Source organism: Mycobacterium sp. SMC-18, assembly GCF_045310895.1.
Taxonomy (GTDB): Bacteria; Actinomycetota; Actinomycetes; order Mycobacteriales; family Mycobacteriaceae; genus Mycobacterium.
In genome coordinates this window covers 56550-113476 of record NZ_JBJIAL010000015.1, presented here as the reverse complement: position 1 = coordinate 113476, position 56927 = coordinate 56550, and the positions used below count along the sequence as shown (strand labels likewise).

Annotated in this window: 50 protein-coding genes and 3 pseudogenes (2 of these 53 cut by a window edge); 35 read left to right on the top strand and 18 right to left on the bottom strand. The window is 66.5% G+C overall.

Going from position 1 to position 56927, the window contains the following annotated elements:
• The 4 genes from ACJH6J_RS15740 to ACJH6J_RS15725 form a co-directional block, all read left to right on the top strand.
• On the top strand, positions 1-1202 hold the 3' portion of the coding sequence (locus tag ACJH6J_RS15740; RefSeq protein ID WP_061009623.1) for an NAD(P)H-quinone dehydrogenase. Its footprint begins 214 nt before the window's first position; only the last 1202 of its 1416 coding nucleotides appear in the window; the start codon falls outside the window, past its left edge; it ends in the stop codon at positions 1200-1202.
• 73 nt (positions 1203-1275) lie between these two features.
• Positions 1276-3021: a glycerol-3-phosphate dehydrogenase/oxidase gene (locus tag ACJH6J_RS15735; protein ID WP_061009625.1), complete on the top strand. Its 1746-nt coding sequence runs from the start codon at positions 1276-1278 to the stop codon at positions 3019-3021.
• Positions 3018-3884 (top strand): pseudouridine synthase, encoded by an 867-nt coding sequence (locus ACJH6J_RS15730; protein ID WP_406804193.1) that lies wholly within the window; start codon positions 3018-3020, stop codon positions 3882-3884. The genes ACJH6J_RS15735 and ACJH6J_RS15730 overlap by 4 nt, the downstream gene beginning before the upstream one ends.
• A 22-nt stretch (positions 3885-3906) precedes the next feature.
• Positions 3907-4677: an SDR family oxidoreductase gene (locus tag ACJH6J_RS15725; RefSeq protein ID WP_346417029.1), complete on the top strand. Its 771-nt coding sequence runs from the start codon at positions 3907-3909 to the stop codon at positions 4675-4677.
• Positions 4678-4680: 3 nt separating this feature from the next.
• Here ACJH6J_RS15725 and ACJH6J_RS15720 read toward each other — a convergent pair whose 3' ends face one another.
• Positions 4681-5862: a geranylgeranyl reductase family protein gene (locus ACJH6J_RS15720; RefSeq protein ID WP_406804192.1), complete on the bottom strand. Its 1182-nt coding sequence runs from the start codon at positions 5860-5862 to the stop codon at positions 4681-4683.
• 511 nt (positions 5863-6373) lie between these two features.
• Here ACJH6J_RS15720 and ACJH6J_RS15715 point away from each other — a divergent pair.
• The 8 genes and pseudogenes from ACJH6J_RS15715 to ACJH6J_RS15680 all read left to right on the top strand — a co-directional run bounded on the left by ACJH6J_RS15715 (position 6374) and on the right by ACJH6J_RS15680 (position 15597).
• Positions 6374-9097, top strand: coding sequence for a DEAD/DEAH box helicase family protein (locus ACJH6J_RS15715; protein ID WP_174814094.1), 2724 nt, complete (start codon positions 6374-6376; stop codon positions 9095-9097).
• A gap of 98 nt (positions 9098-9195) precedes the next feature.
• Positions 9196-10317, top strand: a complete 1122-nt coding sequence (locus ACJH6J_RS15710; RefSeq protein WP_406804191.1) for a hypothetical protein — start codon at positions 9196-9198, stop codon at positions 10315-10317.
• A 16-nt stretch (positions 10318-10333) separates the two neighbouring features.
• On the top strand, positions 10334-11233 hold the full coding sequence (locus ACJH6J_RS15705) for a GIY-YIG nuclease family protein (RefSeq protein WP_133427783.1): 900 nt from the start codon (positions 10334-10336) through the stop codon (positions 11231-11233).
• Positions 11234-12123: 890 nt separating this feature from the next.
• Positions 12124-12213 (top strand): annotated as a pseudogene (locus ACJH6J_RS15700) (hypothetical protein); the annotation flags it as partial.
• Positions 12214-12233: 20 nt separating this feature from the next.
• Positions 12234-12632, top strand: coding sequence for a PIN domain-containing protein (locus ACJH6J_RS15695; protein ID WP_237163027.1), 399 nt, complete (start codon positions 12234-12236; stop codon positions 12630-12632).
• A 14-nt stretch (positions 12633-12646) separates the two neighbouring features.
• A complete protein-coding gene (locus tag ACJH6J_RS15690) occupies positions 12647-14134 on the top strand; it encodes a class I SAM-dependent DNA methyltransferase (protein ID WP_133427786.1) in 1488 nt (495 codons plus the stop codon).
• A 452-nt stretch (positions 14135-14586) separates the two neighbouring features.
• Positions 14587-14853 (top strand): UBP-type zinc finger domain-containing protein, encoded by a 267-nt coding sequence (locus tag ACJH6J_RS15685; RefSeq protein WP_133427787.1) that lies wholly within the window; start codon positions 14587-14589, stop codon positions 14851-14853.
• Between the two features lie 105 nt (positions 14854-14958).
• A complete protein-coding gene (locus ACJH6J_RS15680) occupies positions 14959-15597 on the top strand; it encodes an HD domain-containing protein (RefSeq protein ID WP_133427788.1) in 639 nt (212 codons plus the stop codon).
• 68 nt (positions 15598-15665) lie between these two features.
• Here ACJH6J_RS15680 and ACJH6J_RS15675 read toward each other — a convergent pair whose 3' ends face one another.
• Entirely contained in the window at positions 15666-16211 is a 546-nt protein-coding gene (locus ACJH6J_RS15675; RefSeq protein WP_406804190.1) for a YceI family protein, read from the bottom strand.
• Between the two features lie 128 nt (positions 16212-16339).
• Here ACJH6J_RS15675 and ACJH6J_RS15670 point away from each other — a divergent pair, with 128 nt between their 5' ends.
• The 3 genes from ACJH6J_RS15670 (at position 16340) to ACJH6J_RS15660 (ending at position 20158) form a co-directional block, all read left to right on the top strand.
• Positions 16340-17485, top strand: a complete 1146-nt coding sequence (locus ACJH6J_RS15670; RefSeq protein WP_406804189.1) for a GTP-binding protein — start codon at positions 16340-16342, stop codon at positions 17483-17485.
• A gap of 182 nt (positions 17486-17667) precedes the next feature.
• Positions 17668-17952 carry a DUF1490 family protein gene (locus ACJH6J_RS15665; protein ID WP_029120166.1) on the top strand — a complete coding sequence of 95 codons (285 nt, stop codon included), beginning with the start codon at positions 17668-17670 and terminating at the stop codon, positions 17950-17952.
• Complete coding sequence (locus ACJH6J_RS15660) at positions 17942-20158, top strand: cation-translocating P-type ATPase (protein ID WP_212806648.1); 2217 nt, start codon at positions 17942-17944, stop codon at positions 20156-20158. The genes ACJH6J_RS15665 and ACJH6J_RS15660 overlap by 11 nt, the downstream gene beginning before the upstream one ends.
• Here ACJH6J_RS15660 and ACJH6J_RS15655 read toward each other — a convergent pair.
• On the bottom strand, positions 20116-20733 hold the full coding sequence (locus tag ACJH6J_RS15655; RefSeq protein WP_346417022.1) for a TetR family transcriptional regulator: 618 nt from the start codon (positions 20731-20733) through the stop codon (positions 20116-20118). The genes ACJH6J_RS15660 and ACJH6J_RS15655 overlap by 43 nt on opposite strands.
• A 144-nt stretch (positions 20734-20877) precedes the next feature.
• On the opposite strand from ACJH6J_RS15655, the gene ACJH6J_RS15650 reads away from it, so the two are divergent.
• From ACJH6J_RS15650 to ACJH6J_RS15640, 3 genes are read left to right on the top strand one after another with little or no spacing between them, the layout of a single operon-like run.
• Positions 20878-21324 carry an MmpS family transport accessory protein gene (locus ACJH6J_RS15650; protein ID WP_318986395.1) on the top strand — a complete coding sequence of 149 codons (447 nt, stop codon included), beginning with the start codon at positions 20878-20880 and terminating at the stop codon, positions 21322-21324.
• Complete coding sequence (locus ACJH6J_RS15645; protein ID WP_406804188.1) at positions 21321-24230, top strand: RND family transporter; 2910 nt, start codon at positions 21321-21323, stop codon at positions 24228-24230. The genes ACJH6J_RS15650 and ACJH6J_RS15645 overlap by 4 nt, the downstream gene beginning before the upstream one ends.
• Entirely contained in the window at positions 24227-24652 is a 426-nt protein-coding gene (locus ACJH6J_RS15640) for a hypothetical protein (protein ID WP_406802831.1), read from the top strand. Before ACJH6J_RS15645 ends, ACJH6J_RS15640 begins: the two co-directional genes overlap by 4 nt.
• Here ACJH6J_RS15640 and ACJH6J_RS15635 read toward each other — a convergent pair.
• Both ACJH6J_RS15635 and ACJH6J_RS15630 read right to left on the bottom strand, forming a co-directional pair.
• Positions 24653-25425, bottom strand: a pseudogene (locus ACJH6J_RS15635) (enoyl-CoA hydratase/isomerase family protein). It abuts the gene before it with no gap.
• Between the two features lie 10 nt (positions 25426-25435).
• A complete protein-coding gene (locus ACJH6J_RS15630) occupies positions 25436-26116 on the bottom strand; it encodes a TetR family transcriptional regulator (protein WP_318986399.1) in 681 nt (226 codons plus the stop codon).
• A gap of 145 nt (positions 26117-26261) precedes the next feature.
• Between ACJH6J_RS15630 and ACJH6J_RS15625 the strand changes: the two genes are divergently transcribed.
• Together ACJH6J_RS15625 and ACJH6J_RS15620 are read left to right on the top strand one after the other, a co-directional pair.
• Positions 26262-27314, top strand: a complete 1053-nt coding sequence (locus ACJH6J_RS15625; protein WP_318986400.1) for a ferredoxin reductase — start codon at positions 26262-26264, stop codon at positions 27312-27314.
• A 30-nt stretch (positions 27315-27344) separates the two neighbouring features.
• Positions 27345-28490 (top strand): acyl-CoA desaturase, encoded by a 1146-nt coding sequence (locus ACJH6J_RS15620; protein WP_318986401.1) that lies wholly within the window; start codon positions 27345-27347, stop codon positions 28488-28490.
• Here ACJH6J_RS15620 and nei2 read toward each other — a convergent pair.
• Positions 28392-29192: an endonuclease VIII Nei2 gene (nei2, locus tag ACJH6J_RS15615; RefSeq protein WP_406804187.1), complete on the bottom strand. Its 801-nt coding sequence runs from the start codon at positions 29190-29192 to the stop codon at positions 28392-28394. The genes ACJH6J_RS15620 and nei2 overlap by 99 nt on opposite strands.
• Positions 29192-30163 (bottom strand): NAD(P)H-dependent flavin oxidoreductase, encoded by a 972-nt coding sequence (locus ACJH6J_RS15610; RefSeq protein WP_406804186.1) that lies wholly within the window; start codon positions 30161-30163, stop codon positions 29192-29194. The genes nei2 and ACJH6J_RS15610 overlap by 1 nt, the downstream gene beginning before the upstream one ends.
• Positions 30164-30263: 100 nt before the next feature.
• Here ACJH6J_RS15610 and ACJH6J_RS15605 point away from each other — a divergent pair, with 100 nt between their 5' ends.
• From ACJH6J_RS15605 to ACJH6J_RS15595, 3 genes and pseudogenes are all read left to right on the top strand, one after another.
• Positions 30264-31208 carry a MerR family transcriptional regulator gene (locus ACJH6J_RS15605; RefSeq protein WP_406804185.1) on the top strand — a complete coding sequence of 315 codons (945 nt, stop codon included), beginning with the start codon at positions 30264-30266 and terminating at the stop codon, positions 31206-31208.
• A 90-nt stretch (positions 31209-31298) separates the two neighbouring features.
• Positions 31299-32537 carry a thiolase family protein gene (locus ACJH6J_RS15600; protein ID WP_406804184.1) on the top strand — a complete coding sequence of 413 codons (1239 nt, stop codon included), beginning with the start codon at positions 31299-31301 and terminating at the stop codon, positions 32535-32537.
• Between the two features lie 58 nt (positions 32538-32595).
• Positions 32596-33853, top strand: a pseudogene (locus tag ACJH6J_RS15595) (HNH endonuclease signature motif containing protein).
• On the opposite strand, the gene ACJH6J_RS15590 reads toward ACJH6J_RS15595, so the two are convergent.
• From ACJH6J_RS15590 to ACJH6J_RS15570, 5 genes are all read right to left on the bottom strand, one after another.
• On the bottom strand, positions 33850-34398 hold the full coding sequence (locus ACJH6J_RS15590) for a hypothetical protein (protein WP_406804183.1): 549 nt from the start codon (positions 34396-34398) through the stop codon (positions 33850-33852). The pseudogene ACJH6J_RS15595 and the gene ACJH6J_RS15590 sit on opposite strands and share 4 nt — an antisense overlap.
• Positions 34399-34431: 33 nt before the next feature.
• Positions 34432-38925 carry an ATP-dependent helicase gene (locus tag ACJH6J_RS15585; RefSeq protein WP_406804182.1) on the bottom strand — a complete coding sequence of 1498 codons (4494 nt, stop codon included), beginning with the start codon at positions 38923-38925 and terminating at the stop codon, positions 34432-34434.
• Positions 38926-39016: 91 nt separating this feature from the next.
• Complete coding sequence (locus ACJH6J_RS15580) at positions 39017-39805, bottom strand: SDR family oxidoreductase (RefSeq protein ID WP_406804181.1); 789 nt, start codon at positions 39803-39805, stop codon at positions 39017-39019.
• 15 nt (positions 39806-39820) lie between these two features.
• Positions 39821-41371 (bottom strand): aldehyde dehydrogenase family protein, encoded by a 1551-nt coding sequence (locus ACJH6J_RS15575; RefSeq protein WP_406804180.1) that lies wholly within the window; start codon positions 41369-41371, stop codon positions 39821-39823.
• Entirely contained in the window at positions 41368-42567 is a 1200-nt protein-coding gene (locus tag ACJH6J_RS15570) for a 2-oxoadipate dioxygenase/decarboxylase family protein (protein WP_406804179.1), read from the bottom strand. Before ACJH6J_RS15570 ends, ACJH6J_RS15575 begins: the two co-directional genes overlap by 4 nt.
• Positions 42568-42594: 27 nt before the next feature.
• Here ACJH6J_RS15570 and ACJH6J_RS15565 point away from each other — a divergent pair, with 27 nt between their 5' ends.
• Positions 42595-43056, top strand: coding sequence for an Lrp/AsnC family transcriptional regulator (locus tag ACJH6J_RS15565; protein WP_133426946.1), 462 nt, complete (start codon positions 42595-42597; stop codon positions 43054-43056).
• 49 nt (positions 43057-43105) lie between these two features.
• Positions 43106-44437 carry an L-lysine 6-transaminase gene (gene lat / locus ACJH6J_RS15560; RefSeq protein ID WP_406804178.1) on the top strand — a complete coding sequence of 444 codons (1332 nt, stop codon included), beginning with the start codon at positions 43106-43108 and terminating at the stop codon, positions 44435-44437.
• Here lat and ACJH6J_RS15555 read toward each other — a convergent pair.
• Positions 44423-44968, bottom strand: a complete 546-nt coding sequence (locus ACJH6J_RS15555) for a restriction endonuclease (RefSeq protein ID WP_406804177.1) — start codon at positions 44966-44968, stop codon at positions 44423-44425. The two genes, lat and ACJH6J_RS15555, sit on opposite strands and share 15 nt — an antisense overlap.
• Positions 44969-45041: 73 nt before the next feature.
• Between ACJH6J_RS15555 and ACJH6J_RS15550 the strand changes: the two genes are divergently transcribed.
• The 4 genes from ACJH6J_RS15550 (at position 45042) to ACJH6J_RS15535 (ending at position 46681) form a co-directional block, all read left to right on the top strand.
• Positions 45042-45473 carry a hypothetical protein gene (locus ACJH6J_RS15550; protein ID WP_406804176.1) on the top strand — a complete coding sequence of 144 codons (432 nt, stop codon included), beginning with the start codon at positions 45042-45044 and terminating at the stop codon, positions 45471-45473.
• A gap of 65 nt (positions 45474-45538) precedes the next feature.
• Positions 45539-45970: an SRPBCC family protein gene (locus tag ACJH6J_RS15545; protein ID WP_406804175.1), complete on the top strand. Its 432-nt coding sequence runs from the start codon at positions 45539-45541 to the stop codon at positions 45968-45970.
• An 11-nt stretch (positions 45971-45981) separates the two neighbouring features.
• Positions 45982-46293, top strand: a complete 312-nt coding sequence (locus tag ACJH6J_RS15540; protein WP_318986450.1) for a metalloregulator ArsR/SmtB family transcription factor — start codon at positions 45982-45984, stop codon at positions 46291-46293.
• A 37-nt stretch (positions 46294-46330) separates the two neighbouring features.
• Positions 46331-46681 (top strand): hypothetical protein, encoded by a 351-nt coding sequence (locus tag ACJH6J_RS15535; protein ID WP_318986415.1) that lies wholly within the window; start codon positions 46331-46333, stop codon positions 46679-46681.
• Positions 46682-46753: 72 nt separating this feature from the next.
• On the opposite strand, the gene ACJH6J_RS15530 is transcribed toward ACJH6J_RS15535, so the two are convergent.
• Positions 46754-47071, bottom strand: coding sequence for a hypothetical protein (locus ACJH6J_RS15530; protein ID WP_406804174.1), 318 nt, complete (start codon positions 47069-47071; stop codon positions 46754-46756).
• A gap of 81 nt (positions 47072-47152) precedes the next feature.
• A complete protein-coding gene (locus ACJH6J_RS15525) occupies positions 47153-48952 on the bottom strand; it encodes an acetyl/propionyl/methylcrotonyl-CoA carboxylase subunit alpha (RefSeq protein ID WP_138250095.1) in 1800 nt (599 codons plus the stop codon).
• A gap of 180 nt (positions 48953-49132) precedes the next feature.
• Between ACJH6J_RS15525 and ACJH6J_RS15520 the strand changes: the two genes are divergently transcribed.
• Complete coding sequence (locus tag ACJH6J_RS15520) at positions 49133-49864, top strand: acyltransferase (protein WP_318986418.1); 732 nt, start codon at positions 49133-49135, stop codon at positions 49862-49864.
• A 16-nt stretch (positions 49865-49880) separates the two neighbouring features.
• Here the strand turns inward: ACJH6J_RS15520 and ACJH6J_RS15515 are convergent, their stop codons facing one another.
• On the bottom strand, positions 49881-50294 hold the full coding sequence (locus tag ACJH6J_RS15515) for a SufE family protein (RefSeq protein ID WP_406783850.1): 414 nt from the start codon (positions 50292-50294) through the stop codon (positions 49881-49883).
• A 2-nt stretch (positions 50295-50296) separates the two neighbouring features.
• Positions 50297-51187, bottom strand: a complete 891-nt coding sequence (locus tag ACJH6J_RS15510; RefSeq protein WP_064858492.1) for a sulfurtransferase — start codon at positions 51185-51187, stop codon at positions 50297-50299.
• A gap of 123 nt (positions 51188-51310) precedes the next feature.
• Between ACJH6J_RS15510 and ACJH6J_RS15505 the strand changes: the two genes are divergently transcribed.
• From ACJH6J_RS15505 to ACJH6J_RS15485, 5 genes are all read left to right on the top strand, one after another.
• On the top strand, positions 51311-52654 hold the full coding sequence (locus ACJH6J_RS15505; protein ID WP_318986420.1) for a nucleotide sugar dehydrogenase: 1344 nt from the start codon (positions 51311-51313) through the stop codon (positions 52652-52654).
• Positions 52647-53627 (top strand): SDR family NAD(P)-dependent oxidoreductase, encoded by a 981-nt coding sequence (locus tag ACJH6J_RS15500; RefSeq protein ID WP_318986421.1) that lies wholly within the window; start codon positions 52647-52649, stop codon positions 53625-53627. The genes ACJH6J_RS15505 and ACJH6J_RS15500 overlap by 8 nt, the downstream gene beginning before the upstream one ends.
• 19 nt (positions 53628-53646) lie before the next feature.
• On the top strand, positions 53647-54405 hold the full coding sequence (locus tag ACJH6J_RS15495) for a DUF4333 domain-containing protein (protein WP_029120187.1): 759 nt from the start codon (positions 53647-53649) through the stop codon (positions 54403-54405).
• Positions 54406-54469: 64 nt separating this feature from the next.
• Positions 54470-55828 carry a TIGR01777 family oxidoreductase gene (locus ACJH6J_RS15490; protein WP_406804173.1) on the top strand — a complete coding sequence of 453 codons (1359 nt, stop codon included), beginning with the start codon at positions 54470-54472 and terminating at the stop codon, positions 55826-55828.
• Positions 55825-56256: an SRPBCC family protein gene (locus ACJH6J_RS15485; RefSeq protein ID WP_406804172.1), complete on the top strand. Its 432-nt coding sequence runs from the start codon at positions 55825-55827 to the stop codon at positions 56254-56256. The genes ACJH6J_RS15490 and ACJH6J_RS15485 overlap by 4 nt, the downstream gene beginning before the upstream one ends.
• Before the next feature lie 15 nt (positions 56257-56271).
• Here the strand turns inward: ACJH6J_RS15485 and ACJH6J_RS15480 are convergent, their stop codons facing one another.
• Positions 56272-56927, bottom strand: the 3' portion of a protein-coding gene (locus tag ACJH6J_RS15480) for an SDR family NAD(P)-dependent oxidoreductase (protein ID WP_406804171.1). It continues 289 nt past the right edge of the window; the window shows 656 of its 945 coding nt (coding positions 290-945); its start codon lies off the right edge, out of view; it ends in the stop codon at positions 56272-56274.

Sequence of the window (56927 nt, the reverse complement as noted above, 5' to 3'; positions counted from 1 at the left end):
TCGACATCAAGATCGAGGACGCCAAGATCTCGTTGCCGCAGATCAACAACCGGGTCAAGACGCTGGCGCGGAGCCAGTCGGTCGACATCGGCGGGCAGCTGCTGCGCGCCGGCGTCAACGTGGTGGCCGGGTGCGGCGAGCTCGTCGACAGCATCCCGGGCATGGCGCACCACCGGGTCAAGGTCACGACGCCCGACGGGCGGTCCGGCGTGCTGAAGGCCGACGTGGTGCTGATCGCCACCGGCGCGAGCCCCCGGGTGCTGCCCAACGCGGTGCCCGACGGCGAACGCATCCTCAACTGGCGCCAGCTGTACGACCTCACCGAACTGCCGGAGCACCTGGTGATCGTGGGCTCGGGTGTCACCGGCGCCGAGTTCTGCAACGCCTACACCGAGCTGGGCGTCAAGGTCACGGTGGTGGCCAGTCGCGACCAGATCCTGCCCCACGAGGACTCCGACGCCGCCGCGGTGCTGGAGGAGGTGTTCTCCGAGCGCGGTGTGACGTTGGTCAAGAACGCACGCGCCGATTCGGTGGTCCGTACCGACACCGGCGTCAAGGTCAGCCTGGCCGACGGCCGCGTCGTCGAGGGCAGCCATGCGTTGATGAGCATCGGGTCGGTGCCCAACACCTCGGGTCTGGGCCTGGAGAAGGTCGGCATCGAGCTCGGCCCGGGCAACTACCTGACGGTCGACCGGGTGTCGCGCACCAAGGCGTCGGGCATCTACGCCGCAGGTGACTGTACGGGGCTGCTGCCGCTGGCGTCGGTGGCCGCCATGCAGGGCCGCATCGCGATGTATCACGCACTGGGTGAAGGGGTTTCGCCCATCAAGCTGCGGACCGTCGCGGCGGCGGTGTTCACCCGCCCGGAGATCGCCGCGGTCGGCGTGCCGCAATCGGCGATCGACGCCGGCACGGTTCCGGCCCGCACCCTGATGCTGCCGTTGAACACCAACGCGCGCGCCAAGATGTCGCTGCTCGAGCACGGCTTCGTCAAGATCTTCTGCCGCCCGGCCACGGGCGTGGTGATCGGCGGCGTCGTGGTCGCGCCGATCGCGTCCGAGCTGATCCTGCCGATCGCGCTGGCCGTGCAGAACCGGATCTCGGTGACCGATCTGGCGCAGACGCTGTCGGTCTACCCGTCGCTGTCGGGCTCGATCATCGAGACGGCCCGCCGGCTCATGGCTCACGACGATCTGGACTGACACACGAACCATGCCGACCACGTAGGCGCGGTCTCGCAAGGCCTACCGACGAGTAACCACGAGGAGTTCCGCCGTGAGTGACCCGATTCCCGGTCCGGGCAATGGTCAGACCCTGCTGAGCCCCGCACAGCGGGACAGCGCGTGGAACCGGTTGGGCTCCGAGCAGTTCGACGTCATCGTGATCGGCGGCGGTGTCGTCGGCGCCGGTGCGGCGCTCGACGCGGCGACGCGCGGTCTGAAGGTCGCCCTGGTCGAGGCGCGCGACTTCGCCTCCGGCACCTCCAGCCGCAGCAGCAAGATGTTCCACGGCGGCCTGCGCTACCTCGAACAGCTCGAGTTCGGCCTGGTTCGTGAGGCGCTGTACGAACGCGAACTGTCCCTGACCACGCTGGCACCGCATCTCGTGAAGCCGCTGCCGTTCCTGTTCCCGCTGACCAAGCGGGTCTGGGAGCGCCCCTACATCGCCGCAGGCATCTTCCTCTACGACCAGCTCGGCGGGGCGAAGTCGGTGCCCGCGCAGAAACACCTGCTCAAGGCCGGCGCGCTGCGCCTGGCGCCCGGGCTCAAGCGCAGTTCGCTGATCGGCGCGATCCGTTACTACGACACCGTCGTCGACGACGCGCGGCACACCATGACCGTCGCCCGCACCGCGGCGCACTATGGCGCCGTCGTCCGCACTTCGACGCAGGTCGTGGCGTTGCTCCGCGAAGGCGACCGGGTCACCGGTGTACGGGTCCGCGATTCGGAAACCGGTGCGGTGACCGAGGTCTGCGGCCACGTCGTGGTCAACGCCACCGGAGTGTGGACCGACGAGATTCAGGCCCTGTCGAAGCAGCGCGGCCGGTTCCGGGTCCGCGCCTCGAAGGGCGTGCACATCGTCGTCCCGCGCGACCGCATCGTCAGCGAGGTGGCGATCATCCTGCGCACCGAGAAGTCGGTGCTGTTCGTCATCCCGTGGGGCACGCACTGGATCATCGGCACCACCGACACCGACTGGAACCTCGACCTCGCGCACCCGGCGGCGACCAAGGCCGACATCGACTACATCCTCGGGCACGTCAACAAGGTGCTGGCCACGCCGCTCAACCATGACGACATCGACGGCGTCTACGCAGGCCTGCGCCCGCTGCTGGCCGGGGAGAGCGAGGAGACCTCCAAGCTGTCCCGCGAGCACGCCGTCGCGGTGCCGGCCCCGGGCCTGGTGGCCATCGCCGGCGGCAAGTACACCACCTACCGGGTCATGGGCGAGGACGCCATCGACGCGGCCAGCGAGTTCGTGCCGACGCGCGTGGCGCCGTCGATCACCGAGAAGGTGCCGCTGCTCGGCGCCGACGGCTACTTCGCGCTGATCAACCAGACCGAACACGTGGGCCAGCACTATGGTCTGCATCCCTACCGGGTGCGGCACCTGCTGGACCGCTACGGCTCGCTGATCGGCGAGGTGCTGGACATGGCGGCCGACCGGCCCGAGCTGCTGGAACCCATCACCGAGGCGCCGGTGTACCTGAAGGTGGAAGCCTGGTACGCGGCCGCGGCCGAGGGCGCGCTGCACCTCGAGGACATCCTGGCCCGCCGCATGCGGATTTCCATCGAGTACCAGCACCGCGGCGTCGACTGCGCCCGCGAGGTCGCGGAAGTCGTTGCGCCCGTGCTGGGTTGGAGTGCCGAGGACATCGACCGCGAGGTCGCGACGTACCTGGCCCGCGTCGAAGCCGAGGTGCTGTCACAGACGCAGCCCGACGACGAATCGGCAGATGCGTTGCGCGCGGCGGCTCCCGAGGCCCGTTCGGAGATCCTCGAGCCGGTTCCGCTCGATTGAGCCTGCCCGTCCGTCCTGGATACGAGGGGATCGGGCCTGCTCGGCTGCGGGTGCACGGCGGGCCGGTGCTGGCTGAGCTGCGGGCGCGGTTCGGCGACGAGGCGGCCGCCAAAGTGCTTGCCGGCGAGGTGCTTTGCGCCGACGGGTCGGTCGTTTCCGATGCGACGGAGCTACCGGCCGGCGCGTTCATCTACTGGTACCGGGACCTGCCCGACGAGGTCGTCGTCCCGTTCGACGTGCCGGTGCTGTACCGCGACGAGAACATCGTCGTGGTCGACAAGCCGCACTTCCTCGCGACCATGCCGCGAGGCGGGCACGTGGTGCAGACGGCCCTGGTGCGGCTGCGACGGGCGTTGGGATTGTGGGAGCTCTCACCGGCGCATCGGCTGGACCGGCTGACCGCCGGTGTCCTGGTGTTCACCGCACGGCGCGAGGTCCGTGGGGCGTATCAGACGATGTTCGCCGCGGGCGGGGTGGCCAAGACGTATCTGGCGCGGTCGTCGGCCGGCACGCTGGCCGGGCCCGTCGAGTTGCGGAACCGAATTGTGAAGCGGCGCGGGTCTTTACAGGCCAGCATCGAGCCCGGTGAGGTGAACGCGGTGACTTTCGTCGAGCCGTTGGGGGATGGGCTGTTCCGGCTGGCGCCCGCCACGGGCCGCACCCACCAGCTGCGGGTGCACATGAACTCGCTCGGGTTGCCCATCGACGGTGATCCGTTGTACCCCACGGTGCTCGAGGTTCCTGTCGGCGACTTCTCCACACCGCTGCAGTTGTTGGCCCACCGGCTCGCATTTGTCGACCCGGTGACCGGAGAGCAGCGGGAGTTCGTCAGTGAGCGGACGTTGGCGAACCGGCCCGAATAAGCCCTGTGTTCTACTGCTAGCCATGGACCGCACCACATTTGACCGCCTGTTCGACATGACCGACCGCACCGTCATCGTGACCGGCGGGACGCGCGGTATCGGCCTCGCGATGGCCGAGGGGTTCGCGCTGGCCGGTGCCAATCTCGTGGTCGCCAGCCGTAAGCCCGACGCGTGCGAGGCTGCGGCCGAGCATCTGCGCGGTCTGGGTGGCAAGGTGATCGGCGTGCCCGTGAACATGGGCAACCTCGACGATCTCGACCGGCTGGTCGAAGCCACCGTCGCCGAGTTCGGCGGCATCGACGTGCTCGTGAACAACGCGGCCAACGCGCTCGCCCAGCCGCTGGGGGAGATGACGCCCGAGGCGTGGGCCAAGTCGTACGACTCCAACCTGCGTGGGCCGGTGTTTCTGGTGCAGAAAGCGTTGCCGCACTTGAAGACGAGCCCGGCTGCCGCGGTCCTGAACATGTCGTCGGTCGGCGCCTTCCAGTTCGCGCCGTTCGTGTCGATGTACGCCGCGGGCAAGGCGGCGCTGCTGTCGTTCACCCGCTCGATGGCGGCCGCCTACGCGGCCGACGGCATCCGGGTCAACGCCATCGCGCCCGGCCCCGTCGACACCGACATGGTGCGCAACAACCCGCAGGAGGCCATCGACGCGATGGCGTCCAACACGCTGCTGAAGCGGCTGGCCAGCCCTGACGAAATGGTGGGCACGGCGCTCCTGTTGTGTTCGGGCGCAGGCAGTTACATCACCGGACAGGTCGTCATCGTCGACGGCGGCGGGACGCCGCGGTAGCGGTCAGTACGTGTGCAGGGGGCCGTATGACTTCCCGTACATCACCCGCAGCGCGCCGTCGCGGACGAATCCTTTGTCGAGAAGCTTGATACCCGTGTTCGGAATGGCCGGGATGCCGGCGAGCTTGTGGCCGAAGCGGCCCATCCGGTACTCCCGGCCCCAGGCCGCTTCCAGGCGCTGGGTGTAGTTGGTGAAGTCGTCGGGGCCACCGTTCTGCAGCGCCGCGATGACGCATTCGCCGGCGACCAGGCCGGCCTCCAGCGCCTTCGAAATGCCTGCGCCGGAAACCGGTTTGGCGGCGCCGAGTGCGTCGCCGGTGAAAACCACGCCCGGACGCCACGGCGGCCACGCGGTAAAACCCATCGGCAGCCGCCACGCTCGCACGCTCTTGCTCTTCTTCAATTCCGCGATCGATGGCAGCTCCCACTCATACCGCAGCGACCGCAGGAATTCGCCGAGTAGCTGCGTGGCGTTGATGGCTTGCCAGTTCCGGTAGCAGTTGACATAGCCCACGCCGATGTTGAGCACACCATTGCCCATCGGGAACACCCAGCCGTAGCCGGGCAACTGATCGCCCTGGAACTGCAGCTTGAGGTAGATGTCGAGCGAATCGGTGTCGGGCCGGTTGGTGTGCATCTCCGCGCGGATCGCGATGGCCGAGTAGCCGTTGTACTCCGAATCGATGTTCAGCGCGCGCTTGACGGGCGAGTACGCGCCGTCGGCGGCGACGACGGCGTCTGCGGAGATCTTCTCCCCGCTCTTGAGGACCACGCCGACCACCCGGCCGTCGGCATCGAGTTCAGGTCCCGCCACTTCGGCACCTTCGCGTACCTCTGCGCCGGCCTTTTCGGCGTGCCTGAGCAATACCGTGTCCAAATGCGTACGGCTGGCCGTATGTCCGTGATCGGGCATGCCGGGGCGCCGCGGGAAGGACATCTCCCATCGGCTCGGGCTGAACACCGTGACGCGGTCGACCCGGTGGAAGGTGGCGACTTCGTCGGCCAGGCCCATCTTCTGCAGGTAACTGACGGCGCGGGCGGTCAGTCCGTCGCCGCAGGGTTTGTCGCGGGGAAACTCGGCCTTGTCGACGACCAGCACCTTGGCGCCCACCCGCGCGGCCTGCCAGGCGGCGGCGGAGCCCGACGGACCACCACCGGCGACGACGACGTCATACCGCTGTGCCATCGTTTCCCGCCCCGTCCGTCCCGAAGTGGCTCCAGTTCATCAGCTTTCGTGCGGAGCCGCCAGGTGACCAACTTACCGATGCGGGTCGTCGACTTTCAGGCTGTCCCCGCTGTTCGAGATGTTCCCGGCCGACGTGTCGCGCGCGTCCCGGTAATCCGGGCGTACCGGGGCTACCGTGGATGGCGTGGCATCCATCTTCGGCGACTCGCATCTGAAGAACGTCCGCCTGGTCACCCCGCAGACCACGAAGGGCTGCCAGGACTGCATCGCGGCCGGCACCCGCTGGGTGCACCTGCGGCTGTGCCTGACATGCGGTCCGTCGGGTGCTGCGATTCGTCGCCGATGCGCCGTGCCAGTGCCCATGCGAAGACGCCGGGCCGCGAGATCCAGCACTCCATAAGGCTTAGTACTGTCGGTTGGATGCCTCGGAGGGCACCACTTTGTGCTCCGTTGTGGGTATGACTCGTTTGATACTGGCTTTCCATACGATCGAAGTCGATAAGCTGTGCTAATGAGCGACGTGGGGGACGATTCTCGGCTGCCGGCCGAGGCGCGTGCGCGACGGCTGATCGATGAGCAGCTCACCCAGGCGGGCTGGGTAGTCCAATATAAGAAGGACTTGAACCTCTTCGTGGGTTCGGGCATTGCTGTTCGCGAAGTGGTGATGAAGCCAAGCCACGGACGGGTCGATTATTTGCTTTACGTCGATAAGGCAGTGGTCGGCGTCATTGAGGCGAAACCAGTCGGTACGCCGTTGTCTGGGGTCGAGTGGCAGTCAGCAATGTATGCCGAGGGTCTGCCAGCCGATGTGCGGATCGCCGCGAAGACGCGTGAAGGACGCTTGCCATTCGTGTTCGAGGCTTCGGGCGTCGAAACTCATTTCACGAACGGTTTCGATCCGGAACCACGCGCGCGGCTGATCTTCAATGTGCCTAGGCCCGAGGCGTTGGCCCGCATTCTGCGTGACGCCGAAGCGGACCCACGGCGACCGACATGGCGGGCTAAGGTGCAGAACCTGCCTCCGCTCGATACTGCTCCGCTTCGCCCGGCCCAGATCGAGGCTATCAATGGCGTCGAAAAGAGTTTGGCTGCACAGCAGTTCGATCGTTCGCTGATCCAGATGGCCACTGGCGCCGGCAAGACATACACCGCGGTGACGCAGTCGTACCGCTTGCTCAAACACGGTGGTTTCAATCGGATTCTGTTCGTGGTCGACCGAAACAACCTGGCCGAACAGACACTTGCTGAATTCCAGAACTATCGCACGCCTGACGACGGTCGGCGTTTCACGGAGCTGTACAACGTCGCCAAGCTGTCCAAGGCGGGATTGTTGGGGTCGACGAAGGTCTCGATTTCGACGATTCAGCGGGTTTTCAAGGCCATCAAGGTTGGCGAAGTCAGCGACACCGACGACCCGGACATCGACGATTACATCCCGGACGTGCCGGTGACTGTTTCGTACAGCTGTGAAATCCCACCGGAAACATTCGATCTCATCGTTGTCGATGAAGCTCATCGGAGCATCTACGGGGTTTGGCGGGGTGTCCTCGAGTATTTCGACGCCCACGTGGTCGGGCTGACGGCCACTCCCGGTAAACAGACGTTCGCGTTCTTCCGGCAGAACCTGGTGGCGGACTACACCTATCCCGAATCCGTAGCTGACGGCGTCAACGTCGACTTCGACGTGTACCGGATCCGCACGAAGATCAGCGATGCGGGATCGCGGATTGAGGCAGGCACCATCGTGCCGAAGGTTGACCGGCGTACTCGTGAACAGCGGCTTGAGGCGCTCGACGATGATCTGGATTACGGTGCAGCACAGCTCGATCGGGCAGTGACCGCGACCGATCAGATCCGGACGGTGCTCGAAATATTCCGGGACCGGCTCTTCACCGAGATTTTCCCGGGACGTAGCACGGTGCCGAAAACGCTGATTTTCGCCAAGGATGACAACCATGCGGAGGAGATCGTCAAGCAAGTACGTGAAGTGTTCGGTAAGGGCAACGATTTCGCTGCGAAGATCACCTACAACGCGCGAAATGCCAAGGAGCAGTTACAAGCCCTGCGGACCAGCCCGAACCTGCGCATCGCCGTCACTGTCGACATGATCGCCACCGGTACCGACGTTAAACCACTGGAATGTGTGTTCTTTATGCGCGACGTGCGCTCAGCACAGTACTTCGAGCAGATGAAAGGTCGTGGCGCACGTACTATTGCGGATGCTGACTTCCAATCTGTCACGCCGGATGCGCAGACGAAGACGCGGTTTGTGATCGTAGATGCCGTCGGCGTCACCGAGCACGATTTCGTGGAGCCGCCGCTGAACCGGCAGCGGTCGGTGCCGCTCAAGAAGCTGCTGGAGAAAGCGGCCAATCTAACGATCACCGAGGATGAAGCAGCCACGCTTGCTTCGCGTTTAGCAAAACTGGAGCTCGACCTCACCGATGCGGAGCGGGTCGAACTCGATGAGGTCGCGTCCGGTCGGGTTCGTGACATCATCCGGAACCTCGTTGATGCGGTCGAACCAGCGACCACAACGCGAGAAGCCATTGATCGTGCGATTGAACCGCTGGCCTCGAACCCTGAGCTGCGCAACCGTATTTTGGAGCTCCGGGCTGCGCATGATCGAGTGATCGACGAGGTCAGTCGCGACGAACTGATCGAAGCTGGGGGTGTGGTCGACACGGACAAGGCTCGCTCGGTGGTGGAGTCGTGGTCCGCTTATCTGGCTGAACATCGCGACGAGATCACCGCACTGCAAGTGGGTTATGAGGCGGGCGAACGGCGTATCGACTTCGCGGTCATCGAGGGGCTGGCGGCGAGAATCTCACGGCCACCGCACAATTGGACAACCGACGTGATCTGGAACGCCTATGCCGCGGTGGACGGGGTGAAGGTGCGCAAGAGCGCCACCCACACGCTCACAGATCTGGTGTCGTTGATCCGCTACGCCACTGGTGTTGATGACGAGCTGGTGCCCTACGGTGAGCGGGTGCGTGAACGATATGCCGCCTGGCTGACGCAACAGGATCAGTCGGGTGCAGTTTTCACCGAGATCGAGCGGTGGTGGCTGGACCGGATGGTGTCGGTGATCGCGAGTTCCGCGGGTATCCGGGTCGAAGACCTGGACGACGCACCGTTCACTGAGCGTGGCGGAACTGACGGGGCGATAAGGGATTTGGGTGAGCGAGCAGCGGAGTTGATCGACGAATTGAACGCGGAGTTGACGGCGTGAGTTGGCCGTGGCAGTTACCTGACGGTTGGCGGTGGACTGAATGGGAGGCAGTTGCGCGCGTCGCCAGTAACCTCGTAGAGCCGGAGGATTACCGTGCGATGCCGCATATTGCGCCAAACCATATAGAGGCACATACAGGTCGCCTTCTGCCGTACCGGACAGTCGGTGACGACGAGGTCGTCAGTGCTAAGCATCGTTTTAGACCTGGGCAGATCCTGTACAGCAAGATTCGTCCGTATTTGGGCAAGGTCGTCCTTGTCGATTTCGATGGGCTTTGCAGTGCCGACATGTATCCGGTCGACACAGAACTTGAGCCGCGGTACCTGAAATGGTGGATGCTCACCCCCGAGTTCACCCGTCGTGCGTCTGGACAGCAGGCCCGTACCGTTCTGCCCAAGATAAACAAACGGGCGCTGGGACGATTGCCTGTGCCGGTCGCACAGCCCGGCGATCAGGAACGCATCGTAGAGATTCTCGATGATCACCTATCGCGCCTCGACGCCGCGGCGGATTACCTTCGCGCAGCAGAACGCCGGCTGGACACGTTTGTGACTGCCACTCTCATGAACCTGATCCCTGATGTTGACGACTACCCAGCGAAGTGGGAGAGAAGCTGCGTCGGCGATGCCGGTGTCGTAGAACTGGGGCGTCAGCGTCACCCTGATTGGCATTCAGGACCGAATATGAAGCCCTATTTGCGTGTGGCAAATGTATTCGAGGACAGGATCGATACTCGCGATGTGATGGAGATGCATTGGCCTGCCGAGACATTCGATCGGTTCAAACTACATGTGGGTGATGTTCTCCTTAACGAAGGGCAGACACCCGAACTGCTCGGACGCCCGGCGTTATATCGGGGTGAGCCGGCGGAGGTTGCTTTCACGAACAGCCTTCTCCGTTTCGTTGCATCTGATCGAGTCCTACCTGAGTTCGCACTCCTCGTTTTCAGACGCCACATGCGAGCTGGTAGGTTCAAGCGGGAGTCACGGATTACGACGAACATTGCGCATTTGTCCGCCTCTCGGCTCAAACCTATTGAATTCCCGATTCCCGATCTCGCCGAACAAGCGGCTATCGTCGCGTCCGCCCAGCGGTCCTTTGAGGCGGTCGAGCGTCAGCGCGCGCAGCTTGCTATCGCTAAGTTGCGTCGGGAGCAGCTACGGAAGTCAATGTTGTCCGCAGCTTTCTCCGGCCACCTCACGGGTTCTCGACTGAGTTGAAAGAACTCGAAACTGTATGAGCGGCAAGCAGATCAAGCTCTTTCTTGTCGACGGTAGTGCCGGTGGACTCACCACCGCTGAGATCACCAATTGGACTGGGCATGTGCTGTCGGCGCCACGGTCAGAACTGGCCGATCTCCTCAAACGCGAAGAGTCTCAACGCACCGGCGCCTACCTGTTGATGGGCGAAGACGAAGCTGTTGTTGGAAACACTCGTTGCTACATCGGTGAGGCCGACGTCGTCGCTGAGCGCTTGCGGTATCACCAACGGGAGAAAGACTTTTGGGATCGCGTCGTCGTGATCACGTCGAAGGACGCGAATCTGACGAAGGCCCATGGTCGCTATCTTGAGTCACGCCTCATCGATCTGGCGACAAGAGCTGGGCGCGTCAAGGTTGAGAACGGTACGGCTCCGTCGCCGCCGGCGTTGCCCGAAGCGGATGCCTCCGACATGGACTACTTCGTTTCGCAACTTGAGATCGTGCTGCCGGTTCTTGGCGTCAATGCCATCCGCATCCCGCTCCCGAAGCCCGGAATCCGAGACGCCGTGGACTCGGATTCGCCTGTATTTCACCTGCGCAACGCCAAGCAAGGCGTCGACGCTAAGGCCCAGCAGATCGACGGCGAGTTCACCATGCTCGCCGGGTCAATTGTCGTGGCGGTCTGGCAGGGCATCGGCAAGGCTCAGAGCACGATTAAATCGTATGCGTCGTACCGTGCGCACCATGAGCAGTTGATCGCCGACGGGGCGATCGTCATCGAAGCTGGGAAGGGCGTGGTCACCCGGAGCATCCCGTTCAGCTCACCTTCCACGGCGGGCGCTGTTGCATGGGGGCACTCCTGCAATGGGCGCCGAGAGTGGATCGCCTCGGACGGTTCAACCTTTGGCGACTGGGAGAGTCGCGGCGTCGAGTAGTGGCGCGAGCAGCTCGTCGGTGGGCACTGCAATTATTCTGTGAGCGAGAGCGGCTTCGCGCGGCACAATGGTCCGGAGGCGACTGACCGACCTCATGGAATCGCAGATGGGAGGCGATGGTCATGATCAAGCAGATCGAACTGCGCCTCGTCGGCGGCTCTGCGCCCAGCGGCGAGATCACACTGAAAGACCTGAGCGCCATATCGGCTGCGCTGCAGGAGTTGGTCACCAGACTCAGCCGTGATGCAGCAGATGCGGCTGGCCCTGGGCGATCTAAGCAGTACGTGGAGGAGTTCGCCGAACTGCGGTTGGGCGCCATTCAGCAGGGGAGCACGGTGCTCCAGTTCAGCAAGGGACCGACCGACAAGCTCGACGTCGAGGTTCCCGGGCTGGCCGATGCCGACGACAGGTTCTGGGAGGTACTGACGGCGATCAGCACCGACCATCGGCCGGACTGGGTCAGTGAATTGATCGCCGAGTCGGCAGGCAAGCTGACTCTCGCGATGAGGGCTGCCGCAGACACCGTCGTCGTAGCCTCGCCGTCCCGCGGGGACATTCGTATCGAGGCCTCAAACGCCCATCCCGAGACTTGGGCAACGACCCGACAGACTGCTGGTGGCGCCGGCACTGCGGCTGGGCGGCTCGAGAAGGTGGACCTGCATTCCCACAAGTTCCGACTCCGCGACGACGTCGGCAACACAGTCGAATTGCGCCGCGTCGCCGATGACGCAGCTGCTGCGCGGCTCGTCGGACAATGGGTTTATGCCGAGGGCCTGGCAATGCTCAGTCCGTCTGGACGGGTAGTGGTCTTGGATGACGCACGGGTACACGAAACAGTCGATCCGGTCGCCGAGTTTCGGCGGCGCGACGTCGTTTCTCCGGACGAAATTCTTGCGAGTGCTCCCGGGCCGGATCCGAACGGCGGTGTTGACCCCACAGACGAGGAATGGGCCGCTTTCCTTCAGGCAATTCGCTCATGAGCCGGCCGGGAGCGACGGTCGTGGATACCGATGTGTTTAGTCGTGTCTACGTCAATCCAGTAGCTGCCGATTCGCGCGCGCAGGAATGGCGTGACGTCTTGGCGGGGCGGCCCACGGTCATTTCCTTTCAGACTCAAGGCGAGGTCCTCAGCGGTGCCCGCCAAGCGAATTGGGGCGCTGCCCGGATGGTGCGTCTGCTCGAAGTGCTTCAACGCACGCCGACGATCTATGCAGATGTCGACGTAATCGGGGCGTATGCCGCGCTCTCAGCAGATTGCCGCGCCGAGGGTCATCCGCTCCACGACAAGATTCACACTGCTGATCGCTGGATCGCAGCTTGCGCCATCGCCAAGCACTTCGAGCTGTTATCTGGAGACGCAATTTTTCAGGGTGCTCCAAACCTCAATGTTCTCAACTGATTTCGAAGGAACGCATGTCTGAATCGCGTCGCCTCGTCGACAAGCTGTGGTCGTACTGCAATGTGCTGCGCGACGACGGCGTTGGTGTCATCGAGTACACCGAGCAGCTCACGTACCTGCTGTTCCTGAAAATGGCGCACGAGCGGGCGACTCGGAGACTAAACCCGCAGAAGATCGTTCCCAACGAGTTCTCCTGGCAGAAGCTCCTTGATGCCGAGGGAACCGATCTCGAAGTCGAGTACACCAAGATTCTCGTCGGGCTCGGTCAGCAGCCAGGAACATTGGGCACCATCTACCGCAAGGCCCAGAACCGGATTCAGGATCCAGCCAAGCTCAAGCGACTGATTGTTGACCTCATCGACAAAGAGAACTGGTCCGCATCGGGTACGGACCTCAAAGGCGACGCATATGAGGAGTTGCTTGCCAAGGGTGCCTCAGACAAGGGTTCTGGCGCCGGACAGTACTTCACGCCACGTGATCTCATCCGCGCTATCGTCGACGTCATCGATCCTTCAGTGGCAGACACCGTCGTCGATCCTGCATGCGGCACAGGCGGATTCCTCCTTGTCGCGCACGAACACGTAGCCGAAGCGGCGGGTAAGCTCACGCCGACGCAGCGGGCTCATCTTCGCGATAGCTTAGTCGCCGGCTACGAACTCGTTGATGGTACTGCCCGGTTGGCTGCGATGAATCTGCTGTTGCACGGTATCGGCGCTGCGGATGGCGCGTCGCTGATTGAGGTGCGTGACGCATTGATTGCTGACCCCGGCCGTCGGTGGTCGGTCGTGCTGTCCAACCCTCCGTTCGGGCGCAAGTCATCGCTGTCGATGATTGGCGCGGACGGACGCGAGGTCCGCGACGATATCGAAATCGAGCGTCAAGACTTCGTCGTCACTACGAGCAACAAGCAGCTCAACTTCCTGCAACACATCATGACAATCCTGGATATCAATGGCCGCGCGGCGGTTGTGCTGCCCGATAATGTGTTGTTCGAAGGTGGTGCAGGAGAGACACTGCGCCGGAAACTTCTGGCTGACTTCGAACTACACACCATGCTGCGGCTGCCGACAGGCATTTTCTACGCACAGGGTGTGAAGGCCAACGTGCTGTTCTTCGACAAGAAGCCGGCGTCGGAGCACCCGTGGACCAGTAGGCTCTGGGTGTACGACTTGCGTACCAACCAGCACTTCACGCTCAAGCAAAACCCGTTGCGGCGCATCCACCTTGATGACTTCGTCGAGTCATATCTGTCGGGCAAACCCCGTGACGAACGGGTCGAATCCACTCGCTGGCACGCGTACTCATATGACGATCTCCTCGCCCGCGACAAGGTCAACCTCGATATCACTTGGTTGCGCGACGAGTCACTTGAGGACGCGAACAACCTTCCGGCACCTGAGGTGATTGCCAGGGAAATCGTCGAAGACTTGACGGCGGCGCTCGCAGAGTTCGAGGCAGTAGTCGCGGCCCTCGAAGCTTCGGCCGGCGGCGAGGATCTGTAAGCACGGTGCGTGTGCTTGTTCCTTCTCGATGAGTTGTCAGGCACGCAGCTGCTAGATCGTGATCAGTGGTATTTGCGTCGCTTGTAGAGGGATTGTCGGGCGCGGTATTGGTGTTGTCGGCGTTATCGTGACCAGGCCAGCAGGGTGGTGACGGTGTTGCTGGAAGGGAAGGCCGCTGCCCAAAGACAAGGAAGTCTGCCAACCCGACCGGAATGGGGTGGCGGAGAGGCTCGTAGTAAAGCTGGCGACGACCCTGATCCAGGCAAACGGAACGGCGCGTGCAGTCCACGCGGAGATGGCGTGAAGCTCAACCAAGGTATTCGCGCGCAGTCGCTGCAGCCCTGGCAGCGTCCTGAGCGTGTCTCGGCGAAGCGGATGGACTTTCGCGCGCTACGGTGGATTGATCGCGGGTGCGCTACCGTAAGCGTCGACAGTCGGAGGAGGGCACGGCCGTGGCATCCATCTTCGGCGATTCGCACTTGAAGAACGTCCGCCTGGTCACCCCGCAGACCACGAAGGGCTGCCAGGACTGCATCGCGGCCGGCACGCGCTGGGTGCACCTGCGGCTGTGTCTGACATGCGGTCACGTCGGCTGTTGTGATTCGTCGCCGATGCGCCATGCCAGTGCCCATGCGAAGACCCCGGGGCATGAGATCGTGCAATCTTTCGAGCCCGGCGAGAACTGGCGGTGGTGCTACGTGCACGAGAAGTACGTCTGACATGTCCTGATTTGTGGGATGCGTGGCATGGCGCGCCCTGTGGGCGCGGCCGATTCGCGGACAAAATGGACTGTGTCCAATCAAGTCCGACGGAAGTTGCGAGCCATGCCCGAAGTCATTGCAGGAGTGACGATTCCGGATACCGAGCTGGTGCGGGAGGCCACCTCGATCGTCCGGAAGTCGACCGACGACACCTTGTTCAACCACTCCCGCCGAGTCTTTCTGTGGGGTTCGTTGAAAGCCGCTGCGCGCGGCCTCGACGTCGACCCGGAACTCGCCTACGTGGGCGGCATGTTCCACGACCTGGGACTCACCACGGAGTACGGCACCACGCATCAACGGTTCGAGATCGACGGAGCCGACCTGGCCCGAAAACTGTTGCTGGACTTCGGCCGGAGTGAGCAGGAAGCGACGAATGTGTGGCTGGCGATCGCGCTGCACACCACACCAGAGGTCCCGCATCACCTTGCGCCCGAGGTCGCGGTGGTGATTCTGGGTGTCGAAACCGACGTCATCGGACTGGGCCTCGACGAGATCAGCGAAGAGCACCGCGCCGAAGTGGTTGCCGCCCATCCGCGTCCCGACTTCAAGAACCGCATCCTGCGGGCGTTCAACGACGGCATGGCCCGTCGTCCGGATACGACGTTCGGGACGATGAACGATGACGTGCTCGCACACTTCGATCCGTCGTTCCAACGGACCAACATGGTTGATCTCATTCGGAACAACGCCTGGCCGGAGTAGCGGCGGCGATGGGCAATGCCGGGCCGGGCGACAGGACGCGGGGGAACCCGGCCCGGCATCGCCTCGGATCAGGCCTGCTTGACGGCTTCGATGTCGAGGGTGATGGTGACCTTGTCGCCGACGACGGCGCCACCGGTCTCCATCGGCAGATCGAGGTCGACGCCGAAGTCCTTGCGGTTGATGACAACTGACGCTTCGTAGCCGGAAACCTCGCCCTGGCCCATGCCGGGGCTCACACCGTTGAATTCCAGGTTCAGGGTGACCGGACGGGTGTTGCCCTTGATGGTCAGGTTGCCGTCGAGCAGGTAGGAATCGCCTTTGGGGCGCACCGCGGTCGAGACGAAGGTCGCGACGGGGTGGTTCTCGGCATCGAAGAAGTCAGCCGACTTGACGTGGCCGTCGCGCTGCTCGTTGCCGGTGTTGAGCGATGTCACGTCGATCTCGGCGGTGACCGACGGCGTGCCGTCCGCATCGACGGTGATGGTGCCACTGACGTTCTCGAACTTCCCGCGGACCTTGCTGACCATCAGGTGGCGTACCGAGAACTCGACCGTGGAGTGGGCGGTGTCGATCGCCCAGGTGCCGACGCTGAGGGGAGCGGTTGCGGTGGTCATGTGCCTGTCCTTTGTCTCTCGTGTGAGCACCGGCTCGTCCGGACTCTGCACTGCCCAACCGGACCGCAGTCCGGATTATTCCGGGCGTCGACTCGCATTCCTTAATGAAAATGATTATCGTTAAGGTCATGCCCTCGACCTCAACTGACCTCATCCCGGTGACCGTGCTTTCGGGCTTCCTGGGAGCAGGCAAGACGACGCTGCTCAACCACATCCTCGCCAACCGGGAGGGTCGCCGGGTTGCGGTGATCGTCAACGACATGAGCGAGGTGAACATCGATGCGGCGCTCATCGCGGGGCAGGGTCATCTCGACCGGACCGAAGAGAAGCTCGTCGAGCTCACCAATGGATGCATCTGCTGCACCCTGCGTGAAGACCTCATCACCGCGGTCGCGGACCTGGCCCGGCAGAACCGATTCGACCAGATCGTGATCGAATCGACGGGCATCTCCGAGCCGATGCCGGTGGCGGCCACCTTCAGCTGGGAATTCGAGGACGGTTTCATCCTGTCCGAGCTCGCCCGACTCGACACGATGGTCACCGTCATCGACGCGTGCACCTTCCTGCCGGAGTTGGCGCGCGGGGAGGCGCTCGCCGACCGGAACCTGGCGGTGGCCGACGGCGACGGCCGCAACATCGCCGATCTGCTGGTCGATCAGATCGAGTTCGCCGACGTCATCCTCGTCAACAAGACCGACCTGGTGAGCGCCAAGACGATCGCGACCGTCGAGGCCGTCGTACGGCGCCTCAACCCCACCGCGCGGATCGAGCACACCGAGCACGGGATCGTCCCGCTGACAACCGTTTTGGACACCGGGTTGTTCGATCCGGAACTGGCCGCGGAAGCGCCCGGGTGGGATGAGGAGATCGCCAATGGGCACACCCCCGAAACCGAGGAATACGGCATCAGCAGCATGACGTTCCGCGCTGCCCGCCCGTTCCATCCGCAACGTCTCGCCGATGCCCTCGACCAGGTGCGAGGCCTGTTGCGCAGCAAGGGTTTCTGCCGGATCGCGACCCGGCCGAACATCGCCGCCATCTGGTCGCAGGCCGGCCCCAACCTCACGATCGAGCCCGCGCAGTACTGGACGAGCACCGACATCGAGCCGGGTCAGGAGATCGTCTTCATCGGTATCCGCCTCGAAGCGGGCAAGGTGCGAGCGCTTCTCGACGCGGCGCTCCTCACCGACGACGAAGTGGCGGCCGGCACGGGTGCCTGGCTGCGTTACGCGGATCCGCTACCGGCGTGGACTGCGGCGCACAGTCACGTCTGAGGCGTGTCATTTGAAGCAAGCCCGCCGCGCAGGGGCATCACGCACTACCTTGGGCTGTATGACACGCGTCCGCGGTGCCGGCCCGGTCCGCCATGATCACGGCCGCCACTCGTGCCTCATCGCCGGGGAACGCGTGAAAATGACAACCGCACAACACATCACATGACGAGAGGGACCGCCTGATGTCGATTCACCCAGCACTGATCAAAGCCACCAGGACGGTGGCCACTGGCGTCATCGGCGTGGCGGCGTACGACGTGCTGCGCAAAGCGTTGCGTGCGGCGCCCATCCACGAAGCGAGTGTCACCACCGCATCGTGGGCGCTGCGCGGTACCCGCAAAGCCGAGGAGGCGGCAGAGAACGCCCGGCTGAAGGTCGCCGATGTGATGGCCGAAGCGCGAGAGCGAATCGGCGAGGAGGTGCCGCCGCCGTCGGTGGCCGACGCCGAACATTCCCATGACCACTGATGTGCTGACCGACGTGGCAGATGCGTCCCGCATCGCCGCCGACGCCGACCTGACGGTGATATCCGTTGCAGCGGGCCGGATTCGGGTTCAGGTTCCGTGGCTGCGGGGCGATGCCGTCGGGGCTGTGGCGATCGAAGATGCCGTCGACAAGGTCGGTGGCGTCAGAACTGTCCACGCCTACCCGCGTACCGCGTCAGTGGTGGTCTGGTACTCGCCGCAGCGCTGCGACACTTCGGAGCTGCTGGCTGCAATCCGTGCCGCGCAGGCCACACCGCGGCAGCTGGTCCCGGCTCGCTCGCCGCGTTCGGCTGACATTCACAACGCGGATGTACTGCGCATGGCGCTCGGTGCTCTGGCTCTCGCGCTCTTGGGAGTCCGTCGTTACGGCCTGGCCCGCCCGCGGTTGCTCGGGCCGGCCAGCCGCACGTTCGCCACCGGAGCGACCATCGTCACCGGATACCCGTTCCTGCGCGGTGCGCTGCGCGCACTGCGCGGGGGCAAGTCGCCCGGCACCGATCTGCTGGTGTCCGCGGCGACCATCGCGAGTCTGATCCTGCGCGAGAACGTGGTGGCACTCACGGTGCTGTGGCTGCTGAACATCGGTGAGTACCTTCAGGATCTGACCCTGCGTCGTACGCGCCGCGCCATCGCCGACCTGCTGCGGGGCGTTCAGGACACCGCCTGGGTGCAGCTTCACGACGGCACCGAGGTGCAGGTCAACGCCGAAACCCTGCGGATCGGCGATCTGGTCGTCGTTCATGAGCAGGTCGCGATCCCGGTCGACGGCGAGGTCGTCGCAGGGGAGGCGATCGTCGACCAGTCCGCCATCACCGGTGAGACGCTGCCGGTGACCATGGCACCGGGTGCGACGGTCCACGCAGGATCTGTGGTCGTCCGCGGCCGGGTCGTCGTGCGGGCCCGCGCGGTGGGCAGTCACACGGTACTGGGCCGCATCGTGGCGAGAGTCGAAGAAGCGCAACGTGATCGGGCGCCGATCCAGACGGTGGGAGAGAACTTCTCCCGTCGGTTCGTGCCCGCGTCGTTCGTCTTGGCAACGGCAACGTTCGTGGCCACCGGCGACGTACGCCGGGCAATGACCATGCTGCTGGTGGCGTGCCCGTGCGCGGTGGGGCTCGCCACCCCGACCGCGATCAGCGCGGCCATCGGCAACGGAGCACGGCGTGGCATCCTCATCAAAGGCGGTTCACATCTGGAGGCGGCCGGCCGGGCCGATGCCGTGGTCTTCGACAAGACCGGCACCCTCACTCTCGGTCGGCACATCGTCACGAACATCGTTTCTTTCCAGGAGAGTTGGACTCCCGAGGAAATTCTCGCCTACGCCGCGAGCTCAGAGATTCACTCACGGCATCCGTTGGCCGAAGCGGTCATCCGCTCGACCGAAGACAAACACATCGTGATTCCGCCGCACGAGGAGTGCGAGGTACTCGTGGGTCTGGGGATGCGGACCCGCGCCGACGGTCGCACGCTGCTGCTCGGCAGCCCGTCTCTGCTGGAGCGCGAGGACGTCGCGGTGTGCGGCGAGGCCGATGCGTGGGTGCAGCGATTGCGCCGTCAGGCCGAGACGCCACTGCTGCTTGCCGTCGACGGTGAACTGGTGGGTTTGATCAGCCTTCGCGACGAGGTGCGCCCCGAAGCGGCAGAAGTGCTTGCGCGCCTGCGGGCCTCGGGTGTGCAGCGGATCGTCATGCTCACCGGGGACCACGCGGACACCGCGCAGGCCGTCGCTGCCGAGCTCGGCATCACCGAATGGAAGGCAAACGCGCTACCCGAGGACAAACTCGCCCTGGTGCGCACGCTGCATGACGAGGGCTACACCGTTGCGGTGGTGGGCGACGGGGTCAACGACGCACCCGCGCTGGCCGCGGCAGACATCGGTATCGCCATGGGATTGGCCGGCACCGACGTCGCCGTCGAGACTGCCGACGTGGCATTGTCGACAGACGACCTGCGGCGGCTGCTCGACGTGCGCGGTCTCAGTGACCACGCAGTCGGCGTGATTCGGCAGAACTACGCCATGTCGATCGCGGTGAACGCGGTCGGGCTGCTACTCGGAGCGGTCGGCGGATTGTCGCCCGTCCTCGCCGCGATCCTGCACAACGCGTCGTCGGTCGCCGTTGTCACCAACAGCTCGCGCCTCATCCGTCACGAGCTGGCACAGTCCGGCGCGAGGTCACCGAGCAGGTAGCGCTGCAGCGTCACGCCGAGGTCGGCGGCGAGCTGTTCGTTCGAGCGGTTGGCCAGTGGTTCCAGGCCGATGACGTAGCGCGCCATCGCGAAACCGTTGACCTGCGACATGACGAGCGCGGCGCGGTAGTCGGCATCGGCGGAGCCAAGTCCTTCGGCGATGGGCGCAATGATCTTGCGCGCCAGGAAGTCCCGGACCAGCTTCGCGGCTTCGGGTTCGGCCGTGGCCGCGCGCACCATGCCGATCATGGGTTGTCGCCGCACTTCATCGTCGAGAACCTCGAGGATGAACGTCGCCAGCCGGAGCCCCGCTGAGTCCTTGTCGCCGTCGAGCACCCGGCCGATGACCGTGGCGGGCTCGACCGGCAGTTCGACCACGGCGAGGAACAGGTCGCGCTTCTTGCCGTAGAAGTGGCTGACCAGCGCCGGGTCGACGCCGGCCTGCAGCGCGATCTGCCGCAGGGAGGTCCGTTCGTATCCCAATTCCGCGAACAGCTTTCGCGCGGTTTCCTCGATTGCCTCGCGGGTGCCGCTGGGGCCCGGGCGGCGTCCACCGCGGGTGGGTCGCTGGCTCATTCGACTTCCTGATTCACAGAATTCTTTACGTGTTGAATTATAGCCCCGGCGGGTCTACTGTCATACCGTCAACCTTCTTGATTAGCCACGCTAGAAGGCGTTCCGCGCAGTCCGTGCCTCGCGTACGGATTGAAAGGGGCACGGATGCAGCAGCTTTCGATCAGGCGCCGACTCGGCCGGCACTGGATGTATGTGGTGGCCGTGGTGGTGGTCGTGGTCGCCGGGTTCGCGGTGTACCGACTGCAGGGCATCTTCGCCTCGCATGACGTCACCTCGACCCCGAGTGGTGCGGTGAACGACATCGTGCCGTTCAACCCCAAGCATGTGGTGATGGAGGTCTACGGACCGCCGGGCACCGTCGCCACCGTCACCTACCTGGACGTCAATGCCCAACCGCAGCGTGCCGACTCCGTCACGCTGCCGTGGACGTACGACACGACCACCACGCAGCCCGCGGTGTTCGTCAACCTTCAGGCCCAAGGCGACAGCGACTCGATCGGCTGCCGCATCACCATCGATGACGCCGTCAAGGACGAGAGAACGGTGAACACCGTGCACGCCTTCACCTACTGTCTGGACAAATCCGGATGAGCGCCAACCGCGTTCCCGACTTCATCCGCCGGTACTCGGTGCTGATCGCGTTCTTCTGGCTGGGCCTGGCCGTCGTCACGAACGTCTTTGTGCCGCAACTGGAGACTGTCGCCGAGTCGCACAACGTGTCGCTGAGTCCGACGGACGCCCCGTCGCTGCAGGCGGCGAAGCGGATCGGCAAGGTCTTCCAGGAGTTCGACTCCGACAGTTCGGCCATGATCGTCCTGGAGGGTGACAAGCCGCTGGGGGCGGACGCACACCACTACTACGACGGTCTGATCGACAAGCTCACCGCCGACACCAAGCACGTCCAGCATGTGCAGAACTTCTGGGGTGACCCGCTGACGGCGGCCGGATCGCAGAGCGCCGACGGCAAGGCCGCGCTGGTGCAGGTGTATCTCGCCGGCAATCAGGGTGAATCGCTGGCCAACGAGTCCGTCGACTCCGTTCGCAAGATCATCGAGAACACCCCGCCGCCAGCAGGTTTGAAGGTCTATCTCACCGGTGCCGCGCCGCTGATCACCGACCAGTTCGAGGTGGGCCGCCACGGGACGCTGAAGACCACCCTGATCACCATCGGCGTGATCATGGTGATGCTGTTCTCGCTGTACCGCCGGATCACGACGGTGATCATGGTGATCTTCACGGTGATGATGGAGCTGACGGCCTCTCGCGGCGTCGTCGCGTCGCTGGCCAACGCCGGCATCATCGAGCTGTCGACGTACTCGACAAACCTGTTGACACTGTTGGTCATTGCCGCGGGCACCGACTACGCGATCTTCCTGCTGGGCCGGTTCCACGAAGCCAGATACGCCGGGCAGGACCGCGTCGAGGCGTACCACACCATGTATCACGGCACGTCACACATCATCCTGGGATCGGGCCTGACCATCGCGGGTGCGGTGTTCTGCCTGACGTTCACCCGGCTGCCGTACTTCGAGAGCCTCGGAATCCCGGCCGGCACAGGCGTTCTCGTCGCCGTGGTCGCCGCGCTGACGCTCGCGCCCGCGCTCCTGTGCATCGGCCGGCACTTCGGCCTCTTCGAACCCGTGCGCCAGTTGCAGACCCAGGGCTGGCGGCGCATCGGTACCGCCATCGTGCGCTGGCCCGGCCCCATCCTGGTGGTGACCATCGCGGTGGCCCTCATCGGCCTGATCGCCCTGCCCGGCTACAAGACGAGTTACGACACCCGTCCGTACATGCCGGCCGACGCGCCCGCCAACATCGGCTACGCCGCTGCCGAACGGCACTTCTCCCAGGCCCGGCTCAATCCCGAATTGCTGATGATCGAAGCCGACCACGATCTGCGGAACTCCACCGACATGATCCTGCTCGAGCGCGTCGCGAAGGCGGTCTTCCACACCGACGGCATCGCGCAGGTGCAGTCGATCACCCGGCCGCTGGGGACGCCGCTGGACCATTCGTCGATACCGTTCCTGATCAGCGCCGGAAACGCCGGCCAGATCAACAACCTGCCGTTCCAGCAGGCGCGTAGCGGTGACCTGCTGAAGCAGGTCGAGGTGATCAACAAGTCGATCGACATTCTGCGGCAACAGTATGCGCTGCAACAGCAGTCGAGCGGTATCACCCACGAGCAGGCCACGGCATTCCAGCAGACGGTCGCGACCGCCCAGGATCTACGAGACAAGATCGCGAACTTCGACGATTTCTTCCGTCCGTTGCGCAACTACTTCTACTGGGAGCCGCACTGCTACGACATCCCGGTGTGCGCTGCCCTGCGGTCCATCTTCGACGCGCTCGACGGCATCGACGAGCTGACCGATCAGCTGAACGACGTCGCGGGGAGCATCGCCAAACTCGATGCGCTGCAACCGAAGTTGCTCGCGCTGATCCCGCCGCAGATCGCCAGTCAGGAGACCAACCGCGAGCTGACGATGACGAATTACGCCACGAACAAGGGTCTCAACGACCAGGCTGCCGCATCGCTGCAGAACGCCACCGCGCTGGGCCAGGCGTACGACGCGTCGAAGACCGACGACTCCTTCTATCTACCGCCCGAGGCGTTCACCAATCCCGAGTTCCAGCGCGGTATGAAGCTGTTCATGTCCCCGGACGGCAAGGCCGCCCGGATGATCATCACGCACGACGGTGATCCCGCGACGCCGGAGGGTATTTCGCACATCGCCGCCATCCGGCACGCCGCGCAACAAGCGGTCAAGGGCACACCGTTGGGCGGGTCGAAGATCTATCTCGCCGGAACCGCGGCCACCTACAAGGACATTCAGGACGGCGCCAAATATGACCTCATGATCGCCGGCATCGCGGCCCTGAGTCTGATCCTGCTGGTGATGATGTTCATCACCCGAAGCATCGTCGCGGCCGTCATCATCGTCGGTACCGTGGCGCTGTCGTTGGGCGCCTCGTTCGGGCTCTCTGTGCTGATCTGGCAGGACATCTTCGGTATCGAGCTGTACTGGATCGTGTTGGCGCTGGCCGTCATTCTGCTGTTGGCTGTGGGATCGGACTACAACCTGCTGCTGGTCTCGCGGTTCAAGGAGGAGATTCACGCCGGCATCAACACCGGCATCATCCGCGCGATGGCCGGCTCGGGCGCGGTGGTGACCTCGGCCGGGTTGGTGTTCGCCGCGACCATGGCGTCCTTCGTGTTCGCCGACCTGCGGGTCCTCGGTCAGATCGGGACGACCATTGCCCTCGGTCTGCTGTTCGACACCTTGATCGTGCGGTCGTTCATGACACCGGCCATCGCGGCGCTGCTCGGACGGTGGTTCTGGTGGCCGCTCAAGGTGCGGCCACGCCCGGCCAGCCAGATGTTGCAGCCCTACGGATCTCGCCAGTCCGTGCGTCAACTGCTGCTGTGGGAGGACGGCGATCCCGCGGTCGCGGGATCGGGTGCAGGTGCGCGACGGCACGGAGGAGACGCATGACGGGCATTGAGCTGTGGGGCGGTCTGACGATCCTTGCCGGGTTGATGGCACTGATCCTGCTGGTGTGTGTCTTCGTGTACATCCGCGGCTTGGAGCGGCGGCCACCCGCCGCCCTGGGTGAACAGGTGGGCGCCCACAAAGCCGTATTGGCCAAAGTGCGCCAAGGCCAACCGATGTCGCAGGACGAGATCGACTACGCGAAGGAACTGGTGTCCGACGCCGGCTCGCCGCTCGCCTACGCGATACCCGCGCTGCTGTTCACCATGGGCTTCTTCTACGTGGTCGGCTGCATGTACGAACTCCAGGTCCACGGCGGCCACCCCTCGTTCCGCACCTTCGTCGGCGGCATCCCGATGCTGACGTCGCTCAACATCTTCGGTCAATTGCACCGGGTGGCACGACTGAAGAAGCGCGTGCCTTAGTTACCGGTTACCGAACGCTTTTGCCGCCAGATCGATGTGGGCCGAGGCCGCGAGAATCTGGCTGCGGTTCTCGACATGCAGTGCGGCCTGCAAGCTGGGGGCCTCGAGGTTGGCCCACAGCACCTGTTTGGTCGACTCGACACCGAATTTTCCGTAGCCGCACAGGGTTTCGGCGATGGCCAGGGCATCGGCGACGACGTCGTCCGCGGACAGTCGTGAGACCAGCCCAAGGCGCAGCGCCTCGTCGGCCTCGACCGTCCGGGCCGTGAGGATCAGATCGAACGCCTGACCGGCGCCGACGATCCGGGGGAGGGTGTAGCTCACCCCGATGTCGCAGCCGCCGATGCCCAGCTTGATGAACTGGGTGCAGAACCGTGCGCCGGGTCCCGCGATCCGGATGTCGGCGGCCAGCGCGATGGCGAAACCGCCGCCGTATGCCGGCCCGTTGACCGCGGCGATCACCGGCTGGCGCAGACTCTGGATCCGCGTGGTCAGCTCGGCGATACGTTCCTGCCAGCGCATGCCCGAGCGTGGAAATTCCAGTCCGCCACCGGCTTCCGGCGGGTTGGGGTCGGAAAGGTCCAGGCCGGAACAGAATCCGCGGCCGGCGCCGGTGAGTACGACGACACGGCACTCGTTGTTCCGGTGGATCTCCTCGAGGGTGCTGTGCAGGCCTCGACGAGTTCGAGGTTCAGCGCATTGAGTTTGTCCGGCCGGTCCAGCGTGAGGACGGCGATATCGGGGCGAGGATAGGCGAGCGACAGCGTTGTCATGCGCCTGACGTTAGCCGCTGTGCCACCCGGCCACGCCGACGGCGATCATGCGCAGCTGCTTGCGTGCGGTCCGTTTGACGTCGTCCAGGGCCTTGGCGTCGTTGGCGTCGTCGATGGATTCGGCGGTGGTCATCATCGTGTTGACGAAGAGTCCGGCCACGATGTTCAGGTCCTCGGCGCTCCAGGTGGTGAGCCCCGGCAGCCGGCCGAGGTCGATCGCGAGCTCCGAGGTGATCAACCGGATTTCCGTGCGAATCGCGTAGCGCAGCGCGGTGACGCCGCTGTTGCGTTCGCGGCTGATGAAGCGCCAGTGCTCGGGGCGTTCGGCGACGCTGTTGAACAGGATGTCGACCGAGGACTCGATGATGCGCTTGGGATCGAGTTGGCCGGCGCGGGCGCCACGAAGCATCTCCCGCAGGGCGCGGAACGACTCGTCGATCAGGACCAGGCCGAGGGCGTCCATGGTTTCGAAGTGCCGATAGAAGGCTGCCGGCACGATGCCGGCCTCGCGGGTGACCTCACGCAGGCTGAGCGCGCTGAAACTGTCCTCGTCGAGCAGCTTGAGGGCGGCCGCGATGATGGCGCGGCGGGTGGCTTCCTTGCGCTCTTCGCGAGAGAGGTTGTCCTGGACGCGGGAGCTTGATGAGCGGCTGGACCTCCGGTCGCGTGAACCAGGGGTACGACTGTTCACCGAACAAAGTTTACACAGCGCACCGAAACCGCAGATCGATACAGATGTGTATGAGTTATCGATACGGGTGTTCACCCTGTGATCCGGGCAACAACCTGCACTTTAAGTCTTGACGCGAACGGTTGGAGTCGGCCACTGTGTACATATGTTCACCGAAACTTTGAGCCGCCGGGTACGGCGCTCCGCCCTGGTTGGCATCCTCACCGGCCCGCATGGCGTGGACCGGTACACCGAGGTTTTCGACCGCACCTGGACTGTCAACGATGCCCGCGCCAAGGTCGTCGCGGTCCGTCGGCAGACGCCGCGCAGCGTCACCCTGACCCTGCAGCCCAACGACGCCTGGCAGGGCTTCAAAGCCGGCCAGCACATCAACCTGACCGTCGAGATCGACGGCCGTCGCCGCACCCGGTGCTACTCGCCGGCCAACTCCGAGGGCAGCCCGGTCATCGAACTGACCGTCGGCCTGCACGACGGCGGCCTGGTCTCCACCCACCTGTTCGAGCACGCCGAGCCCGGCATGGTCGTCCACCTCGACTCCGTCGGTGGTGACTTCGTCCTGCCCGAGCAGCGCCCCCGGCGCATCCTGCTGGTCTCCGGCGGCAGCGGCATCACCCCGGTGCTGTCCATGCTGCGCACCCTGCGTGAGGAGAACTTCGACGGTGAGGTGGCCTTCATCCACTACGCCCGCAACCCCGAAGAGGCCGCGTACGCCACCGAGCTGGCCGCAACGCCCGGCGTGAAGGTGCTGCACAGCTACACCCGGTCCAACCGCGGCGACCTCAGCGGCCACTTCGGCCCGGACCACCTGGCCGCCGCCATGCCCAACCCCGATGCGGTGTTCGTCTGCGGCCCGCCGGCGCTGGTCGACGCGGTCAAGGACCTGCTGCCGGGCGCGCAGTCCGAGAGCTTCGTGCCCCCGGTCATCGCGGTCCCGACCGAAGCCTCCGGAGGCAGCGTCGCCTTCACCGAGAGCAAGGTCGACGTCGTCGACGACGGTCGCTCGATCCTCGAGCAGGCCGAGGCCGCCGGCCTCAACCCGACCAACGGATGCCGCATGGGCATCTGCCACACCTGCACGCGCAAGAAGATCAGCGGCCCGGTGAAGAACCTGATCACCGGCGCCGTCTCGACAACCCCTGACGAAAACATCGAAATCTGTGTGACCGCCCCGTGCGGCGACGTCCAGATCGACCTCTAAACCACCCCACACACTCAAAGGAGACGAACCATGGCTCAACGTCCCGCCCCCATGACCGCCGAGCAGTTCGACGAATTCGGCCGCGCGCTCGACGCCATCCGCGAACGCCACCTCGCCGACCTCGGTGACCGCGACTCCGACTACATCCGCAACATCATCGCCATGCAGCGCAAGCTGGAGGTCGGTGGCCGCGCCCTGCTGTTCCTGCCGCCGGCCTGGCCCATCGGCACCGTGATGCTCGGCCTGTCGAAAATCCTGGACAACATGGAGATCGGCCACAACGTCATGCACGGCCAGTACGACTGGATGGGTGACCCGGCGCTGCGCGGCCAGAACTTCGAATGGGATTCGGCCTGCCCGTCCAACCAGTGGCGGCACTCGCACAACTACATGCACCACACCTACACCAACATCGTCGACATGGACCGCGACATCGGTTACGGCATCCTGCGCATGAGCGAGGACCAGAAGTGGAGCCCGTACTTCCTGGGCAACCCGGTGTACGCCTTCCTGCTGATGGTGTTCTTCCAGTACGGCGTCGCGCTGCACGAGCTGGAGGCCGAGCGCATCCGCACCGGTGAAATCCGCCTGCGCGACAAGAAGGACATGCTGCGCGAGATGTGGGCGAAAGTCCGTAAGCAGACCATCAAGGACTACGTGGCGTTCCCGCTGCTGGCCGGGCCGTTCCTGCCGTTCGTGTTCGCCGGCAACATGACCGCGAACCTGATGCGCAACGTGTGGTCGTACGTGATCATCTTCTGCGGCCACTTCCCCGAGGGCACGCACGAGTTCACCATCGAGGAGACCAAGAGCGAGACCCGCGGCCAGTGGTACTACCGCCAGCTGCTGGGTTCGGCGAACCTGTCCGGCGGCAAGTGGTTCCACATCTTCAGCGGCAACCTGTCGTTCCAGATCGAGCACCACCTGTTCCCCGACATCCCGGCGCACCGCTACGCGGAAATCTCGCCCGAGGTCAAGGCACTGTGCGAGAAGTACGACCTGCCCTACAACACCGGCCCGATCCACAAGCAGTTCTTCTCGGTGGTCAAGAAGATCTGCCGCCTGGCCCTGCCGGACTCATGGCTGACAAAGCGGGCACCAGAAGGTGATCCGGTCACGGAGGTTGTTGAGGTCGCCGACGACGTCGAGGTTCTGGTGCCGGTTCCGGTCGCCTGATTCGATCAGCGTCCCGCACCTGCGACACGCCTGCCCGGCCCGGCCGTAAACCCAGAGTTGACGGCCGGGCCGGGTATCGCCCGTTGTAGTCCTGCTCCATCGGTTTCTGTTCAGCCACAACATGTCCCGGGCCCGCTGCGCCAGCCGCAGCGGGTCTTTCACTGTGCTGACCGGGGCGGTCGGGCGGCGGCCGACGATGAAACACAGCTCATTGGCGTAGACGTTGCCGACGCCGGCGAGGTTGCGTTGGTCGAGTAGTGCTTCATGCAGTGGCCGGTCGGGGTCCTGGGTGAGGTTCTGGGCAGCCCGGTGTGGATCCCAGTCCGGGCCGAGCAGATCCGGGCCGAGGTGCTTGACGGGCTCCTCGTCGTGGTCCCGCTTGAGGACTTCCAGGATGCCGAGTTCTGAACCCACCGCTTGAATGTCCTTGGTTTCCAGGATGATTCTCGTCTTGTGGTCGGGCCGGCGGGGCCTGGTGTTGACCTGCCACTTGCCCTCCATCTTGAGATGCGAGTGGATGCTGGCTTCGGCCGTGCGGATGAACAAATGCTTGCCGCGGCTGATGACGTCCTCGACCGTCTGGCCCGTGAGGTCGACGGTGGCGAGCTTCGGGACGCGAATGTCGCAGCGCGTCAGCGTCTTTCCCTGCAGCGCCTCACGGAGGATCGCTGCGGTGTGAAAAACGGTGTCGCCTTCGGGCATCAGCGGATGTAGGCGTGGGCTCGGGTCAGCGCGCGTTCGGCGTCGTGCGCGATTTTCTGGACCAGGGGAGCGGCCAGTTCCAGCTCGTCGATCAGGTCGAGGGCCTCACCGGCCCAGATCGGCACGTAGTCCATGTCCAGCTCGGCGACCTTGGTGCGGAACTCGTTTTGTGCCTTGGGATCCGCGTCGAGCTCGGCGTCGCGGTCCTGCCACGTGTCGGTGAAGACGCTGCGCAACGTGCGCGCCGGATACTCGGCGGGCCAACGCGTTTCGACGGGCCGGGCGGCGATGTCGATGGCGCGTCCGCTCGTGGTGTCCGCCGCCTTCGCCTTGAGCATGACCTTCGACTCGGCGGCGCTGAGCAGGGACTCGTGGGTGGCCTCGAATCGGGTGCCGATCATGGCGCCCGCGGCGCCGAGCGTCAGTGCAGCGGCCAGGCCGCGGCCGTCTGCAATCCCACCGGCGGCAAGAACCGGGATGCCGTGCGCGATGTCGACGACCGCGGGGACGAACGGCAACGTCGACCGGCCGCCGTGGTGGCCCCCGGCTTCCCGGCCCTGCGCGACCAGCACCTGGACTCCGGCGTCGAGGGCCTGCTTGGCCTCATCGAGGCTGTGGACCTGGGACAGCAGCGGAATGCCGGCGTCGTGGATGGCCTTGGCGAACGGGGCGGGGTCGCCGAACGACAAGATGATGGCGGCGGGCTGCTGCGTGATCACCCAGTCGATGATCTCCTGATTGACCGCCCAGGTGAGTAGGCCGACGCCCCAGGGTTTTTCGGTGCCCTGGTTGGCCAACTGGCATTCGGTGGCGAGCATCGTGAGGTCGCCGCGGCCGCCGCCGATCAGGCCCAGCCCGCCACCCTCCGATACCGCGGCTGCCAGCCGGCCACCGGATACGTCGCCCATCGGGGCCAGGACGATCGGGTGCTCGATGCCGAACAGTTCCGTCAACGGGGTGTGCAGGGCCATGGCTTCACTCTAGGAGCCCGGCATGAATGGGTCCGGCGGCCGCGGAAGTTGACCTTGCCCCCGGCGGCAATGTTTACCCTCTCGATTGAGGACATTGACCATGCAGATTTCCGAGCTGGCCAGGCGGACGGGCGCGTCGACCAAGGCCGTGCGGTACTACGAGGACCTCGGCCTGCTGGCGCCGTCGCGCCTGGCCAACGGCTACCGGGACTACTCCGAAGAGGATGTGCAGATCGTCAGCGAGGTGCGTGCTCTCGCCGCGGTCGGCATCGCCCCGTCGAAGGCCGGACCGTTCATCGACTGCCTTCGTCATGGCCACGAACACAGCGACGAGTGTCCCGAGTCGCTCGTGGCGTATCGGGACAGCATCGCCGTCCTCGACGAGACCATCGCGTCGCTGACGCGGCGCCGACACGACCTCGCGGCGCGGCTCGACGCCGCCGCATGCCGAGCATTCGACAAGAAGGACGAACCGTTGACAGATTTCACGACGCTCCCCGCCGGCCTGCCTGTCCCCGAAAACGACGGTGCCGCCGATCATCTCGTCGGCCTGGAGGTCCCCGACATCACGCTGAGGTCGAGCGGCGGTGGGGAAGTCCAGCTGCGGCAGCTGCCGGCGGGGCGGACGATCGTGTATCTGTATCCACTGACCGGCCGTCCCGGTGCTGACCTCCCCGCGGGCTGGGATGCGATTCCCGGGGCCCGAGGGTGTTCCACCGAGGCATGCGACTTCCGTGACCACTTCGCCGAGCTGAAAGCCGCTGGGGCGAGCCAGGTCTGGGGAATGTCCAGCCAGGACGTCGACTATCAGGCGGAAGTGGTGCGGCGGCTGCGGCTGCCGTTCCACATGCTGTCCGACGAGACGTTCGTTCTGGCCGACGCACTGCGGCTCCCGACGTTCGCTGCCGACGGGCATCCGCGCCTCTACACCCGACTCACCATGGTGATCTGCGACGGCCGGATCGAGCACGTCTTCTACCCGATCTTCCCGCCGAACACGCACGCGCAGCAGGTGCTGGACTGGTTGCGCGCGCACCCGGCCTAGCGTCTGCTGCTCGCGCGGCCCTGGCGGATCGCCCTCTGGCGGAGCGTCGTCAGCGGTACGCTCGGCTCGACATCGAGCGGGAGACGGTTGATGACAGAAGCATTTGTGCTTGGTGGTGTCCGCACTCCGTTTGCGCGGTACGGCAGCTCGCTGTCCCACATCCGCACCGATGACCTCCTCGGCATGACGATGAAGGGCGCGTGCGAACGCGTCGGCGTCGAACTCGGCGCCATCGAGGACGTCGTCGCCGGTTGTGTGAACCCTGCCCACGAGGGGATGGGTGACGTCGCCCGCTGGGCGGCGCTCGCCGCCGGATTCCCGGACACCGTGGCCGGGACGACCATCAACCGGTTCTGCGGGTCGTCGCTGAGTGCCACGATCAACGTCGCACACGCGATCCGGGCCGGCGATCTCGGCGTGGGGATGGCCTGCGGCGTCGAGTCGATGTCGCGATCGGGCTGGGCCTACATGAAAGGCGACGCACCGTTCGCGCCGCGCGGGCCGGTCATCCTGCTCGACACCATGTGGGCCGGTGCCGGCGGCCCGCCCAACCCGGCGCTGCTGGCGCGCAACGCCTACATCAGCATGATCGAGACCGCGCAGAAGGTGGCTGATCGCTACGGTCTGACGCGCGAGGAGATCGACGCCTTCGCGCTGCGCACACAGCGAAATGCCAAGGCGGCCCGCGATTCCGGGCGCCTGGCCAAGGAGATCATGCCGGTCGAGATCGCCGCGACGAAGAAGTCGCCGGCGCGGCTGTTCGAGCACGACGAATTCATCCGCGACGAGACCACGGCCGAGCAACTGGCGGCGCTGCGCCCGCAGCCGGGTACGACCCAGATGACCGCGGCCAATTCGACGCCGCTCACCGATGGCGCCAGCGCTCTGGTGCTGGCGTCGGGGGAGCGCGCGGCGGAACTCGGCGTCGAGCCGTTGGCGCGGGTGGTGTCCTCGGCGGTGTACGGGATCGACCCGCTGTTCATGGGGCTGGCACCGGCGTGGGCCCTGCCCCTGGCCATCAAACGTGCCGGTCTGACTCCTGAGCAGATCGATGTCTGGGAGGTCCACGAAGCGTTCAGCGCGCAGGCCCTCGGGGTGTTGCGGGAGCTGCCCAATCAGCTCGACGGATTCGTCGTGCCCGACGAGAAGCTCACGCCCAACGGGGGCGCCGTGGCGATCGGCCACCCGTTCGGCGCCACCGGTGCCCGGTATGTCCTGACCCTGGCCACCGAACTGCGCGAGCGCAATGCCCGCTACGGAGCCATCGGCGTCTGCGTCGGATCGGGTCAAGGCGTTGCCATTGTGCTCGAAAATCCCTCTGTTGCTTGAGGAGTAGGCGAGCGGCTGGGTGCGATTTTTTGTCGTACCCTTCTGCTTTGATGGTGTCATGTCCAGCAGCGCAACGGCTTTCGATGTTGAGTCGTCGCCGTGTGAGCGGATGGATGCGTACTTCGCGGAGATCGGTGAGCTGACCGGTCAGCGCAACGCGATCGACGCGCGGCTGGTGCAGATTGCCGCCGAGATCGACCGGGACGGGCTCTGGGGTGCCACCGGTGCCCGGTCGATGGCGTCGCTGATGGCATGGAAAACCGGTGTGTCGCCGCGTAATGCGGAAGTGATGGTGGCGGTGGCGCACCGGTTGGAGGAATTCCCGCGCTGCGTGGAGGCGATGCGGGCGGGTCTGTTGTCGCTGGATCAGGTCGGGGTGGTCGCCGAACACGCGGCCGACGGTTCTGATGAGCACTACGCGCAGTTCGCCGAGAGCGCCACGGTCACGCAGTTGCGCACTGCGGTGAGACTGGAGCCGCGGCCGGAGCCGGAGCCCGAAGCCGGAACCGGAGCGGTCGATCGCCAAGACCAGCCACGACGACGGCTCGGTCACCTACAAGATTCGGCTGTCGAAGCTGGAGGCGGCGAAGTTCGATGCGGCGCTGGCGTCGCATCAGGATGCGTTGGTCGCGGACTGGAAACGCGACCACGAAGACCCCGAAGGGCAAGTGTCGGAGCAGGCACCGCCGTTCCCGAACCAGGTGGATGCGTTCATGAGCGTGGTCGAGGCCGGCTGGGACGCCGACGTGGCACGGCGGCCGCATGGGCAGCGCACCACCGTCGTCGTGCATGCGGACCTCGAACAGCGCACGGCCGCCTTGCATCTGGGGTCGGTGCTCACCGACGACGAGCGCCGGCTTTTGTTGTGCGATGCGACGTGCGAGGTGTGGCTCGAGAAGCACGGGCAGCCGTTCGGGGCCGGCCGGTCGACCCGCACCATCAGCCGCCGGCTGCGCCTTGCGCTGGAGCACCGCGACCGGTGCTGCCGGGTACCGGGGTGCGGGGCCACCCGCGGCTTGCACGCCCATCACATCATTCACTGGGAGAACGGCGGGGAAACCGAGCTGCACAACCTGGTGCTGGTGTGCCCGTACCACCATCGGCTGCATCACCAGCGGGTCATCACGATCACCGGGCCGGCCGATCGGCTGGTCGTCACCGATGCCGCGGGCCGACAACTCGACGGCGGATCCCTGGCGCGGACACCCACCACGGCCCGCCCTGCTGTGCCGCCCTGCCCCGGACCGACCGGGGAGCGCGCCCAATGGTGGTGGTACCAACCCTTCGAACCACCACCCACACCCTCGACCAACTAGGGCAGCAGCGGCAGCCGCCACAGCGGTGCGCCGGGTTCGAGGAACCACAGCCGCGTCGCGGTCAGACGCAGAATCCGGATGGCGCCGGTCATCATGAGCACCGCCAGCGGGAGTTCGATCAAGACCGCGGTGACCAACGGCACTGTCGAGTCGTGGCCGAAATCGGACGTCATGACGTCGAACCAGGCATCACAGACCAACAGCACCCCGGTCGTGAACGCGGTGAGCAGCACGAGTTGACGACGCAACCAGCCCAGCACCGCGGTCGTGGCCATGAACGCGACGAGGAGACCGTCGAAACCGATCCAGGTCGCGGGCCAGTTGTGCGCCGTGTAGTTGTCCGGAAGCGTGAATCCGAGGTAGACGACCCACGGGATCAGCACGATGCAGCTGCCGGTCATCACCGTCAGCCGGATGCGCCGCATTCGCCTCGCCATCGCAGGCGGGAACACTTCATCCAGTGGACGCTGCAAGCGCATGATCAGGTCGTGCCGCTGCGCCGGCGTCATCGCGGCGATGGCGGCGTCTGACAACCCACTTTCCATGCGGTCGATACTGCCGAACCTCTCGTCGGAGGCCTAGCGCAGCCGCAGCCCCCGCGGCGTTCGGGAGAAACCGGCGTCGGCAAGCGCGGCGTGGACCTCGGCCTGCGCCGCGTCGGGGGTAGGGGCCAATACCGGCTCCCCGTCGACCTTCTCGATCAACAGCGACTGCAGCCGACCGGTGCTCACCAGCTCCGCCAGCGCACCGGCCGCCGCGCGTTGTTGTTCCGGGGTGGCGCCGAACGACAACAACGATTTTCCGCCGCGCTCCAGGAACCACACCAACTCGCCGTCGACCAACGCGACCAGCGCGCCCGCCTTGCGGCCCGGCCGGTGGCCGGCTGCCTCGGGCCAGGGGAGCGCGACGCCGTAGGGATTTCCCGGGTCAGTGGCGGCGAGCACGATGGCGGTGTAGTCGGGGCTGCTCTGGTCGACGTTGTCGAGATAGTTGCGCAGCCGGTCCACCGTCGAGGCCACCGCGAACTGTGCACCACCGAGGGATTCGATGAAATACCCGCGCTGGCAGCGTCCGGCCTCCTCGAAAGCGGTCAGCACTTTGTAGAGGGTGGCGAACCCGCCGGGCAGACCGTCGGCCGCGCCACGCGTGACGACGCCATAGCGGTTGAGGAGCAGCTCGGCCTGAAAGTGTGCCCGTGTCGTGGATTCCGGCTCAGCGGGTGGCAGGGCCGACCACCGGCCGGCAACAGTCGGATCGACGGTGCGGGCCTGCGGCCGGGCGACGCTGTACCGGCTGAGCCGGGGCGGACGCTGCTGCCGCTGCCGGTGCGATCCACCGGGTTTGCGTCCCGCGTTGCCGAGGAGCGCCCGTACCGGCGCGAAGGTATCGCCGGTGACCCAGCCGGCCCAGATCAGTTCCCACAGCGCCTGTTTCGCATCGGTGCTGTCCTCTGCGGCCAGCTGCCGGAAGAAGTAGCCGCCGCCGTTGCTCAGCGTGTCCAGCAGCTCGCGGTGCGCGTCGGTGAACTCGATCTCGGTGCCCGGCGCCAGTGACAGCGGCGCGGTGTCGGCTCGATGGAAGACGACCCAGCCGTCGTTGGCGCCGATCTGGCCGGCGCCCGACCAGGTGACCTCACCGGAGGCCAGCAGTTCGTCGAGCATCGCCGGCTGATAGTCCGACACCCGCTGGCCGAACACGAGCGGCTCGACCGCGGACGCCGGAATCGGCACGCCCGCAAGCTGTTCGATGACCGACGCCAGGCCGTCGATGCCGCGGGCATCACCGAACTGCTGCCAGGCCGGCAGAAACCGGGCGTACGCGGCCGTGCTCACGGGTTCGATCTGGGCCCGCAGCGCGGCCAGCGACCGGCGCCGCAGAATCTTCAGCACCGTGGCGTCACACCACTGCTGGTCGACGCCGTCCGGCAGATCGGTGAACTCACCGCGAATGAGCTTGCCGTCCAGCACCATCCGACTCAGGGCATCGGCGGTCACCCGGTGGCCGAGGCCGAACCGGGCGGCGGCCTGCGTCGTCGTGAACGGCCCGTTGGTCCTGGCGTAGCGGCCGAGCAGTTCACCCAGCGGGTCGGTCACGGTGGCGGTGAAACTGGCCGGCACGCCGACCGGCACCGCGACACCGAGGCCGTCGCGCAACAGGCCCATGTCTTCGACGGCGGCCCACCAGCTCTGGCCGGCGAACGTCACCGAGACGGCGCGTTTGGCAGCTTGCAAGGTGGCGCACCAGGCCTCGACATCGCTTGCGGTGCAACGCTGCCGGAGTTCCTCGGTGGTGAGCGGCCCGAGCAGCCGCAGGAGGTCGGCGATGCCTTCGGCGTCGCGCGCGGCCCGGTCTTCGGTCAGATGTTGCAGTTGCCGGATGGTGGCGGTGACCACGTCCGGGTCGAGCAGTTCCCGCAGCTCGACGCGGCCCAGAAGCTCGGCCAACAGGGTGGCGTCCAACGACAGTGCGGCAGCCCGGCGTTCGGCGAGGGGGCTGTCGCCCTCGTACATGAACGCGCCGACGTAACCGAACAGCAGCGATGCGGCGAACGGCGACGGCGTGGCGGTCTGCACGTCGAGCACCCGGATGCGGCGTTGTGCGACGCGGCGCATCAACTCGATGAGCATCGGCACGTCGTAGACGTCCTGCAGGCATTCCCGCACCGTCTCCAGCACGATCGGGAAATCCGGGTACTTGCGGGCGATGTCGAGCAGCTGCGCGGCGCGCTGCCGCTGATGCCACAGCGGCGACCGCTTGCCGGGATGGCGCCGCGGGAGCAGCAGCGCCCGTGCCGCGCATTCGCGGAAACGCGACGCGAACAGTGCCGACCCGCCGACCTCAGCGGTGACGATGGGCTCGATCTCGTCGGCCTCGAAGACGAAAATGTCTGCGCCGGGCGGGTTTTCCCCGGTATCGGGCAGCCGCAGCACGATGCCGTCGTCGGATGCGGTGGGCTTCTCGTCGATGCCGTACCGCTCCATGATGCGTCGGCCGACCGCCAGCGCCAGCGGCCCGTGCACCCGCAGCCCGTAGGGGGAGTGCAGAACGATCCGCCAGTCGCCGAGCTCGTCGCGGAACCGTTCCACCACGAACGTGGTGTCGGTGGGCACCGTACCGGTGGCCTGCCGCTGTTCGTCGAGCAGCTGCCACAGGTTGTCGGTGGCGTAGCCGTTGAAACCCATTGTGCTGCAGTAGTCGTCGAACTCGGTGCGCGGCAGTCCGGCGAGCTTCCCGGTGAAGGCGCCGATCGCCGCACCCAGCTCGGCGGGGCGGCCGACGGCGTCGCCGCGCCAGAACGGCAACCGCGCGGGCTGGCCGGGCGCGGGCAGCACCAGCACCCGGTCGTGGGTGATCTCGGTGATCCGCCAGCTGGTGGCGCCCAGGGAGATGACGTCGCCGGGCCGTGACTCGTAGACCATCTCCTCATCGAGTTCACCTACCCGCGAGTGCTTTTCGTCACCCGTGGCCAGGTAGACGGTGAACATGCCGCGGTCCGGGATCGCCCCGCCGGACGTGACCGCCAGCCGTTGCGCGCCCGGCCGGGCGGTCAGGGTGCCGGTGTCGCGGTCGTAGACCAGACGCGGCCGCAGCTCGGCGAATTCGGTGGACGGGTACTTGCCGGCCAGTAGGTCGAGCGTCGCTTCGAAGGCGGTGCGCGGCAGGGCGGCGAACGGTGCACTGCGGCGGACGGCCTCGAACCAGCGGTCGGCGTCGAGGGGCTCGAGAGCCGCCGCCGCGACGGTGTGCTGGGCCAGCACGTCGAGGGGATTGGTGGGCACCTGCAGGGTCTCGATCTCGCCCGCGCGCATCCGCTGCACGGTGACGGCGCAGTCGATCAGGTCGGTGCGGTGCTTGGGCAGCAGCACACCCTCGGAGGTTTCACCGACCTGGTGGCCGGCGCGGCCGATGCGCTGCAGACCACTGGCCACCGAAGGCGGCGCCTCGACCTGGATGACCAGGTCGACGGCGCCCATGTCGATACCGAGTTCCAGGCTGGACGTGGCGACGACGGCTTTGAGCCGGCCGCTCTTGAGATCCTCTTCGACCTGCGCCCGGGCCTCCTTGCTGACCGAGCCGTGGTGAGCCTTGGCCAGCAGGCTCGGCGCGCCGAAGGTCTGCCCGCTGCCCATGAGGTTGGCGGGCGCGCCGCCACCGACCTGCGGGTTGCGTTCATTGGGCAGTTCGATGCCCGAGCGGGCCGCGTGAATCTCGTTGAGCCGCGCGGTGAGCCGTTCGGCCAGGCGCCGGGAGTTGGCAAACACCAGCGACGAATTGTGCGACTCGATCAGGTCGACGATGCGTTCCTCGACATCGGGCCAGATGGTGCCGCCGTCGAGGTTGGCCATGTCCGGTACCGGTACTTCGACGCTCAGGTCGAAGGTCTTGGCGGCCGGCGGTTTGACGATGCTGGTGGGGGCCGCTCCCGACAGGAACCGGGCGACCTCCTCGGGTGGCTTGACGGTCGCGGACAGGCCGATCCGCTGGGCCGGCTTGTCGAGCAGCTCGTCGAGACGTTCCAGCGACAGGGCCAGGTGTGCGCCGCGCTTGGTGGCGGCGACGGCGTGTACCTCGTCGACGATGACGGTTCGCACCGTCGCCAGCGTCTCGCGGGCCGCCGACGTCAGCATGAGGAACAGCGACTCGGGTGTGGTGATCAGGATGTCCGGCGGTGTCGCGATCAGCTGGCGCCGCTGCGCCGGCGACGTGTCACCCGACCGCACGCCGACGGTGATCTCGGGCGCGGGTGCGCCCACGCGCTCGGCGACCCGCGTGATGCCGGTGAGCGGCGTGGACAGGTTGCGCTCGACGTCGACCGCGAGGGCCTTCAGCGGCGAGACGTAGAGGACTTTTGTGCCCTTGGCGCCGTTGGTGTTGGTGGGCTCCTGCGCCAGCTGGTCGATGGCCCAGAGGAACGCCGCCAGGGTCTTGCCGGACCCGGTCGGGGCGATGACCAGCGTGTTGTGGCCGTCGGCGATGGCCTGCCAGGCCTGCTCCTGGGCCGGGGTGGGCGTGCTGAAGGCAGCCGCGAACCACTCCCGGGTCAGGTCACTGAACCTGTCGAGTGGATTCACGTGTCCATACTGCCCGGCGGGTCTGACATGCCTGAGGGATTTGTGCACGAAAATCCGCGGTCAGCGCGGAAAATTGTGCACAAATCGCAGGTCAGAGGGTCCGCTGGTAGCGCCGCATGCCGGCGATCCAGCGGTCGTAGTCGGCGCCCTTGTGGCGGTACATCTCCAGCACCTCGGGGTGCGGGAGGACCAGGAACGTGCCGTCCTCGATGGCCTTGACCACCAGGGCGGCGACGTGATCGGGCCCGACGACGTTACCCGCGTGGGTCACGGCATTGCCGGCCACCCGGATCGCGGAATCGGGGGAGTCCGTCATGCCGCGCAGCAGTGGCGTGTCGACACCCATCGGGCAGACGCAGCTGACGCCGATGCCCTGGTCGCCGTACGTGATGGTCAGCCACTCCGCGAACCCGACGGCGGCGTGCTTGGTGACGCTGTACCCGGCCGCACCGAGCTGGGTGAGCAGGCCGGCGGCGGAGGCGACAGCGACGAAATGCCCGCCGCCGCGCTCGACCCATTCCGGCACAACGGCTTTCGCGGCCCGGATGTGCGCACGCAGGTTGATGTCGATGATGCGGTCCCAGGCAGCTTCGTCGTCGCCCAGTCCTGGTTCGCCGGTGATGCCGGCGTTGGCGACGTAGATGTCGACGGGCCCGTACGCATCGCGTGCGGCGTCGAGCAGTGTCGCGATGCCGTCGACCGACGACGCGTCCGCGCTGACGCCGACACCGCCGTAGCCCGCGGCCGTCTCGGCGGCGGCCTCGGCATTGATGTCGCCGGCCACGACCGATGCGCCCGCGGCCGCCAGCGCCGTCGCGATGGACCTGCCGATGCCCGAGCCCGCTCCGGTGACGACAGCCACCGCACCTTCGATCTTCACGGGCTCATGTCTACCTCAGCCGAACTGCACGCCTTGAGCCAGCGGCAGTTCCGAGGAGTAGTTGACGGTGTTGGTGGCCCGGCGCATGTAGGCCTTCCAGGAATCGGAACCGGATTCGCGGCCGCCGCCGGTCTGCTTCTCGCCACCGAACGCGCCGCCGATCTCCGCGCCGGAGGTGCCGATGTTGACGTTGGCGATGCCGCAGTCCGACCCGTCGGCGGCCATGAAGCGTTCGGCCTCCCGGATGTCGGTGGTGAAGATGGCCGACGAAAGGCCTTGGGGAACAGCATTGTTGAGAGCGATGGCCTCGTCGAGGGTGTCGTACGTCAGCACGTACAGGATCGGCGCGAACGTCTCCTGGTGCACGATGGCCGTCTGCCCGGGCATCCGGACCACCGCCGGCGTGACGTAGTAGGAGCTGGGGTGCAGCTGGACGCGTTCGCCACCGGTCACCTCGCCGCCTTCGGCCTGCGCCTGTTCCAGCGCGCCCACCATGTCGCGGTACGACCGCTCGTGGATCAGTGGTCCGATCAGGGTTCCCTCGGCGGACGGGTCACCGACGGGCAGGCTCTGATACGCGGTGACGATGCGCTGCACCAGCGTGTCCACCACGCTGTGGTGCGCGATGACGCGGCGCAGCGTGGTGCACCGCTGGCCTGCGGTCCCGGCAGCGGCGAACACGATGCCCCGCACCGCGAGATCGAGATCGGCCGACGGCGTGACGATGGTCGCGTTGTTGCCGCCGAGTTCCAGCAGCACCTTGCCGAACCGCTGGGCCACCCGCGGGCCGATCTCCTGACCCCTTCGCACTGATCCCGTCGCGCTCAGCAGCGCGACGCGGGGGTCGTCCACCACCTGTTCGCCGATGTCGCGGCCGCCCAGCACCAACCGGCCGACATGCGCTGGTGCTCCGACGTCGGCCGCGGCGCGCTCGAGCAGCGCCTGGCAGGCGACGGCGGTCAGCGGGGTGAGCTCGGAGGGCTTCCACACCACGGTGTCGCCGCACACCAGCGCGATGGCGGCGTTCCAGGCCCACACGGCGACGGGGAAATTGAACGCGGTGATGACGCCGACGACCCCCAGCGGATGCCAGTTCTCCATGAGCCGGTGGCCGGGCCGCTCCGAGGCGATGGTGCGCCCGTACAGCTGGCGCGAGAGACCCACCGCGAACTGGCAGACGTCGATCATCTCCTGCACTTCGCCGAGGGCCTCGGAGGTGATCTTGCCGGCCTCGATGGTCACCAGCGTGCCCAGATCGGCCTTGTGCTCGACGAGCAGCTCACCCAGCCGGGCCACGAGCGCGCCGCGTCCCGGCGCCGGGGTGGTGCGCCACGTGGAAAAGGCCTGCGCCGCTTCGGCGATCGCCGCATCCGTATCGGCGGAGGTGCTCTCCGGAATGGTGAAGAGCACTTCGCCGGTGATGGGCGTGCTGGCGTGCAAGCCGTGGTCGCCGGGCTCACCCAGCGTGACGTGGGCACCGACGGCCTGCAGCGCGGTACGCACGCGGTCGCGCAGTTGATCGGCAGTCGGGAGGAGATTCTGCACTTGCGGTTGAAGGGGAGTCATGATGCCGCTTTCTCGTAGAGGTCGTACGGGTCATGGATGTGATGGCCGATGGCACCGGCCATCCAGTCGAGGCTGTAGTCGGAGTGGTCGTCGGCGGCTGCCGGCTGCGCATCCCGGTCCAGGTTCGACCGGAAGATGCCGGCCGCGGAGGCCGGCAGGAAGTCCTCGTAGACAACGGGTTTCGTGGGGTCGCCGCCGCGGTAGTAGGCCAGGCCCTGTGTCGCCATCTCGGCGTCGGTGGCGGGAAAGTACCGGTCCCAGTTTTCCTGGTCGGCCATCGCGGCGTCGTAGCGCTCCCGGCCGGCGCGGGTCAGCGCCACTCCGCGGGCCTCGACCTCACCGAAGCGCACCCGCAGACTCCCGTCGAACACCGTGCCGTCGGGGTTGCGGAACGTGCGTGGCTCGGCCAGGGCCCGAAACGAGGTCTGCCGCAACAGGACCTGCGGTCCATCTGTGCGGGGCGGACCTTGGATCGCGTCGATCATGGTGATGCCGCGGGCCGTCATCCGCCGGTACAGCTCGTCGATGTCGAGGACGCGTGGGGTCAGATGGTTGATGTGGGTCGTGGCCACGCCGGCGATGTCCGCGGCGACGGCCGAGATCTCACTGAGCTCGTCGTACCAGGCCTTGTCGATCGGCGTGCGGGACAACGCGAAAGCGGCAGTACAGCGGCGGACGAAATCGTCGGCATCATGGTCCGGGCAGCCGTCGGCGGCGATCCGGCGGGCCTGGGCGATCAGCGCTGGGTCGAACAGCCGGCGTTGCCCGAGGAACCGCTGCACCCGGGCGCGCAGATCGGGGGAGAAGAAGCGGGCATCCTCGGTGGCCAGCATCGAGGTGAACACCCGAAACGGGTTGCGGTCCAGCTCTTCTGCGTCGATGGGACGGAACGCGGTGGAGACCACGGGCACCGGTGAGGCGGCCTCGCGCAGGTCGTAGAAGCCGACGGGGTACATGCCGAAGGCTGCGAAAAGGGCTGCGACGTCAGCGAGTTCGGCGGGGCTGCCGACTCTTATCGCGCCGTGGCGTTCGGCGGTCACGCGGTCGAGGGAACCGAGCCGGCCGTCGGTGGCGCAGTCCCGGTTCACGGCCGTGCTGACCTCGACCAGCGTGGTGTACGCCGGAACCTCGGTGCCGTACATGCGCGACAGTGCGGCGGCGAACGCGGCGCGCAGCTCCCAGGTCTGGACCGTCATGGCACGACCTGCGGGTAGTCTCCGGCCATGGCCGAAGCCGAGCAGCTAGACGATGTCGACCGAATCCTGGTGCGGGAGCTGATGGCCGACGGCCGCGCGACGCTGGCACACCTCGCGACGGCGGCGGGACTGTCGGTGTCGGCGGTGCAGTCGCGCGTGCGCAGGCTCGAATCCCGCGGAGTGATCACCGGATACACAGCGCGGATCAACCCCGAGGCCGTCGGCCACATGCTGTCGGCGTTCGTTGCGATCACCCCACTCGATCCTTCCCAACCTGATGATGCCCCGGCGCGGCTGCAACCCTTCCCCGAAATCGAGTCCTGCCATTCGGTGGCCGGCGAGGAGAGTTACGTCCTGCTGGTGCGGGTCGCCTCGGCGCGGGCGCTGGAGGGCCTGCTGCAGCGGATCCGCACGGTCGCCAACGTTCGCACGCGAAGCACCATCATCTTACAGACTTTTTACGATGATCAGGTGTCACTACCGGAATAGTTCCTGTCAGAAGGCGGGCAAGCTGTAAATATTGCGTTAGGATGGCGCCATGACCGCTGTTCTGACTTCTGGTGACGGGCTGTCGGCGGGCAGCGCCCGCGACGTGCGCGACGTGCTGGGGCGCAGCATCCTGACCGACGGCCTGGATCTCGTGCTCGATCTGGACCGGTCGGGTGGCTCGTATCTCGTCGACGCCCGTGACGGCACCCGGTACCTCGACATGTTCACGTTCTTCGCGTCGTCGGCGCTGGGGATGAACCATCCGGCGCTCACCGATGCGGCCTTCCGCGCCGAACTGGCGCAGGCGGCGGTGAACAAGCCGAGCAACTCCGACGTGTACAGCGTGCCGATGGCGCGCTTCGTGCAGACGTTCGCGCGGGTGCTCGGCGACCCGGCGCTGCCGCACCTGTTCTTCGTCGACGGTGGGGCGCTGGCCGTGGAGAACGCGCTGAAGGTGGCGTTCGATTGGAAGAGCCGCCTCAACGAGTCGCGCGGCATCGACCCGGCGCTGGGCACCCGGGTCCTGCATCTGCGCGGCGCGTTCCATGGCCGCAGTGGCTACACCATGTCGCTGACCAACACCGACCCCAACAAGGTCGCCCGGTTCCCGAAGTTCGACTGGCCGCGTATCGATGCCCCGGTGGTGACGCCGGACGTGGATATCGTTGCGCTGGAACGTGAATCGCTGCGCCAGGCCAGGGCGGCCTTCGAGGCGTACCCGCACGACATCGCCTGCTTCATCGCCGAACCGATCCAGGGTGAGGGTGGCGACCGGCACATGCGTTCCGAGTTCTTCGCCGCGATGCGGGAGTTGTGCCTCGAGTACGACGCGCTGCTGATCTTCGACGAGGTGCAGACGGGCGTCGGGATGACCGGAACCCCTTGGGCCTACCAGCAATTGGGCGTCACACCCGACGTCGTGGCGTTCGGGAAGAAGGCCCAGGTGTGTGGTGTGATGGCCGGTGGTCGCGTCGATGACGTCCCCGACAACGTCTTCCGCGTCAGTTCACGGATCAACTCCACCTGGGGCGGCAACCTGACCGACATGGTGCGGGCCCGCCGCATCCTCGAGGTCATCGAGGCCGATGGGCTGATCGACAACGCCGTGCGCATGGGCTGGTACCTAGTGGGGCAATTGCGCTGCCTGGCAAGCGAATTCCCGGCGCTGGTACTCAATCCGCGCGGGCGTGGGCTGATGTGTGCGTTCAGCATGCCGTCGGCCGCGCAGCGCGACGAGGTGATCAGGCGGCTGTGGCAGCACCACGTGATCCTGCTGGCCAGCGGCACCGACTCCGTGCGGTTCCGACCGGCGCTGACGGTGTCGCGGACCGAGATCGATGAAGCGGTTCAGGCGGTTCGGGACGTGCTAGCGGCGCTCTAGGACCTGCTGCCGGATCAGTCCGCGCAGCCGGGTCAGCTCGCTGCCGCTGACGAGGGTGCAGTCGTGCAACTCGGCCAATTTCCGTGCGGCCGGAGTGAAGTCGTTGTTGGTGACCACCATGGTGTGCGCGCAGTCCTGCATGGGTGCACCGGCGACGACCTCCTGGACGGCGCCGGGGCCGACGGGCCGGGACAGCCGCTTGCATTGGATGGCAAGGCGATTGGGCCGCGTCCCGACGATCAGGTCGACGCCCCAGTCTCCCGACAGCTCCGTCATGATGACGGGGACGCCGCAGGACCGGGCGATCCGGGCGACGTAGTCCTCGAATTCGGTGCCGGACATGTCGTGCACGGGATCTTCGTGGCGGCTCGGGGTGCGCATTCCGGTGATGACGTGCGGAACGGCGGCGAGGAGCAGCGGCACGCCGACGGCCACGCCCAGCGCCGGTTCCCAGGCCCAGCCGTGCAGATACGCCGCGCCGCCCGAGAACAGCCCGGCCGCGCCCAAGAGTTTCATCCGCACGCCAGGCATCGTAGGGCCAACCCCTGACAGGTCTTTACAGAACGGCACCTGTTTACTACCGTGCGTAGTAGAGGTGATCCGAATGACTGGTGACTCCAGGAATTGGCAACGTAACTTCGATTGGGCCGCAGTCTTTTTGGCCGTCGCGCTGCTGCTGCACGGCGCTGATCACATGCGGCGGGGCATGAACGTCGTCCCACCGGCGGTGATGGTGGGTGGCACGCTGCAGCTGATTCTCGCGGCGATCACGATCACGTTGGTGTTCAAGCGGAACCGGTGGGCACCGCTCGCGGCGGTCGGTATCGGCTACGCCGGCGCGGTGGGATTCACTGCGGCACATCTGCTTCCGAAGTGGGGATTCTTCAGCGACAGCTTCATCAATGCGCCGCCGTGGGCGCGCGTGACGGCGTTCTCGTGGGTCACCGCGATTCTGGAGATCGCGGCCAACCTGGTGTTCGGCACCATTGGCCTGATGCTGTTGCGAGAACGGCGCGCGACCGCAAGTGCAATCTGAGGGTTGCAGTCGGGGCTGACGTGTGCAACTCTGGAGTTGCACATTACGTCGCTCGAAGGGGAATCATGGACACGCTGGACATCACCCGCACCATCGACATCAACGCGCCGATCCAGCGGGTCTGGGATGCTCTGACGAAAGCCGAGCTCATCGCGCAATGGTTCGGTGACGCAGCCGAACTCGAGCCGATCCCCGGCGGTACCGGGTTCTTCGGCTGGAACGCCCACGGCAAATTCCGGGTCGTCGTCGAGAGCGCGGAGGCGCCGCACACGCTGGTCTACCGCTGGGCGCACCGTGAAGCCGACGCCGACCCGACCCCGGAAAACTCCACGGTCGTCCGCTTCGACCTCACCGAGATCGACGGCGGCACCCGGCTCGATCTGCGCGAGACGGGTTTCGAGAACCTGGCCGATCCGCAGACCGCGTACTCCGAGAACAGCGGCGGCTGGACCGCCGAACTCGACGACCTGGTGGCGTACCTGCAGGCGGCGGTGTGACCGACACCCACATGCCGGCGGTGCTGGCGGTGCTCGCCGACGAGACCCGGTGGCGCATCCTGACCGAGCTGGGCGCCGACGACCTGTCGGCGAGCGCGCTGGCCGGCCGGTTGCCCGTGAGTCGGCAGGCCATCGCCAAGCACCTGTCGGTGCTGGCCGATGCGGGGCTGGTCGAGCCCGTCAAAGTGGGGCGGGAGATTCGCTACCGGGCGCTGGGCGCCAAGCTCAGCGCCCTGGGTAGTGAGCTGGAAACCCTTGGCAGGCAATGGGATCGGCGTCTCGCCGCGATCAAGCGGATCGCCGAGGGCCCACTGGCGCCCTGAGGCCACCAGGCGCATACTGGGGTTGGCGGTGATAGTGATGCTCAGCCCGACAACCGATCGCTTCCGCGACGACGATCCCAGCGTGCATCAGGCCGCGCGATTCGGTCTGGTGATGGGGAGCGTCGGCGTCGGATTCATGGTGCTGGCGGCTGTCTGGGTCCGGCACTGCCACGGTTACGACACCGCCGCGTGCAGCATGCCGTACCGCACCGTCCTGGCGCTGGCGGGCCCGCTGTTCCTGTTCGGCAGCGGGGTGTGGGCTTTCGTGCGCACCTACCGGGCGTGGCGCGGCGACAAGGTCTGGTGGGCCTGGCAGGGCGCCGGGTGGTTCCTGTTGCTGCTGATGGCCATCGTGTTGACGATGAGCCTGCCGGTGCTGCTGTTCTGACCGAGACCGCCGAACGTGAAGAAGATGGCGAAAAATCCGTGAAAATTCGCCATCAAGTTCACGTTCGGCGCGTCAACCGAGCATCGCGGCCGCGAAGCGGCGCACTGACTCGACGCCCGTCGCGGCGGCCTCGTCGAATCCGGCCCGCGTGCGCACAGAAATCTCGCGCGTGGCCGGATCCAAGGTGATCTCGGCCAGCAGTTCGCCGGTCGTCGGCTCGCAGACCGCCCACGAATAGAGGGTGTCGGATTCCCATTGTGCCGCAAGGGTTTCCACGTGGTCGGGGGAGTGCTCACCCAAATCCGCCAGGGACGGCCGGTCATCCATCCGGTCGTCGGCGCGCAGCGCGCGCAGATACCAGGCGCCGGCATTGATCTCGATGGGTTCCACGGCACTCCTCCTCAAATGCAACTCAGGGCTGCGATCCGTGACGGATCGCAGCCCTGAGTCAGAAAACCAGCGGACTGGAAACTAGTCCTTCAGTTCGGCGATGACGGTGCCCTGCGTGATGGCGGCGCCGGCCTCGACCGACAGGCCGGTCACGGTGCCGTCCTTGTGCGCGGTCACCGGGTTCTCCATCTTCATGGCCTCGAGCACGACGATCAGATCGCCCGCGGAGACCTGCTGGCCCTCCTCGACGGCGACCTTCACGACGGTGCCCTGCATCGGCGCGGTGACCGAGTCGCCCGAGGCGGCCTTGCCGCCGGCGGCGCCACGCTTACGCGGCTTCGGCTTCTTCTTGATGACACCCGTGGCTGCGCCACCACCGCCACCACCGATGGCCAGATCGCCGGGCAGCGACACCTCGACGCGACGGCCACCGACCTCGACGACGACCTTCTGACGCGGGGCGGCGTCTTCGTCGTCCAGGGCCTCGCCACCGGTGAACGGCTCGACCGTGTTGTTCCACTCGGTCTCGATCCAGCGGGTGTGCACGTCGAACTTGTCGCCGTCACCGATGAAGGCCGGGTCGGAGACCACGGCGCGGTGGAACGGGATGACCGTGGCCAGACCCTCGACGTTGAACTCGGCCAGCGCACGACGCGAGCGGGCCAGGGCCTCGTCGCGGGTGGCGCCGGTGACGATCAGCTTGGCCAGCATCGAGTCGAACTGACCGCCGATGACCGAACCGGTCTCGACACCCGAGTCCATCCGGACACCGGGGCCGGTCGGCGCCTCGAACTTGGAGACGGGGCCGGGGGCGGGCAGGAAGCCGCGACCGGCGTCCTCGCCGTTGATCCGGAACTCGAACGAGTGGCCACGCGGGGTGGGGTCCTCGGTGATGTCCAGGGCGTCGCCGTTGGCGATCTTGAACTGCTGCAGCACCAGGTCGATGCCCGAGGTCTCCTCGGTGACCGGGTGTTCCACCTGCAGACGGGTGTTGACCTCGAGGAAGCTGATCAGGCCATCCTGGCCGACCAGGTACTCGACGGTGCCCGCACCGTAGTAGCCGGCTTCCTTGCAGATCCGCTTGGCCGACTCGTGGATCTCCTTGCGCTGCGCGTCGGACAGGAACGGCGCGGGGGCCTCCTCGACGAGCTTCTGGAAGCGGCGCTGCAGGGAGCAGTCGCGGGTACCGGCGACGACGACGTTGCCGTGCGTGTCGGCGATGACCTGAGCCTCGACGTGGCGCGGCTTGTCCAGGTAGCGCTCGACGAAGCACTCGCCACGGCCGAAGGCGGCGACGGCCTCACGGGTGGCCGAGTCGAACAGCTCGGGGATCTCCTCGAGGGTGCGGGCGACCTTCATGCCGCGGCCGCCACCACCGAAGGCGGCCTTGATGGCGATCGGCAGGCCGTGCTCCTTGGCGAACGCCAGGATCTCGTCGGCATCCTTGACCGGGTCCGGGGTACCCGGCACCAGCGGCGCGTTGGCCTTGGCGGCGATGTGGCGCGCGGTGACCTTGTCGCCCAGATCGCGGATGGACTGCGGGCTCGGCCCGATCCAGATCAGCCCGGCGTCGAGGACGGCCTGCGCGAAGTCGGCGTTCTCGGACAGGAAGCCGTAGCCCGGATGGATGGCGTTGGCGCCCGACTTGGCGGCGGCGTCCAGGATCTTGTCGAAGACGAGGTAGGACTCGGCCGAGGTCTGGCCGCCCAGGGCGAAGGCCTCGTCGGCAAGCCGCACGTGCGGCGCATCGGCGTCCGGCTCGGCGTAAACGGCGACGCTGGCCAGTCCGGCGTCCTTGGCAGCCCGGATGACCCGGACGGCAATCTCTCCACGGTTGGCGACTAGCACCTTGGAGATCTTGGAACTGGCGTGGTTGGCCACAGTGCCTCCTGACGGCGGTTCTCTAAGAAATGTCTTTAAGAATGTATCGCGTGCAGTGTAAGGCCTAACCGGCGGATCCCCACTTCGGGATACGCGGGCGCCGGGACGTTTTCTTAGAGATTGCCCAATCGACCCACTTGACCCGCGCTTTCTCACCGAACATCTGCTTGGGTGATACTGGTGCCGCACCGGACCCGCCGGGGAGCCACGAGTAAGGGGACACCGTTGTTCGTCGAGCCGCAGGCCTCAGACCCCGAATTGATCGCGCGCAAGCGGGCGGTCAACCCGAACGTCCGCATCCCACCGAAGATGCAGTGGGTGACCGACGAGGACGGCAACATCCTCAAGCACGAGCTGCCGGGCGAGACGCTGTGGCACCGGATCCGGGACACCTACGCCGCGCTGTTCTACAGCTCGATCGTCACCCACATCCCGTTCCACTTCATCCGGCTGGGCTACCTCCGGCTGTTCGGGGCGAAGATCGGCAAGGGCACCGCGATCAACCGCGGCACCAGCGTCTGGTCCATTCCGTACCTGGTGATCGGTGACCGGGTGTCCATCGGCTTCCGCTGCCTGCTGGACGCGCGCGCGGGCATCGCGATCGGCAACGACGTCGTCATCGCCAGCGACACGCACATCATCGCCGGCGGGCACGACATCAATCACCCGAACTTCGTGCCGGCACCCAACCCGCCGGACCCCATCGTGATCGACGACCACGTGTGGATTGCGACGCGCGCCATGATCCTGCCGTGCCTGCTCGGCCGGGGCGCTGTGGTGGCCGCACACACCGTCGTCAACAAAGAGGTGCCGCCGTTCGGCATCGTCGGCGGTGTGCCCGGCAAGATCATCGGCCAGCGCAACCCGGACGCGCTGCACTACAGCGGCAAGTTCAAGCTGCCGTTCTTCTGAGCCGTACCCGGGCGGACTATGCCGCTTCGCGCAGGCGGCGCTTGATGCGGGTCAGCATCGCCGACATGCCCCGCAGTCGCAGCGGGCTGATCAGCTTGGCCAGCCCGAGGTCGGCGTAGAAATCGTCGGGCACCGCCAGGATGTCGGCCGCCGGCAGGCCGTCCAGGCCCGCCGCGAGGATGGCCGCGAAACCACGCGTCGTCGGGGCCTCGGCCGGTGCGCTGAAGTACAGCCGCACATGCTCGGGGTCGTCGGCGTCGACGTGCAGGAACAACGGCGACTGGCACTCCGGCACCGGCTCCATGGCGGCTTCCTCGAGCGACGGCGGGAGTGCCGGCAACTCGTTGGCGAACTCCAGCAGCAGCGCCAGCTTGTCCTGCCCCTGCATCTCGGAGAACTCCGACACGACCTCGGCCAGAGCCGCGGGCATGGTCACGAAGGCGCGTCCCCCGGTTCCTCACCGACAGCGACGGGCACCCGCACCGCGTTGCCCCACTCGGTCCAGGAACCGTCGTAGTTGCGGACGGCGGGCAGGCCGATCAGGTGCGTCAGCACGAACCAGGTGTGGCTGGAGCGCTCGCCGATGCGGCAGTAGGCGACGGCCTTGTCGTCGGGGGAGATGAAGCCGTACAGCTCGTCGAGTTCGGCGCGGCTGCGGAACCGGCCGCTGTCGTCGACGGCCTTTGCCCACGGGATGGACCGCGCGGTGGGGATGTGGCCGCCGCGCAGCGCACCCTCCTCCGGGTAGTCGGGCATGTGGGTGCGCTCGCCGGTGTACTCCTGCGGCGAGCGGACGTCGATCAGCGGCTCTTTGCCGAGGATCGCGAGGACGTCGTCCTTGAAGGCGCGGATCGGAGCGTCGTTGCGCTCGACCACCGGGTACCCGGTGGTCTGCTTGCTCGGGACGTCCAGGGTGGTGTCGCGGCCGTTGGTGATCCACAGGTCGCGGCCCCCGTCGAGGAGGCGGACGTCCGGGTGTCCGAAGAGCGTGAACACCCACAGCGCGTAGGCCGCCCACCAGTTGCTCTTGTCGCCGTAGATCACCACGGTGTCGTCGCGGCTGATGCCCTTGCGATCCATCAGCGCGGCGAACTGTGCGCCGTCGATGTAATCGCGGACATGCGGGTCATTGAGGTCGGTATGCCAGTCGATCTTGACGGCGCCGGGGATGTGGCCGGTGTCGTACAGCAGGACGTCTTCGTCGGATTCGACGATGGCCAAACCGGGGCGTCCGATGTTGCCTGACAGCCAGTCGGCGGTCACCAGGCGATCGGGATGCGCATAGGTGGCGAAAGCGGGATGTGGGTCTGCGGGCAGCGGCACACTGTGAGCGTACCTAGGCCCGAAATGCGCCGCCGACCCGTAAGGTCGAAACTTGTTTGCGCGACAACCGCTGCGGTATGACATCAGCCGTCTCCCACAGGGCTGACCGGAGGGATTGAGGATTTGCCAGAGAAATACGACGTCGGAATCATCGGCCTGGGATATGTGGGCCTGACGCTGGCCACCGTGCTGGCCGAGGCCGGCAACTCCGTCATCGGAATCGAGACCCGTCAGGAATTGGTCGATATGACCAATCAGGGTTTGCCGCATTTCACCGAGACCGGCCTGCCCGACGCCCTCGAGGGCGTCACCCGATTCGGGAAACTGAAGGCCGTCACGGCATTTGACGACAGCTTCTCGTGCGATACGTACATCATCACCGTCGGCACCCCGCTGTCGGCGGACGGTGTCGCGCGCGTCGACATGATCGAGGCCGCGGCCCGTGACATCGCCGGAAACATGCAGGACGGCGCGCTGGTCATCCTGCGGTCGACGGTCAAGGTCGGCACCACCCGCGACGTGGTCGCGCCGATGCTGGCCGCCAGCGGCAAGAGCTTCGACATCGCGATGTGCCCCGAGCGCACCCTGGAAGGCAAGGCGCTGCAGGAATTGCGCGAGCTGCCGCAGATCGTCGGTGCCGACGACCCGGCGGTCGCCGACCGGGCCGCCGCGGTATTCCGGAAACTCACCAGCTCGATCGTGCTGGTCTCCGATATCGAGACCGCCGAGATCATCAAATTGGTGAGCAACACCTTCCGCGATGTTCAGTTCGCGTTTGCCAACGAAGTCGCCCGCATTTGCGACGCATTCGGTGTCAGCGCTTATGAGGTGATCTCGGCGGGCAAACTCGGATACAACCGCACCAATATCCCGTTGCCGGGTCTGGTGGGCGGGCCGTGCCTGGAGAAGGACCCGCACATCCTGATGGAGAGCGTCCGCGAACGCGGCGTCACGCTGGACATCACCGCCGCCGGCCGCCTGGTCAACGAGCGCCAGCCCGCCGAGACGGTGCGCTTCATCAGCAGCGAGATCGCCCGCCGGAAGCTGGGCGCCGAAGGGCCGCTGAAGATCAACCTGCTGGGCATGGCGTTCAAGGGCCAGCCCGAGACCAGCGACCTGCGTGGGTCGATGTCGATCAAGGTGTTCAATGAGCTGAAGGCCGCGCACCCGGATGCCGAGATCGGCGTGTACGACCCGGTGACGCCGAATGACGTTCTGGCCGAAGCCTTCCCGGGCCACAAGGTGTACAACCGGTTCGGCGACGCGGTGAGTGGCGCGGACGTCGTCGTCCTCGGCAACAACCACCCGTCGCTGGGCACCATCTCGCCGCGCACCATCAGCGAGTTCATCAGCCCCGACGGCTTCGTCTTCGACTACTGGAACCACTACAGCCACCTGCCGCCCACCGAGCTGGGCGACAGCTACTTCGCCGTGGGCCGCAGCGGAAAGGTCGTCGAGCGTGTCTGAGAAGGTCGTTGTCACCGGTGGTGGCGGATTCATCGGCGCCTACCTGGTCAAGCGGCTGGTGCGGGACGGCTGGCAGGTCGCGGTCGTGGACTCCATGGTCCGCGGCGATGCCAGCCGATTCGCCGAAGTCGCTTCGGACGTCGAGCTCTTCACGTGTGACGTCCGCGATCAGGACGCCCTTGAGAAGGCGTTCGCCGGCGCCGAGGTGGTCATGCACCTCGCCGCCATCAACGGCACCGAGAACTTCTACAAACAACCGGAACTGGTGCTCGACGTCGGCCTGCGCGGCGCGCTCGCGGTGACCAACGCCGGCCGCGCGGCGGGGGTACCGGACCTCATCGTCGCCTCGACCGCCGAGGTCTACCAGACGCCGGCGATCATCCCGACGCCCGAGACCATCCCGCTGATGCTGCCGGACAGCCTCAACCCCCGGTACTCGTACGGCGGCGGCAAGATCGTCAGCGAGCTGATCGCCTTCAACTACGGGCAGGACCACTACCGGCAGGTGCAGGTCTTCCGGCCGCACAACGTGTTCGGGCCCAACATGGGGTGGAAGCACGTCGAGCCCCAGTTCATCCTGCGGGCGCTGGGCTGCCAGGAGGCTGGTGACCCGACCTTCCCGATCCAGGGTGACGGCAGTGAGACGCGTTCGTTCTGCTACGTCGACGACATCGTCCAGGGCATCTTGACGATGTACGAAAAGGGCGGTCACCGCGAGGTCTACCACATCGGCAGCGACGAGGAACTCAGCGTCCGCGAGCTGGCGGAGCGCATCGGCCGGGCCGTCGGCGTCGAGCTCGAGATCAAGCCCGGCGAGTTGCAGGCCGGCGGCACGCCGCGCCGGTGCCCCGACATCTCGAAGATGCGGGCGCTGGGCTGGTCGCCGCAGGTGGCCCTCGACGACGGTCTGGCGCGCACCGTGGCGTGGTACCGCGAGCACCGAAATGACGTGCCCGCAAACGACCTGATGTAGCCCGGGCACAATAGCGGGTATGAGGGCGCGCATCCTGGCACTTGTCGTCATCGCTGGGCTGCTGCTGACGGGGCTCGCGGCGCTGGTCTACAGCCTCACGCGCCCCGAACCCGAAGCCGTTCAGGCCAAGCCGTCGGCGCAGCTGCCGATGGTGGACAAGGCGTCGCTGGAGCGGGCGATCCACGACGCCTTCACGAGCCAGCCGCCGCAGGCGGTGATCTGCGAGCGCGGCCTCATCGCGAAGGTCGGGCAGAGCACGCGGTGCGACGTCACGATGTCACCGGCCTACGGCATCCAGCCGACCATCACGGTGTCCGGCGTCGAGGGCGGCAAGGTCAGCTATTCGATGACCCCGGCGGTCTCCAAGACGCAGTTGGAGGCGGCCGTGGCGGACATGGTGACCCGCACCCGCAAGGCGGCCCCGGACTCGGTGACGTGCCTGTCGGGACTGGAGGGCAAGCAGGGTGCGGTGGCGCTGTGCGACATCACCGACGACGGGTTCACCAGCCGGCGCACCGCCCTGGTGAGCGAAGTGTCCGGGCTCGCAATGAATTACGGCCTGACGCCCGTGCTGGAGAAGTCCGTGGCCGAGAGTTCCCTCGCCTCGCAACTGGGTCAGAGCCCGAGCACCGTCACGTGCGCCGGCGATGTGGACAGCAAGGTCGGGGCGACGCAGCGGTGCACCGCGGTCGTCGGCGGCCAGAACCGGGCCTACACCCTGACGGTCACCGACGTCGCCGACGGCAAGGTGTCGTTCAGCTACAAGCCGGCCAACTGACCAGACCCATCCGCCGGCCGGTTGGCGCCGAATCCCACTGAGACCGAATCAACTCGGAGGTTTGATGGGAATCGAGTACAGCAGCGTGGTCGACGCGCCACGCGACGACGTGTTCGCCTGGCACGCGCGGCCGGGGGCCATCCACCGGATGCTGCCGCCGTGGCAGCCCATGAGCGTGGTTGCCGAAGCGGCGTCGCTGGCCGACGGGCGCGCCGTGCTCGGCCTGCCCGGCGGGTTGCGCTGGAGCGCACAGCACAATCCCGCCGACTATGCGCCGCCCGCACGGTTCGTCGACGAGTTGAGCCGCGACGGATTGCGTTCGCTGCCAACACAGTTGATCGGGCACTGGCGGCACGAACACTGCTTCGACGCCGTCGGCGACGGGCGCACCCGGGTCACCGACCGTGTCGATGCGCCGGTCCCCGGGCACCTGCTCGAGCCGACGTTCCGCTACCGCCATTGCCAGCTGAGCGACGACCTGGCCGCCCACCGGTGGGCGCGAGAGCACGGCGAGCGTCCCGGCTCGGTGGCGGTGACCGGGGCATCGGGCCTGATCGGCAGCGCCCTGACCGCCTTCCTGTCGACCGGTGGTTACCGCGTCATCAGGCTGGTGCGCCGCGAACCGCGCGACGACACCGAGCGTCGCTGGGATCCCGAATCACCCGCCGACGACCTGCTCGACGGCATCGACGCCGTGGTGCACCTGGCGGGCGCATCGATTGCCGGCCGGTTCACCGACGCGCACAAGAAAGCGGTGCGCGGCAGCCGGATCGAGCCGACTCGCCGGCTGGCCGAGTGCGCCGCAGCAGCGACGGACGGGCCGTCGGTCTTCGTCAGCGCGTCGGCCGTCGGCTGGTACGGCGACGACCGGGCCGACGAGCGCCTCGACGAAGCGGCACAACCGGGCGACGGGTTCCTGGCCGACGTCGTCGCCGACTGGGAAGCGGCGACGGCGCCGGCAACCGCGGCCGGACTGCGCGTCGTCAACGTGCGCACGGGGATCGTGCAGACGCCGCGCGGCGGCACGCTGCAACTGATGCGGCCGCTGTTCGCCGCCGGTCTCGGCGGACCGCTCGGCAACGGGCGGCAGTGGCTGTCGTGGATCGACATCGACGACCTGATCGATGTGTACCACCGCGCCCTCGTCGACGCCGGGCTGTCCGGTCCGGTGAATGCCGTTGCCCCGCAACCGGTCCGCAACGCGGACTACACGCGGACCCTGGCCGGGGTGCTGCACCGTCCGGCCGTGCTGCCCGTGCCCGCCCTGGGACCGGCGCTGCTGCTCGGCCGGCAGGGGGCACGTGAGCTGGCCATGGCCAGTCAGCGCGTCGTACCCGGCCGGCTCATCGACGCCGGGCACCGCTTCCGGCGCCCGGATCTCGAACAATGCCTGCGGCACCAGCTGGGAAAGGCGGCCCGATGATCGACGCGCAACGTCAGTTGGTGGTGGCCGCGCCTGCGGACGCCGTCTTCGCGTATCTGGCGGACTTCACCACCACGACGCAGTGGGACCCCGGCACCGTGCACACCGAACGCATCGCCGGCGACGGCGGCGTGGGAACTCGCTACGCGAACACGTCGCGCTTCGCCGGTCGCACGTCGGAGATCACGTACGAAGTCACCAGCCTGACGCCGGGGCAGTCGATCGAACTGCGCGGGGTCAATGAGTACCTGATCGCGCGCGACACCATCACGGTGGTGCCGCACGTCGACGGTACCCAGGTCACCTACCGGATCAGGTTCGCGTTCCAGGGGTGGCTGCGGTGGCTCGAGCCCGTGCTGCAACTCGCGGTGGCGCACCTGCTCGACGACGGGGCGCGCGGGCTCCGCCGCGAACTCGCCCGAATCTGATTGCGCGACAAGCCCTCACAAGCCAATGGCAGCGGCGCAGTACTGCCACACCTGCTGCACCCGGGCGTCGTCGTCTCGGGTGGGCAAGTAGTGCGTGGGACGGATGCGGCGGTCGTGCCAGAACCGTCCCGATTCCGGCGGCGGACTCGTCGCCGTCAGCCACACAGCGGTGTCGGCGGCCTGTTCGGACGTCCGCAGGATCGGACGCGTCACGCGGCGGAACCCGGGCAGTGACCGGGCGATGCCCGGGGTGTCGGCCCAGCCGGGATGCATGGCCGCCACCATCAGTTCGGGCCAGCGCCGCGCCAGCAGCGGCGTCAACGCGACCTGGATGCGTTTACTGCGCGCGTACGCCGTGGCACCGCGGTAATGCCCGCGCCGGTACTCGATGTCGTCGACCGGAAGTGCCTGGGTGTACATGCCGCCGGAGGACATCAGGACGACCCGCGCCGCCGGGGTCAGCGCCGGCCGCAGAAGTTCCGTCAGCAACACCGGCCCCAGAACGTGGGTTGCCAGCGAGAGTTCATGCCCTTCAGCACTTTCCGTGCGTTGCTCGGGCATGACACCGGCGTTGTGGATCACGGCGTCGAGCCGTGAGTGCCGCGACAGCAGGTCCGCGGCGAACGACCGGACCCCGGCCAGGTGCGACACGTCGCACACCTCCACCGCCA

What these genes read in the sequence shown, in the direction of transcription:
- ACJH6J_RS15720 (WP_406804192.1), bottom strand. Translation starts at nt 5,862, where the DNA reads ATGGCACAGCGGTATGACGTCGTCGTCGCCGGTGGTGGTCCGTCGGGC.
- ACJH6J_RS15665 (WP_029120166.1), top strand. Translation starts at nt 17,668, where the DNA reads ATGTCGATTCACCCAGCACTGATCAAAGCCACCAGGACGGTGGCCACT.
- ACJH6J_RS15495 (WP_029120187.1), top strand. Translation starts at nt 53,647, where the DNA reads ATGAGGGCGCGCATCCTGGCACTTGTCGTCATCGCTGGGCTGCTGCTG.
- ACJH6J_RS15610 (WP_406804186.1), bottom strand. Translation starts at nt 30,163, where the DNA reads ATGGCCCTGCACACCCCGTTGACGGAACTGTTCGGCATCGAGCACCCG.
- ACJH6J_RS15645 (WP_406804188.1), top strand. Translation starts at nt 21,321, where the DNA reads ATGAGCGCCAACCGCGTTCCCGACTTCATCCGCCGGTACTCGGTGCTG.
- ACJH6J_RS15605 (WP_406804185.1), top strand. Translation starts at nt 30,264, where the DNA reads ATGCAGATTTCCGAGCTGGCCAGGCGGACGGGCGCGTCGACCAAGGCC.
- ACJH6J_RS15725 (WP_346417029.1), top strand. Translation starts at nt 3,907, where the DNA reads ATGGACCGCACCACATTTGACCGCCTGTTCGACATGACCGACCGCACC.
- ACJH6J_RS15535 (WP_318986415.1), top strand. Translation starts at nt 46,331, where the DNA reads ATGCTCAGCCCGACAACCGATCGCTTCCGCGACGACGATCCCAGCGTG.
- ACJH6J_RS15575 (WP_406804180.1), bottom strand. Translation starts at nt 41,371, where the DNA reads ATGACTCCCCTTCAACCGCAAGTGCAGAATCTCCTCCCGACTGCCGAT.
- ACJH6J_RS15550 (WP_406804176.1), top strand. Translation starts at nt 45,042, where the DNA reads ATGACTGGTGACTCCAGGAATTGGCAACGTAACTTCGATTGGGCCGCA.
- ACJH6J_RS15715 (WP_174814094.1), top strand. Translation starts at nt 6,374, where the DNA reads ATGAGCGACGTGGGGGACGATTCTCGGCTGCCGGCCGAGGCGCGTGCG.
- ACJH6J_RS15650 (WP_318986395.1), top strand. Translation starts at nt 20,878, where the DNA reads ATGCAGCAGCTTTCGATCAGGCGCCGACTCGGCCGGCACTGGATGTAT.
- ACJH6J_RS15590 (WP_406804183.1), bottom strand. Translation starts at nt 34,398, where the DNA reads ATGGAAAGTGGGTTGTCAGACGCCGCCATCGCCGCGATGACGCCGGCG.
- ACJH6J_RS15620 (WP_318986401.1), top strand. Translation starts at nt 27,345, where the DNA reads ATGGCTCAACGTCCCGCCCCCATGACCGCCGAGCAGTTCGACGAATTC.
- ACJH6J_RS15670 (WP_406804189.1), top strand. Translation starts at nt 16,340, where the DNA reads ATGCCCTCGACCTCAACTGACCTCATCCCGGTGACCGTGCTTTCGGGC.
- ACJH6J_RS15705 (WP_133427783.1), top strand. Translation starts at nt 10,334, where the DNA reads ATGAGCGGCAAGCAGATCAAGCTCTTTCTTGTCGACGGTAGTGCCGGT.
- ACJH6J_RS15625 (WP_318986400.1), top strand. Translation starts at nt 26,262, where the DNA reads ATGTTCACCGAAACTTTGAGCCGCCGGGTACGGCGCTCCGCCCTGGTT.
- nei2 (WP_406804187.1), bottom strand. Translation starts at nt 29,192, where the DNA reads ATGCCCGAAGGCGACACCGTTTTTCACACCGCAGCGATCCTCCGTGAG.
- ACJH6J_RS15540 (WP_318986450.1), top strand. Translation starts at nt 45,982, where the DNA reads ATGCCGGCGGTGCTGGCGGTGCTCGCCGACGAGACCCGGTGGCGCATC.
- lat (WP_406804178.1), top strand. Translation starts at nt 43,106, where the DNA reads ATGACCGCTGTTCTGACTTCTGGTGACGGGCTGTCGGCGGGCAGCGCC.
- ACJH6J_RS15485 (WP_406804172.1), top strand. Translation starts at nt 55,825, where the DNA reads ATGATCGACGCGCAACGTCAGTTGGTGGTGGCCGCGCCTGCGGACGCC.
- ACJH6J_RS15490 (WP_406804173.1), top strand. Translation starts at nt 54,470, where the DNA reads ATGGGAATCGAGTACAGCAGCGTGGTCGACGCGCCACGCGACGACGTG.
- ACJH6J_RS15680 (WP_133427788.1), top strand. Translation starts at nt 14,959, where the DNA reads ATGCCCGAAGTCATTGCAGGAGTGACGATTCCGGATACCGAGCTGGTG.
- ACJH6J_RS15655 (WP_346417022.1), bottom strand. Translation starts at nt 20,733, where the DNA reads ATGAGCCAGCGACCCACCCGCGGTGGACGCCGCCCGGGCCCCAGCGGC.
- ACJH6J_RS15565 (WP_133426946.1), top strand. Translation starts at nt 42,595, where the DNA reads ATGGCCGAAGCCGAGCAGCTAGACGATGTCGACCGAATCCTGGTGCGG.
- ACJH6J_RS15545 (WP_406804175.1), top strand. Translation starts at nt 45,539, where the DNA reads ATGGACACGCTGGACATCACCCGCACCATCGACATCAACGCGCCGATC.
- ACJH6J_RS15660 (WP_212806648.1), top strand. Translation starts at nt 17,942, where the DNA reads ATGACCACTGATGTGCTGACCGACGTGGCAGATGCGTCCCGCATCGCC.
- ACJH6J_RS15555 (WP_406804177.1), bottom strand. Translation starts at nt 44,968, where the DNA reads ATGCCTGGCGTGCGGATGAAACTCTTGGGCGCGGCCGGGCTGTTCTCG.
- ACJH6J_RS15640 (WP_406802831.1), top strand. Translation starts at nt 24,227, where the DNA reads ATGACGGGCATTGAGCTGTGGGGCGGTCTGACGATCCTTGCCGGGTTG.
- ACJH6J_RS15710 (WP_406804191.1), top strand. Translation starts at nt 9,196, where the DNA reads ATGCCGCATATTGCGCCAAACCATATAGAGGCACATACAGGTCGCCTT.
- ACJH6J_RS15690 (WP_133427786.1), top strand. Translation starts at nt 12,647, where the DNA reads ATGTCTGAATCGCGTCGCCTCGTCGACAAGCTGTGGTCGTACTGCAAT.
- ACJH6J_RS15570 (WP_406804179.1), bottom strand. Translation starts at nt 42,567, where the DNA reads ATGACGGTCCAGACCTGGGAGCTGCGCGCCGCGTTCGCCGCCGCACTG.
- ACJH6J_RS15600 (WP_406804184.1), top strand. Translation starts at nt 31,299, where the DNA reads ATGACAGAAGCATTTGTGCTTGGTGGTGTCCGCACTCCGTTTGCGCGG.
- ACJH6J_RS15675 (WP_406804190.1), bottom strand. Translation starts at nt 16,211, where the DNA reads ATGACCACCGCAACCGCTCCCCTCAGCGTCGGCACCTGGGCGATCGAC.
- ACJH6J_RS15515 (WP_406783850.1), bottom strand. Translation starts at nt 50,294, where the DNA reads ATGCCCGCGGCTCTGGCCGAGGTCGTGTCGGAGTTCTCCGAGATGCAG.